General features: G+C 40.6%; 56 protein-coding genes, 3 pseudogenes and 1 riboswitch (2 of these 60 cut by a window edge). Of the genes and pseudogenes, 12 read left to right on the top strand and 47 right to left on the bottom strand.

What is annotated here, in order from left to right; genetic code table 11:
- Positions 1-169, bottom strand: the 5' portion of a protein-coding gene (gene lgt / locus ODU34_RS02000; RefSeq protein ID WP_105179361.1) for a prolipoprotein diacylglyceryl transferase. The gene continues 608 nt to the left of window position 1, outside the view; only the first 169 of its 777 coding nucleotides appear in the window; the start codon lies at positions 167-169; its stop codon lies beyond the left edge, outside the window.
- Between the two features lies 1 nt (position 170).
- The gene (gene hprK, locus ODU34_RS02005; RefSeq protein ID WP_002936769.1) at positions 171-1,103 is read right to left on the bottom strand and encodes an HPr(Ser) kinase/phosphatase; all 933 of its coding nucleotides are present in this window, start codon (positions 1,101-1,103) and stop codon (positions 171-173) included.
- 217 nt (positions 1,104-1,320) lie between these two features.
- Here hprK and manA point away from each other — a divergent pair, with 217 nt between their 5' ends.
- On the top strand, positions 1,321-2,262 hold the full coding sequence (manA, locus tag ODU34_RS02010; protein WP_398578338.1) for a mannose-6-phosphate isomerase, class I: 942 nt from the start codon (positions 1,321-1,323) through the stop codon (positions 2,260-2,262).
- Positions 2,263-2,303: 41 nt separating this feature from the next.
- On the opposite strand, the gene ODU34_RS02015 is transcribed toward manA, so the two are convergent.
- The 6 genes and pseudogenes from ODU34_RS02015 to ODU34_RS02040 form a co-directional block, all read right to left on the bottom strand.
- Positions 2,304-2,576, bottom strand: a complete 273-nt coding sequence (locus ODU34_RS02015) for a PspC domain-containing protein (RefSeq protein ID WP_002936774.1) — start codon at positions 2,574-2,576, stop codon at positions 2,304-2,306.
- Positions 2,566-3,327 carry a hypothetical protein gene (locus tag ODU34_RS02020; protein WP_024384992.1) on the bottom strand — a complete coding sequence of 254 codons (762 nt, stop codon included), beginning with the start codon at positions 3,325-3,327 and terminating at the stop codon, positions 2,566-2,568. Before ODU34_RS02020 ends, ODU34_RS02015 begins: the two co-directional genes overlap by 11 nt.
- Positions 3,328-3,622: 295 nt before the next feature.
- Positions 3,623-3,928, bottom strand: a pseudogene (locus ODU34_RS02025) (VOC family protein); the annotation flags it as partial.
- 26 nt (positions 3,929-3,954) lie between these two features.
- Positions 3,955-4,572 carry a DNA alkylation repair protein gene (locus ODU34_RS02030; RefSeq protein ID WP_105257032.1) on the bottom strand — a complete coding sequence of 206 codons (618 nt, stop codon included), beginning with the start codon at positions 4,570-4,572 and terminating at the stop codon, positions 3,955-3,957.
- A gap of 33 nt (positions 4,573-4,605) precedes the next feature.
- Positions 4,606-4,879: pseudogene (locus ODU34_RS02035) on the bottom strand (CD1845 family protein).
- Between the two features lie 73 nt (positions 4,880-4,952).
- Positions 4,953-5,747 carry an N-6 DNA methylase gene (locus ODU34_RS02040; protein WP_105257033.1) on the bottom strand — a complete coding sequence of 265 codons (795 nt, stop codon included), beginning with the start codon at positions 5,745-5,747 and terminating at the stop codon, positions 4,953-4,955.
- A 488-nt stretch (positions 5,748-6,235) separates the two neighbouring features.
- Here ODU34_RS02040 and ODU34_RS02045 point away from each other — a divergent pair, with 488 nt between their 5' ends.
- Positions 6,236-7,054, top strand: a complete 819-nt coding sequence (locus tag ODU34_RS02045) for a DUF6261 family protein (RefSeq protein ID WP_105257034.1) — start codon at positions 6,236-6,238, stop codon at positions 7,052-7,054.
- A 258-nt stretch (positions 7,055-7,312) separates the two neighbouring features.
- On the opposite strand, the gene ODU34_RS02050 is transcribed toward ODU34_RS02045, so the two are convergent.
- From ODU34_RS02050 to ODU34_RS02065, 4 genes are all read right to left on the bottom strand, one after another.
- Positions 7,313-7,747 (bottom strand): SprT family protein, encoded by a 435-nt coding sequence (locus tag ODU34_RS02050; protein WP_105159228.1) that lies wholly within the window; start codon positions 7,745-7,747, stop codon positions 7,313-7,315.
- A complete protein-coding gene (locus ODU34_RS02055; RefSeq protein ID WP_105257035.1) occupies positions 7,734-9,890 on the bottom strand; it encodes a Tex family protein in 2,157 nt (718 codons plus the stop codon). Before ODU34_RS02055 ends, ODU34_RS02050 begins: the two co-directional genes overlap by 14 nt.
- A gap of 80 nt (positions 9,891-9,970) precedes the next feature.
- A complete protein-coding gene (locus tag ODU34_RS02060; RefSeq protein ID WP_105257036.1) occupies positions 9,971-10,813 on the bottom strand; it encodes an aldo/keto reductase in 843 nt (280 codons plus the stop codon).
- 115 nt (positions 10,814-10,928) lie between these two features.
- Positions 10,929-11,444, bottom strand: a complete 516-nt coding sequence (locus ODU34_RS02065) for a QueT transporter family protein (RefSeq protein WP_012027540.1) — start codon at positions 11,442-11,444, stop codon at positions 10,929-10,931.
- A riboswitch (PreQ1 riboswitch) is annotated at positions 11,442-11,544 on the bottom strand. Its footprint overlaps the gene before it by 3 nt.
- A 28-nt stretch (positions 11,545-11,572) precedes the next feature.
- Between ODU34_RS02065 and ODU34_RS02070 the strand changes: the two genes are divergently transcribed.
- Positions 11,573-12,010 (top strand): GtrA family protein, encoded by a 438-nt coding sequence (locus tag ODU34_RS02070; protein ID WP_024384996.1) that lies wholly within the window; start codon positions 11,573-11,575, stop codon positions 12,008-12,010.
- Positions 12,011-12,169: 159 nt separating this feature from the next.
- Here ODU34_RS02070 and ODU34_RS02075 read toward each other — a convergent pair whose 3' ends face one another.
- The 9 genes and pseudogenes from ODU34_RS02075 to ODU34_RS02115 all read right to left on the bottom strand — a co-directional run bounded on the left by ODU34_RS02075 (position 12,170) and on the right by ODU34_RS02115 (position 20,523).
- Positions 12,170-13,099: a YihY/virulence factor BrkB family protein gene (locus ODU34_RS02075; protein WP_398578339.1), complete on the bottom strand. Its 930-nt coding sequence runs from the start codon at positions 13,097-13,099 to the stop codon at positions 12,170-12,172.
- A gap of 47 nt (positions 13,100-13,146) precedes the next feature.
- The gene (locus ODU34_RS02080; protein ID WP_024384998.1) at positions 13,147-14,007 is read right to left on the bottom strand and encodes a methionyl aminopeptidase; all 861 of its coding nucleotides are present in this window, start codon (positions 14,005-14,007) and stop codon (positions 13,147-13,149) included.
- Positions 14,004-14,576: a GNAT family N-acetyltransferase gene (locus ODU34_RS02085; protein WP_136628117.1), complete on the bottom strand. Its 573-nt coding sequence runs from the start codon at positions 14,574-14,576 to the stop codon at positions 14,004-14,006. Before ODU34_RS02085 ends, ODU34_RS02080 begins: the two co-directional genes overlap by 4 nt.
- Positions 14,577-14,671: 95 nt before the next feature.
- Entirely contained in the window at positions 14,672-15,931 is a 1,260-nt protein-coding gene (locus ODU34_RS02090; protein ID WP_105257037.1) for a UDP-N-acetylglucosamine 1-carboxyvinyltransferase, read from the bottom strand.
- Positions 15,932-16,078: 147 nt separating this feature from the next.
- A pseudogene (locus ODU34_RS02095) lies at positions 16,079-16,249 on the bottom strand (flavodoxin family protein); the annotation flags it as partial.
- A gap of 79 nt (positions 16,250-16,328) precedes the next feature.
- Positions 16,329-17,519, bottom strand: coding sequence for a methionine adenosyltransferase (gene metK / locus ODU34_RS02100; protein ID WP_044672032.1), 1,191 nt, complete (start codon positions 17,517-17,519; stop codon positions 16,329-16,331).
- Positions 17,520-18,263: 744 nt separating this feature from the next.
- On the bottom strand, positions 18,264-18,731 hold the full coding sequence (locus ODU34_RS02105) for a cytidine/deoxycytidylate deaminase family protein (RefSeq protein ID WP_044754313.1): 468 nt from the start codon (positions 18,729-18,731) through the stop codon (positions 18,264-18,266).
- 18 nt (positions 18,732-18,749) lie between these two features.
- Positions 18,750-19,487 (bottom strand): hypothetical protein, encoded by a 738-nt coding sequence (locus ODU34_RS02110; RefSeq protein WP_192874257.1) that lies wholly within the window; start codon positions 19,485-19,487, stop codon positions 18,750-18,752.
- A gap of 1 nt (position 19,488) precedes the next feature.
- Entirely contained in the window at positions 19,489-20,523 is a 1,035-nt protein-coding gene (locus tag ODU34_RS02115; RefSeq protein WP_105179370.1) for a M42 family metallopeptidase, read from the bottom strand.
- Positions 20,524-20,587: 64 nt separating this feature from the next.
- Between ODU34_RS02115 and birA the strand changes: the two genes are divergently transcribed.
- Positions 20,588-21,544: a bifunctional biotin--[acetyl-CoA-carboxylase] ligase/biotin operon repressor BirA gene (gene birA, locus ODU34_RS02120; RefSeq protein WP_105179371.1), complete on the top strand. Its 957-nt coding sequence runs from the start codon at positions 20,588-20,590 to the stop codon at positions 21,542-21,544.
- Here birA and ODU34_RS02125 read toward each other — a convergent pair.
- The 6 genes from ODU34_RS02125 to udk form a co-directional block, all read right to left on the bottom strand.
- Positions 21,510-21,698, bottom strand: a complete 189-nt coding sequence (locus ODU34_RS02125) for a DUF3272 domain-containing protein (protein WP_002936839.1) — start codon at positions 21,696-21,698, stop codon at positions 21,510-21,512. The genes birA and ODU34_RS02125 overlap by 35 nt on opposite strands.
- Positions 21,699-21,894: 196 nt before the next feature.
- Positions 21,895-23,562, bottom strand: coding sequence for a DNA polymerase III subunit gamma/tau (gene dnaX, locus ODU34_RS02130; RefSeq protein ID WP_105179372.1), 1,668 nt, complete (start codon positions 23,560-23,562; stop codon positions 21,895-21,897).
- A complete protein-coding gene (locus ODU34_RS02135) occupies positions 23,562-24,059 on the bottom strand; it encodes a GAF domain-containing protein (RefSeq protein WP_044758508.1) in 498 nt (165 codons plus the stop codon). The genes dnaX and ODU34_RS02135 overlap by 1 nt, the downstream gene beginning before the upstream one ends.
- Before the next feature lie 63 nt (positions 24,060-24,122).
- Positions 24,123-24,392 carry a DUF1294 domain-containing protein gene (locus ODU34_RS02140; RefSeq protein ID WP_105116464.1) on the bottom strand — a complete coding sequence of 90 codons (270 nt, stop codon included), beginning with the start codon at positions 24,390-24,392 and terminating at the stop codon, positions 24,123-24,125.
- Between the two features lie 87 nt (positions 24,393-24,479).
- A complete protein-coding gene (locus ODU34_RS02145; RefSeq protein WP_024400271.1) occupies positions 24,480-25,019 on the bottom strand; it encodes a PadR family transcriptional regulator in 540 nt (179 codons plus the stop codon).
- Between the two features lies 1 nt (position 25,020).
- Positions 25,021-25,650, bottom strand: a complete 630-nt coding sequence (gene udk / locus ODU34_RS02150; protein WP_002936217.1) for a uridine kinase — start codon at positions 25,648-25,650, stop codon at positions 25,021-25,023.
- Positions 25,651-25,732: 82 nt separating this feature from the next.
- On the opposite strand from udk, the gene ODU34_RS02155 reads away from it, so the two are divergent.
- Positions 25,733-26,719: a Gfo/Idh/MocA family protein gene (locus ODU34_RS02155; protein WP_136647253.1), complete on the top strand. Its 987-nt coding sequence runs from the start codon at positions 25,733-25,735 to the stop codon at positions 26,717-26,719.
- Entirely contained in the window at positions 26,709-27,791 is a 1,083-nt protein-coding gene (locus tag ODU34_RS02160) for a DEAD/DEAH box helicase (protein ID WP_029186541.1), read from the top strand. Before ODU34_RS02155 ends, ODU34_RS02160 begins: the two co-directional genes overlap by 11 nt.
- Before the next feature lie 66 nt (positions 27,792-27,857).
- On the opposite strand, the gene ODU34_RS02165 is transcribed toward ODU34_RS02160, so the two are convergent.
- From ODU34_RS02165 to ODU34_RS02175, 3 genes are all read right to left on the bottom strand, one after another.
- Positions 27,858-29,255, bottom strand: coding sequence for a polysaccharide deacetylase family protein (locus ODU34_RS02165; protein WP_105179374.1), 1,398 nt, complete (start codon positions 29,253-29,255; stop codon positions 27,858-27,860).
- A gap of 290 nt (positions 29,256-29,545) precedes the next feature.
- A complete protein-coding gene (locus ODU34_RS02170) occupies positions 29,546-29,929 on the bottom strand; it encodes a VOC family protein (RefSeq protein WP_105179375.1) in 384 nt (127 codons plus the stop codon).
- Between the two features lie 105 nt (positions 29,930-30,034).
- Positions 30,035-30,727, bottom strand: a complete 693-nt coding sequence (locus tag ODU34_RS02175) for a phosphoglycerate mutase (protein WP_002936226.1) — start codon at positions 30,725-30,727, stop codon at positions 30,035-30,037.
- Positions 30,728-30,952: 225 nt separating this feature from the next.
- Between ODU34_RS02175 and ODU34_RS02180 the strand changes: the two genes are divergently transcribed.
- The 3 genes from ODU34_RS02180 (at position 30,953) to ODU34_RS02190 (ending at position 34,641) form a co-directional block, all read left to right on the top strand.
- Positions 30,953-32,137 (top strand): acetyl-CoA C-acetyltransferase, encoded by a 1,185-nt coding sequence (locus ODU34_RS02180; RefSeq protein WP_105179376.1) that lies wholly within the window; start codon positions 30,953-30,955, stop codon positions 32,135-32,137.
- A gap of 28 nt (positions 32,138-32,165) precedes the next feature.
- Positions 32,166-33,320 carry a hydroxymethylglutaryl-CoA synthase gene (locus ODU34_RS02185; RefSeq protein ID WP_105179377.1) on the top strand — a complete coding sequence of 385 codons (1,155 nt, stop codon included), beginning with the start codon at positions 32,166-32,168 and terminating at the stop codon, positions 33,318-33,320.
- Positions 33,321-33,381: 61 nt separating this feature from the next.
- Entirely contained in the window at positions 33,382-34,641 is a 1,260-nt protein-coding gene (locus tag ODU34_RS02190) for a hydroxymethylglutaryl-CoA reductase, degradative (protein WP_105179378.1), read from the top strand.
- A 20-nt stretch (positions 34,642-34,661) separates the two neighbouring features.
- Here the strand turns inward: ODU34_RS02190 and ODU34_RS02195 are convergent, their stop codons facing one another.
- The 11 genes from ODU34_RS02195 to xseA form a co-directional block, all read right to left on the bottom strand.
- Positions 34,662-35,129: a GNAT family N-acetyltransferase gene (locus ODU34_RS02195; RefSeq protein WP_105179379.1), complete on the bottom strand. Its 468-nt coding sequence runs from the start codon at positions 35,127-35,129 to the stop codon at positions 34,662-34,664.
- A gap of 664 nt (positions 35,130-35,793) precedes the next feature.
- Positions 35,794-36,069 (bottom strand): HU family DNA-binding protein, encoded by a 276-nt coding sequence (locus tag ODU34_RS02200; RefSeq protein WP_024385016.1) that lies wholly within the window; start codon positions 36,067-36,069, stop codon positions 35,794-35,796.
- 89 nt (positions 36,070-36,158) lie between these two features.
- Entirely contained in the window at positions 36,159-36,755 is a 597-nt protein-coding gene (locus tag ODU34_RS02205; RefSeq protein WP_024406376.1) for a YpmS family protein, read from the bottom strand.
- Positions 36,727-37,560, bottom strand: a complete 834-nt coding sequence (locus tag ODU34_RS02210) for an SGNH/GDSL hydrolase family protein (RefSeq protein WP_398578340.1) — start codon at positions 37,558-37,560, stop codon at positions 36,727-36,729. The genes ODU34_RS02205 and ODU34_RS02210 overlap by 29 nt, the downstream gene beginning before the upstream one ends.
- Positions 37,553-38,386, bottom strand: a complete 834-nt coding sequence (locus tag ODU34_RS02215) for a DegV family protein (protein ID WP_398578341.1) — start codon at positions 38,384-38,386, stop codon at positions 37,553-37,555. Before ODU34_RS02215 ends, ODU34_RS02210 begins: the two co-directional genes overlap by 8 nt.
- Positions 38,387-38,479: 93 nt before the next feature.
- Entirely contained in the window at positions 38,480-40,141 is a 1,662-nt protein-coding gene (recN, locus tag ODU34_RS02220; RefSeq protein ID WP_398578342.1) for a DNA repair protein RecN, read from the bottom strand.
- Positions 40,142-40,143: 2 nt separating this feature from the next.
- The gene (locus ODU34_RS02225; RefSeq protein WP_002936261.1) at positions 40,144-40,569 is read right to left on the bottom strand and encodes an arginine repressor; all 426 of its coding nucleotides are present in this window, start codon (positions 40,567-40,569) and stop codon (positions 40,144-40,146) included.
- A complete protein-coding gene (locus tag ODU34_RS02230) occupies positions 40,562-41,383 on the bottom strand; it encodes a TlyA family RNA methyltransferase (protein WP_398578343.1) in 822 nt (273 codons plus the stop codon). Before ODU34_RS02230 ends, ODU34_RS02225 begins: the two co-directional genes overlap by 8 nt.
- The gene (locus ODU34_RS02235; RefSeq protein WP_398578344.1) at positions 41,376-42,245 is read right to left on the bottom strand and encodes a polyprenyl synthetase family protein; all 870 of its coding nucleotides are present in this window, start codon (positions 42,243-42,245) and stop codon (positions 41,376-41,378) included. The genes ODU34_RS02230 and ODU34_RS02235 overlap by 8 nt, the downstream gene beginning before the upstream one ends.
- Positions 42,245-42,460 (bottom strand): exodeoxyribonuclease VII small subunit, encoded by a 216-nt coding sequence (locus ODU34_RS02240; RefSeq protein ID WP_002936269.1) that lies wholly within the window; start codon positions 42,458-42,460, stop codon positions 42,245-42,247. The genes ODU34_RS02235 and ODU34_RS02240 overlap by 1 nt, the downstream gene beginning before the upstream one ends.
- Complete coding sequence (xseA, locus tag ODU34_RS02245; protein WP_398578345.1) at positions 42,435-43,778, bottom strand: exodeoxyribonuclease VII large subunit; 1,344 nt, start codon at positions 43,776-43,778, stop codon at positions 42,435-42,437. Before xseA ends, ODU34_RS02240 begins: the two co-directional genes overlap by 26 nt.
- A 224-nt stretch (positions 43,779-44,002) precedes the next feature.
- Here xseA and ODU34_RS02250 point away from each other — a divergent pair, with 224 nt between their 5' ends.
- Complete coding sequence (locus ODU34_RS02250; RefSeq protein ID WP_105139541.1) at positions 44,003-44,911, top strand: neutral zinc metallopeptidase; 909 nt, start codon at positions 44,003-44,005, stop codon at positions 44,909-44,911.
- 208 nt (positions 44,912-45,119) lie between these two features.
- On the opposite strand, the gene ODU34_RS02255 is transcribed toward ODU34_RS02250, so the two are convergent.
- From ODU34_RS02255 to ODU34_RS02265, 3 genes are all read right to left on the bottom strand, one after another.
- Positions 45,120-45,671: an isoprenylcysteine carboxyl methyltransferase family protein gene (locus tag ODU34_RS02255; protein ID WP_398578346.1), complete on the bottom strand. Its 552-nt coding sequence runs from the start codon at positions 45,669-45,671 to the stop codon at positions 45,120-45,122.
- Positions 45,672-46,115: 444 nt separating this feature from the next.
- A complete protein-coding gene (locus ODU34_RS02260; RefSeq protein WP_105153457.1) occupies positions 46,116-47,504 on the bottom strand; it encodes a HAMP domain-containing sensor histidine kinase in 1,389 nt (462 codons plus the stop codon).
- 1 nt (position 47,505) lies between these two features.
- Entirely contained in the window at positions 47,506-48,156 is a 651-nt protein-coding gene (locus tag ODU34_RS02265) for a response regulator transcription factor (RefSeq protein WP_023371212.1), read from the bottom strand.
- A 231-nt stretch (positions 48,157-48,387) separates the two neighbouring features.
- Here ODU34_RS02265 and ODU34_RS02270 point away from each other — a divergent pair, with 231 nt between their 5' ends.
- Complete coding sequence (locus tag ODU34_RS02270; RefSeq protein WP_024382375.1) at positions 48,388-49,089, top strand: CPBP family intramembrane glutamic endopeptidase; 702 nt, start codon at positions 48,388-48,390, stop codon at positions 49,087-49,089.
- A gap of 465 nt (positions 49,090-49,554) precedes the next feature.
- Here the strand turns inward: ODU34_RS02270 and ODU34_RS02275 are convergent, their stop codons facing one another.
- From ODU34_RS02275 to ODU34_RS02285, 3 genes are all read right to left on the bottom strand, one after another.
- On the bottom strand, positions 49,555-52,569 hold the full coding sequence (locus ODU34_RS02275) for a serum opacification factor (RefSeq protein WP_398578347.1): 3,015 nt from the start codon (positions 52,567-52,569) through the stop codon (positions 49,555-49,557).
- Positions 52,570-53,137: 568 nt separating this feature from the next.
- The gene (locus ODU34_RS02280) at positions 53,138-55,327 is read right to left on the bottom strand and encodes a YSIRK-type signal peptide-containing protein (RefSeq protein ID WP_398578348.1); all 2,190 of its coding nucleotides are present in this window, start codon (positions 55,325-55,327) and stop codon (positions 53,138-53,140) included.
- Positions 55,328-55,888: 561 nt separating this feature from the next.
- On the bottom strand, positions 55,889-56,824 hold the full coding sequence (locus ODU34_RS02285; RefSeq protein ID WP_136671517.1) for a manganese-dependent inorganic pyrophosphatase: 936 nt from the start codon (positions 56,822-56,824) through the stop codon (positions 55,889-55,891).
- A 137-nt stretch (positions 56,825-56,961) separates the two neighbouring features.
- Here ODU34_RS02285 and ODU34_RS02290 point away from each other — a divergent pair, with 137 nt between their 5' ends.
- Positions 56,962-57,671: the beginning of a M3 family oligoendopeptidase gene (locus ODU34_RS02290; protein WP_136671518.1), read on the top strand. The gene runs 988 nt beyond the window's last position; 710 of the gene's 1,698 nt are visible here — the first part of the coding sequence; it begins with the start codon at positions 56,962-56,964; its stop codon lies off the right edge, out of view.

The following is a 57,671-nucleotide window of genomic DNA, read 5'->3' on the forward strand; positions in this document are numbered from 1 at the left end:
TAGAAAGCGGAAATGCGATTAGAATAAAATCTAAAATATCATCCTGACGGATTTTCTTTCGTGGTCCCTCTTTTGTCGCCAGATAAACACCTAGAATCAGACCAAGCAAAATGCAGATTGCATACCAACGAATTTCTAAGGGACCTAATTTAATCGCAATAGGATCCATATTAAACCTCTTCTCTATTGTGCTCAATTAAATTAGACAAGCGTTCTTCGAAGATCTTCGTTGCATCAAACCCCATCTGTTTGGCACGGTAGTTCATGGCTGCTGCTTCAATTACAACAGAAATATTTCGACCGGTTTTTACAGGAATACGTATTTGTGGAATAGCAATTCCTGCTATTTCGATACTATCGCCAGAATTTCCCAAACGGTCAAATACCTTACCTGTTTCAAAATTTTCTAAGTAGACAGCTAATTGCACTTCTGATGAATCTTTCACGGCACTAGCACCGTATAGACTCATGATGTCGATAATGCCGACTCCTCGAATCTCTAATAAGTGGCGCAGAATTTCCGCAGGTTCACCCCAGAGAGTGACATCGTCTTTTGCATATACATCAACACGGTCATCAGCCACCAATCGGTGTCCTCGTTTAACCAACTCAAGACCAGTCTCACTCTTACCGATACCAGAATCGCCCTGGATAAGCACACCCATACCGTAAATGTCCATCAAGACACCGTGTACACTCGTCCGCTGAGCCAGGCGACTATCCAAGTAAGAAGACAATTCTCCCGATAGACGACTGGTTGCTGTCTTGCTTCGACAGATAGCAATTTGTTTTTCTTTTGCAGCCTTGTACATCTCCTCAGGGATTTCCAAACCACGTGCCACTATGACAACAGGGGTTTCTGGCTGGAACATCTGAGAAAGAACCTGATAGCGGTTATGGGCAGTCATAGCCATCAAATAAGACCATTCCTTCATCCCTATCAACTGGATGCGCTCTGGAGCATAGTAATCAAAATAGCCAGTCATTTCCAATCCTGGTCGGGTAATATCTGCCGTCGTAATTTGCTTTTGCAAGAGCTCTTCCGTACTGTAAGCACACTCAATCCGCAGATTATCGACCAAATCTTTCACATAAACGGTCATTTCTTCCCTCACTTTCAGTTTTATTATATTATACCATAAGCTAGGGGTTGGAGGAAAAACAAGTGGCTGATTTGGTAAAAAGAATGAGTTTCTTTCTTTTTCTCACAAAATTAGCAAAACTTCTACAGATTAAATGCACTTCCCTCCCAGTGCTACATATTTCTAACAAATCTGTTATACTTTATATAGATCAATACTTACTACTAAGGAGAAAATCATGGAACCATTGTTTCTCACACCTGTTATGCACGAAAAAATTTGGGGGGGCAATCGCCTAAGGACCAACTACCACTACGATATTCCTAGTGAAAAGACTGGTGAATGTTGGGCCATCTCTGCCCATCCAAATGGCGTAACAACTGTCTCAAACGGTCAATATAAAGGAAGAGGACTGGATGACCTCTATCAGAATGAAAAACATTTATTTGGCAATCCAACAGATGATGTCTTTCCATTATTAACAAAAATCCTTGATGCAGACGATTGGCTCAGCGTTCAAGTCCATCCCGATGATAGCTATGGCTTGGCTCACGAAGGCGAACTGGGCAAGACAGAATGTTGGTACATTTTGGAAGCCGAAGACGGAGCTGAGATCATTTATGGCCACAATGCCCAATCCAAAGAAGAACTCCGTCAGCAAATCGAAGCTGGAGATTGGGACAAGCTGTTGACCCATGTACCTGTCAAAAAGGGTGATTTCTTCTTTGTACCAAGCGGCACCATGCACGCCATCGGTAAGGGAATCCTGATTTTAGAAACCCAACAATCTAGCGATACAACCTACCGTGTCTATGACTTTGACCGCCGTGACGATGCAGGCAACCTCCGTGAACTACACATTGAAAAATCGATTGATGTACTGACCATCGGACCTGTTGCTAACTCAACACCTGCCCACCTCAAAGCAGGCAATCTTGACTCAACACTTCTGGTTGCCAATCCCTTCTTTACCGTATATAAATGGAATATCCAACAAGAAATCAAAATGGAACAGACAGCTCCTTACCTGCTTGTCAGTGTCATCGAAGGGGAAGGTGCCATCCAAGTCGGTGAAACCAGCTACCCACTTCAAAAAGGAAGCCACTTTATCTTACCAACCGATGTGACAGACTGGACATTTACAGGACAAATGGACATCATCGCCAGCCACACAAACTAAGCATACAAAAAACTTGAGCATTTAAACTCAAGTTTTTTGCATTATTCAAACCAAGACTTATTTATCTTTTCCGCTTCTTTTATCTTACGTGGACCTGTTCCATAGCGTTCCGCATCCCTATCTTCCTTATAGGGTAAAAAATAAGCTGCTGCAATATAGAGAGCAATCAGAAGGAGGAAGGATTTGCCTAAGAGGAGACCTGCAATAAATATCGCGCGTGTTACCCAGGATTCCCAGCCCAATTTATGCGCTATGCCGGCAAGAACCCCAGATACTATCTTCCCCTGCCTTACTTTATACAATTCAATTGACATCTTTTATTCCTTTCACGTAAAAGCCCCCTTGACCTGTTTGTACCTTCAAGAAAAGTAAATCATTGCCAGATTTTTCAAACTGATAGGGACTATTTTTCTTTTTCCGGTTAACCAAGACATGACCTGATTGCGACTCAATCTGCCCCCGAATTCCCTGGCCTTTGCCAGTTTGTAAAGTCAAGGGAGCCTGAGCTAGTTGCACATACAAGTGTTGGGGATAACCACCGCAAGTCGTCAAGCGAATATCCTGTTGTTTTTTATCCCTTGAACTGCGGATAGAAATATCTTCAAATGGTAAGTAATCCAAGCGAGCATCTGCTTGACCAAGTTCTACATCTAGTACTGACATCCATTCCTGAGGTAAGTTGATTGTCAAACGACAGGCCAAACTACTGTGAAAATAAAGCCCCTTTTTTTCAACATAAAGACGAGGAAGCTTATCTTCTGGTGCATCTTGATTGTAGCAAATCTCCACACTAATCTGATTATTTTTAGACTTAGCCAAAGTTAGACGTCCCTCAGATAATTTTAAAAAGAGTGATTCAATCCCTTCAAAACTATAGGATTGTTTCAATTTGGAGGAAGCAAAGACCTTAAAACTTGGCAAGGTAAAATTCAATTTTACTTTTTCTTCCACAAAAAGAAAGTCTGGTTCTTGATTCATTTCCTTAAAACAGGCACGCGCCTCTTCCTTGGTCAAGACACCTTTTTCATATAACTCAATTAAGCGTTCTTCTCTCTTTTGCGTCATAGACTCACCTCAATTCTACTCTAGTATATCACATTTCTCCACAAAAAAATCAGCCCGAAGACTGATTCTAGAAAATCAAGTTTTACCAAGGCAATTGATAGATTTTTTCTGAAAATGGATGAAAATTCTGCTTTGAAACCCCAAAATTTAATTCTATTACTCAACTCTGAGCGTATAAAAATCATCACGCTTGGGAACTGCGTCCACTTGGAGAATTTGGAAATACTTATCTTTTCTACAAGGCTGTGAATTAAATCGCCCGAAAGCTTTTCAATTTCCTTTGCCGAGAATACATCCTTACAATTCTTCCGCCAGCGCTTCGTACTAATTCAATTACACTATCCACATCTTCTTTATGTTCAACATTGTAAGCTAATGTAATTCCTGAAAATCCGTTTCCTTTTGGTGGATTATTTCCATCAATATCTTTTGCTAATTGTTCCAAAGGAAATAGTTCAAACTTTGTTCCCGGAGTATCAAAAAAGCATACCGGCGGATTATTTTCTCTGCAATCAGTCTTATAGCCTAAGCCATCTCTATAAAACTTGATTGACCTTTCCATATCTTTAACACCTAAACAAATACAAGTAATCTTGTTCATCGTTACCTCCTATGAATTCTTATTTGTCATACAATCAATTTACTTGCCAACTTGTAAACTTGTTTTATCTCTTTACTTTCTAATTTCCAGCTATCAAGCTCAATTTTAATCAACTCCGGGAATTTCTTACTAATATCCCTTAAAGCATTTCCAACGGATTTTCTCACATATTCGCTTGCATCTTCTTTTAAGTTGGCAATCCTTTCAATAGCTTCATTCGGATTTTCCTTGAAATATGGTCTACTTGTCCATATTCTTAGTCCCTCCGTAACAGCTCTCCTTGTATTAGGATTATTGTTTTTTAACCATTCATCAATTATTGGAAGTGCTTTTTTATATCCTTTTTTCTTGCAGAATTCATCAAATGCCTTTGCCAATACTTCCTGAACTCTCCAATTATCATCTTTGGAAACTTCATCTCTCATAAATGCTAAAATATCATCTTGTTCTGATAAATATCCAAAAAGAAATACACCGTACATTCTTACTTGATAGGTATCAGATTTATATGCTAAAAATGCCAAACTCTTAGCATATTCATTATCATTAGCTTTATAATCAGTTAAGGCTCTTTTCTCTTCCTCTTTGAAACCATTTTCTATCAAAGAAAACTCTTTTTCTAAACTCGCAATATATTCTTTCAAGTTGCCTCGCCTCCTCACAAAATATCTATTTACCTACACCTCTTTAATCTTCTCATTTATCAATTCAATAAACGCTATCACAGTCGCTCCTATCATCGGGAGCCCATAAGGACTAAATAGGAAACCGATAATCAAACCCGATATGCCTATTCCGACTTCTCCTTGAATGAAAGAAGCTAACGCCCCAAATATGCAGAACATCATAACGATATAAAGTAACGCCGTTCCTATACCAAGTAAGAATGTCAGAAAAGCAGTCAGAATTGATAAGACAAGACTAATCGGGAATTTTTAATATCCATCGCATACACTACCTCCACTACCTCTTTTCTCTTCGGCTTATGTGCTGCTTACAACCATTATTTTAATGGATAATGACTCTAAGCAACACATAAACTATCAGTTTCTTCAGTTTTTAACTTTGGTAGAAGCTTCAAAACCTTTGATTTTACTGAACTATTTGCCTCTGTCATTATTATGACACGAGACCCAACGGTTGGGTCATAGATGGATGAAATAGAAGAATTGGTCGCAACAATCTGAGCCAGCACTTCACTGACTTGGTGGGGCGTGTAGAACTCGCCAGCCTTCTTACCAGATTCCATGGCAAATTGTCCAATCAGATACTCATAGGCATCCCCCAAAACATCTCCACTTTGTAGGGCAACCATGTCCAAGTCCTCAAACAAACGGATAAGAGCCTGTATGTTTTTACTCCGTTCATTGAGGTTGCTTCCCAGTGCTGTATCCGTCAGATCAAGAGTAGAGCTGGCAAAAAGACCTTGAAAATCATCTGAACCATTGGCTACGGCAATACTTCGCTCAAATTGGCTCAGGCTATCCGTCACCTTCTGAACTTCAAACCGCCCCTCGTTCATATCCTTAATCCAAGTTTGGTAGAGATGTTCAGGACGGACAAAATAGCCCAAAACGTCTTGGATCATCTTTTCTAACTCTGTCCCATACTCTTGATGAGCCAGCACATACTCCTTATACCAATTTTCTTCCTTGGTCAAGCCCGATGTGTTGGCAAAAGCCTTTAAGGTCTGGTCACTTAAAAACTTGTAGAACATGAGCCCAAGCATATAATCTTTGTACCGACTAGCATCCATAGAGCCACGGAGTTCATTGGCACCATTCCATAGACGTAATTTAATCTCTTCAGAAGTAATCATGATTTCTCCTTATTCTTTATAACTTACGCCCAGAAATAGCGTAATAGGTTCTATAAAATTATACCACGAGACAGATAAAAATGCCTTATTTATTATGAATAATATACTGATTATTGAAGTTCAATTTTTTCATGCTTCAAAAAAATCTTTCAATCAGCTAACAAACTGAAAATCAGTCGACTAATCCATCGACTGAAAGCTCACAAGCAAAACTTCTTTAGACTTATTATCTTTTGATTACAATAAAATACAAAAAATACGATCTATTTTCACAATTTTTATGTGACAAGAATTAAAACTATCAACTAATCTGTAGGATAGACTCCCACAAAGGAACAATATACCGACCTATCAGTTCATTTCTTGTTATCAGGCAGTAAAATCAGCACTTCATTACTTCCATGTTCATTTTCGGGACAAAAATGTCCTGTTGAATAGCTTGTATAATTGCTATCATAGTACCATCACATAAGAAATGAGGATAGCTGATGACAGCAAAAAAAGAAAATCACTCTGCATCAAACACAAGCATACGAACAAGTAAAGTGAAACCATTACCACTGCAAAAGTTGGACAACAGCAACTTTTACCAACTTAATTCTCGCAGTCTCAAATCATTACAACAAAGTCAAATTCCTTTCAATCAAGATAAGCATTTGACCCTAGCAATAGATACATGGCAAACAGCCTTCAACCAATACCAAAAAGCCATCAATCAAGATAAAGGAAAAGCATTAACAAAAAAGATTCAGGATGCCAATCAACTCCGTAATAGTGACTTTTCTATTTTTAAACGTAGTCTAGCCGCCTTCGAAACGAGTAAACGACAATCTGAAAAAACTGCTTATAGTGAGTTAACAGAAATTGTAAAACCTTTCCGAGACATACATCGACTTGATTATGAAAAAGAAAGTCTAGAACTGGACAAACTATTTAATCGCTTATCCAGTCCAGAAACAATTGAATATATCGAAATCCTTGGTTTAAAAAGATTTTTTGAGAACCTAAAAGAAAGTCAGCAGGAATTTGAAACAGTTTTCTCCCATACCACAGATATTCGTAGCAAAGCTAATCGCTATGATACCTATCAAATCCGTAAAGATCTCCAGTCTGCTTATCTCCGTGTTTTAAAACTCTGTGAAATCTTGATGGAACTCCATGGTCAGTCTCTATACTCCGAACTCATTACACTTTTCAATACTAGTAGACAATATTACATCGAACAACTCTCACACCATTCAAGCAAAGTTGTGAAAAATGATAAAAATATCATTTTACAACTCCCAGAACCGATCCTTCAACCCTAATCCTTTTACTTATTCCTAATCCTTTAGAACAAAAAAAAGGAAACGAAACGTCTCCCAAAATTTGAAAAAACATCGGTAGGGTGACACTCCTACATCTCTTTCAGACCCAAAAGGTGTGGCGGCTGCCTGTTCCGCCCTCGGCGTTTTCCCTAGTTATATCATAACACATTTTTTTGTTCTGCCAGTTTCAAAAAAATCCCAATACCTTATCACAGAAATCCAGCCCTAAGTGAATCTCTTAGGACTGATTTTCTCATTTTAAAACATTTTCACTAAAAGCCCCCTACACTTCCCACATCGGTATTTTTTTAGGTCAATGCGGCGCTTGCGCTGGTAAACTTGTCCACAGGACTGACAGGTATACAGCAGGCTAGGCTTGGCAGTTTGTTCCAGTTTGGGAGCATAGCGCAGGCCGTCCACCGCAGCCAGCAGTTCTTTGAAGTCCCTATCTCCGTGCCGATAGCCTTTCTTCTCAAAGTAGAGATGGTAATGGCAGAGCTCGTGACGGACAATCTTCCGAAAGACTTCTAAGCCTTGCTCCTCCAAGTGCTTGGGATTGAAATCCAAATGCCCATCTCTTGGAAAAAAGCGACCACCTGTTGACCGCAGTCGCCTGTTCCAGACAGCCTGATGTCGAAATTCCTTACCGAAGTCTTGCAAGGAAACTTCTTGCACATACTTATTCAGATCCATTTGGTTTCAAAAGGCTAAGGCCGATACGGTTGCGTTTGATGTCCACTTCAACCAGCCAGACAGTAACGATTTCCCCAACAGCGAGGACTTCGCTAGGATGAGGTAAGGCTTGTTGGCGTCCATTCTTATCCCGTTTGCGTTTGACCATGCGTGAAATGTGAATCAAGCCATCTTCATGGACACCGATGTCCACAAAGGCTCCAAAGTCCACAATATTGCGGACTGTCCCCTGCAATTCCTGACCTACCACCAAGTCCTTAACATCCAAGACATCTTGACGGAGGACTGGTGCTTCAAAGTCATCCCGTAAATCACGACCTGGCTTGAGCAAGTCTGCGATGATGTCCTTCAAGGTTTCCTGACCGACACCGATTTTTTCTGCTGTATCTGCGATTGCCACCTGCTTTAATTTTTCCTGCGCAGCCTCATCTAAGTGGTCAATAGCCAGAAGTTCTAACAGGTTTTCCACAGCCTTGTAAGACTCTGGGTGCACGCCAGTATTGTCCAAAAAGTTAGTCGCATCTGGAATCCGCAAGAAACCAGCTGCCTGCTCAAAGGCCTTGTCACCCAGACGAGGCACCTTTTTAAGCTGCTGACGAGAGGTCAAGGCTCCATTTTCCTCGCGGTACTTGACGATATTCTCCGAAATGGTCTTGTTGAGACCAGCCACGTGAGCTAGAAGGGCAGGACTGGCCGTATTGACATTGACCCCGACCTGGTTGACCACCGTATCGACCACAAAATCCAGACTTTCAGACAGAGCTTTCTGGTTGACATCGTGCTGGTACTGACCAACACCGATCGACTTGGGATCGATTTTGACCAGCTCAGCCAGCGGGTCTTGCAGACGGCGGGCAATGGAAATGGCAGAGCGTTTCTCGACGGGGAGGTCTGGGAACTCGTATCGTGCCAGTTCAGAAGCTGAGTAGACAGAGGCTCCGCTTTCATTGACAATAACGTAAGAAACTTCTGGAAAGTCCTTGAGCAAATCAGCAACGAAAGCTTCAGACTCACGGCTGGCCGTTCCATTTCCGATAGCAATGATTTCCACTTGGTATTGCCCAATCAAGTCTGCCAAGTCTTTCTTGGCCTGGGCAATTTGACGCTGACCAGCCGGCTCAACTGGATAGATGACCTGGGTTGTCAAGAGTTTGCCTGTCTGGTCTACAACCGCCAGCTTAGCCCCTGTCCGGAAGGCAGGGTCAAAACCAAGAACAACCTTGCCTTTGAGGGGAGATACAAGGAGCAGATTTCGTAGGTTTTTAGAGAAGAGTTGGATAGCTCCTTCTTCTGCTTCTTCCGTCAATTCTGTCCGAATCCGACGCTCCATAGCAGGCAGAATTTTCTTCTTGATGGCCTGCTGAATGACATCCTTGATGTAGCTATTGGACTGTGGAAACCGAAGCTCAAAGAAGCGGATCATTTTATCCACATTGTGTTCAAAAGAAACCTTGAGAATGCCTAATTTCTCCCCACGATTGATGGCCAGGGTCTTATAACCCTGCATTTTTGCCACTTTCTCAGAAAAATCATAGTAAATCTGAAAGACTTCTTTCTCGTCTGCTTCTTGATCTTTTAGCTCTGAAGTAAGGCTTGAATTGGTCTGTACTTCATGGTAGACCCAGGCCCGAAGTTTATTGTCTTCTGAGATCGCTTCGACCAAAATATCCACAGCCCCAGCCAAACAAGCCTGAGCCGTATCAAAGCCTTCACAGATAAAAGCAGCAGCCTGCTCTTCCAAGTCAGCCACATTCTGCAAAATCAAGCGAGCCAGCGGGAACAGTCCAGCCTCACGCGCCACCGTTGCCTTGGTCCGACGTTTTTCCTTATAAGGCAGGTAGAGCTCTTCCACATCTGCCAGCTTTTCCGCTTCCTCGATAGCCTGACGGAGCTGGTCTGTTAATTTGCCCTGCTCTTCAATCTTGGCAAGAACTGTTGCCTTACGGTCAGCAAGAGCAGTCAAGGCCTTATCCCGATCGATGATGGATTTGATGACCACCTCGTCCAAGTTCCCTGTCACATCCTTCCGATAACGAGCGATAAAGGGAATAGTGTTGCCTTCAGCTGTCAAAGCCAAAACCGTATCAATCTGTTTTAAACTAACGCCCAATTCCTGAGCAATTTTCAAATATTTTTCTTCCATAGCTACTATTATAGCATGAAAGCGGTACAAGTGACTCAATAGAAAAAGCATGTGAGCTACACATACTTTCACTTTTCTTCTTAAAACTCTGCCAAATCTGGGTCTAGCCACCCTTTGACACCTGCAAGCTTGTCCAACTGGGCTACGGCCTCTGGACTAATGACTAGGTCATCAATATCCAAATTGGCCTTGATATTTTCTGGGCTGGTTGATTTTGGTAATGGTAGAAAGCCCTTATCTAAAGACCAAGCCAATGCTAACTGAGCAACACTACAACCAGCTTCTTTAGCCAAATCGGCTGCTTCTTGGCTTTGGAAAAGTGTCCCTGTACCAAATGGGCTATAGGCCTCCAAAAGAATTCCTTTGGCTTTGCAGTAAGCAACTAATTCTGACTGAGGAGTTCCTGGAGCTAACATAATCTGATTAGCCATCGGGATAATCTCAGCCGTTTCCAGCAAAGCTTCTAGATGGTGTTCCATAAAGTTAGAAACTCCAATTACTTTCACTTTTCCAACACGATAGAGCTCTTCTAATGCCTTCCAAACCTGGGCATTCCGTTTTTTCCATCCAATTGTCTCACGACTAGCCTTTGGATTTGGCCAATGGATCAGTAACAAATCCAGATAATCCACCTGCAATTTCTGCATGGATTCTTCTACTGAAGCAAGGGTATCTTCATAGCCAATCTTATCATTCCAAACCTTAGTTGTTAAAAAAATGTCCTCACGAGCTAGGCCACTATCAGCTATAGCCCGACCCACACTAGCTTCATTGCCATAAATTTGAGCAGTATCAATATGGCGATAACCAGCTTCCAATGCATAAGAAACCGCACCGTACGCCACTTCACCATCAGGTATCTGCCAAGTTCCAAAACCAATTTTAGGAACAGTTACACCATTTGAAAACGTATACCTTGTCATAAAAGACCTCCTATTTCTTCTATCCCCAGTATAAACTAAATTGTCAATCAATACAAAATAATGCGACCTAAAAATAAAAGACACTCGAAAGTGTCTGCTCACATTTATTGTATGCTTACTTTTCAAAATTTATTTTCTTGGATAGTTTATCGATAACAACAGCTCCAACTAATAGAGAAAGCAATTCTCCTGCTGCTGTTGTCAACCAAGTTAGAAAGAATGGTAAATCGTATAAGACTTTTAATTCTAAAGCAATGGTAAACATAGTTGCCGCAAAAAAGAATGAGAAATAAAAGAAAGCCTTGTTAAATAATCCACCGAATAGATAGTCCTTCTTGTATTTTTCAAACAGAATAACTCCCAAGGTAACGAAGATTAATGTCGAGAATCCCCCCACAAAGAGGTCAATCACACCAAAACCAATCAAGTTGGAAATCATGCAGCCAATGGTCACAGCGATAATATACTTACGATTATAAAAAGCCAAGAAATTGAGCATTTCAGACAAACGGAACTGAACAGCCCCGAAGGAAATAGCATTCAATGGCGGCGTCAAGGTAAGAGCGACATAAATCGCCGCAACAAGAGCAATTTCTGCCATATCTCTGGCAGTCCATTTAGATGTATTCATAAAATTCTCCTTTAGCGAAAAAGCTTAAAATATGCTTGGGTAAAGTGAGCAAGCCCCAAGGGTCATTGAATTTGTCAACAACGTTGATTAGTATAGCATATTTTTCCTAAAAATGCTAGACTAGTCCTATGAAAAAACTATTTTATCAACTCATCAATAACGAAGTTATTCTCTATTTGATTGCAGGTGTGGCAGCAACCCTTGTTTATATGATTACCCGTATGGGACTCTTTCTGTTCATCCCATCCATTCTGCTAGTAACTCTTTTAGCCAATGCAGTAGCTATCCTCTTTGCCTTTTGGACAAATGATCGCTTTGTATTTAAGCAAGTAAGGGAAGGCTGGTTCCAACGCCTCATCAAATTCACTACCGCTCGAATTGTCACTCTTGTTTTGGATATGGCTTTAGCCTATATACTCGTAGCTGCCTATCCACAATTGATTGGACAATTTGTACATAACAACATCAACCTGGTCAATGCCATTGCGACACTTTTCTCGCAAGTCTTAGTTATTGTCCTAAACTACGTTTTAAGTAAATTATTTGTATTTAAAGATAAGAAATGAGGTGGGAATTCTCCTACCTCATTTCTCAGAGTTCGTGTCAACATCTCAGCGCAGTGGTTGATTGGCAGATTTGTTCGCGTTTCACACTCCAAATCTGACCTAATCAACTGTGCGGGGGGTGAGAAGACGAACTCTTTTTTCAATTAGATGAGTTCTTTCTCACTCCCATTCTTTATCTATCGCTGTAAATCTTGCCTTGAGCCTATTCAAGATAGAAACAATATCCCCATCTCTGGCATGAAACTCTTCTACCTGCATACTTTGAACCGTAGCATTAATCATTGCACCAATGATGAGTACCTGAGCCATAAAAATGAACCAAAGCATAAACACAAGGAAAATAACGGCTGTAACCATTCTAAAATCTAGCAATTGATTGGCATAATTATCAACATAAATCGAAAATAACTTTCCAATAGAAGTCATCGTCAACAGAACAAACAACGTTCCTGGAAAAACATATCGAACTTTTTTTATCCGAACATTTGGCAAAAAGAAATAAAGCATAACCAAGGCGGCAAACAGAGCCATTAAACCTACTAACTGTGTTTGACTAAGAAGTCCCTTCAGCCAGGCATCTTCAATAGGAACCAGCTTATTAATATAAGAAAAAACTGCCTGCCCGAAAGTCAAAAGCGTAATACTTAAGAGGATAATTACCTGCAGACCAATTCCTAAAAATATGCCAATCAAATGCCCAATAATAAAATCACGGTGTTCATTGATGCCATAAGCCTTATTAAAGGCCTTCTGCAAAATGGTCATACTACGTGACAGGGTCCAAAGAGTGGTCAGAATTGAAATCCCTAACCATGATGACGACGGCTTTGTTAATACAGAAGTGATAAAAGATGAAACCGAAGGATAGAGCTTGTCTGGCACAAATTCAGCTATAACCGATAAAATCATATCCACATCAAATGGATAATAGGGTAGTAAATTCGCAAGAGTTAGAAGAATAGGAAAAATAGAAATTAACAAATAGTAAGCTACTGCAACACTTGTTACATCGCTATCAGCAGAACGATAAAAAGAAAAGAAGGTTGAGCAGAATGTTTTCAAACCTTCAACTATTTTGGTTTTCTTCATTCTCTCCTCCTTCCTCATTCACCTATTATTCACGACCTCTCCGAGAATTAATAGGTCCCTTCTTCACCTTGACTCGTCAAAATGACTGGACCATCCTTAGTAATAACAAACTGATGCTCATATTGGCAAGATAAGCCACCATCAAGTGTTTTGTGAGCCCAACCAGTCTTCATATCCGTATCGATTTCCCAAGTCCCTGTATTAATCATAGGCTCGATAGTCAAAACCATGCCCTCACGCAAACGGAGTCCACGCCCTTTAGTTCCATAGTGAGGAACCATCGGCTCTTCGTGGAAGGTTGGTCCAACGCCGTGCCCCACCAAGTCACGAACAACACCGTAGCCCAAACCTTCTGCATATTCTTGAATGGCTGCACCAATATCACCGATACGATTGCCAACAACGGCTTGCTCGATACCACGATACAAACATTCCTTGGTCACATCCATCAAGTTTTGAACTTCTTCAGAGACCTGACCAACCGCATAAGCCCAGCAGGAATCCGCACAACCACCACGATAGGTCTGGGTGATTTTCTTCATAGCCTTGACATCATTAAAGTTGAGCTTAGAAACATCAATTACCGCTTTGTCTAAGGGCTCACTCAAAACCATATCGACCTTCAGCAAATCACCTTCTTTAAGTTTGTAATGACGCGGAAAGGCATGAGCGACCTCGTCATTTAATCCACAACAAGTTGCATAAGGATAATCCATCAATTCTCCATCAACACCAATTTGGAGTGGCAAAACATTCTTTTCCTTACACGTTTTACGGACATATTCCTCTACTTCCCACATGTCAACGCCTGGCTTGATAATCTCTCGCAAACCAATATGAATACCAGCCAGAACATCTCCAGCACGGTTCATTGCATCAATTTCTCGTTGTGATTTAATGGTAATCATTCATTCTCCTCATACATTTCTAAACTAAATTCAGCCCTCTTCAAGCTAAATTTTAGATAATTTCTTGTTTTATGGCTATAGCGGTCACTTCCACGATACTGCGCAACCTGTACCAAACCAGCTTTTTTCGCCACCATCTGACTGGCCACATTTTCCTCATGAGTGACAATAACCAGCTCCCTCAGACCAAACTCATAAAAAGCTAGATAGACTAAAGTCCGCACTGCTTCCGTCATCAAACCTCTTCTCCAGTAGTCTTTTTTTAGGAAATAGCTGAGCTCCGCAGAAAGTTGACGTTCGTCTACCTTTTCAAAGCAAAGCGCACCAATCATCCTCTCCGAATGCTTATCAACTAAAGCCCAGTTTCCCAATGGTGAACGCATAAATTTTTCAACCATTGTCGAAAAAGCAATATTTCTGTCCTCCAAAGCTGGAAAGATAAAAGGAAGATTTTCAGGATTTGATACAATTTCATAGAAACTTTCCCCATCTTCAAAAGAAAATGGTCGTAAATACAAACGGTCCGTTTCAAAGCAAGCAAACTTCGCTAGTCTTGTCCAAAGTGTCATAGTGTACCCAAGGGGCTGAGAATTACTCCCAGCCCCAGATTGTTTCGTTTTTTTAATCGATTACGTTTTGAGAAAATAGCTCTCAATTAGACTCTCTAATCCTCAATCAATTGAATATCTGCACCTAATTCTGTCAGCTTATCAATAATATTTGAGTAACCACGTAGAATAAACTCAATGTTTGTAATTTCTGTACGCCCTTGAGCCATTAAACCAGCGATAACCATTGCGGCTCCCGCACGCAAATCAGTAGCTTTAACAGATGTCCCAGTCAGTTGATTTGGACCTTCAAAGGCAATATGGTTGTTACGAGTAGAGATTTTTGCTCCAAGATTTGCAAGCTCCTGCACATGACCAACACGTTTTTCATAAATCGTATCAACAATCGTACCAGTACCTTCTGCCTTAAGCAGTAAAGGCGTAATGGGTTGCTGCAAGTCTGTCGCAAAACCTGGATAAGGTGAAGTTTTCACACTTACCGCCTTCAATTTCTCTTGCTTTTCAACAAAAATACTATCTTCAGAAATGGTCATGCGAACACCCATTTCTTCCAACTTAGCGATATAACTCTCTAAGTGTTCATAAAGGACATTATCAATGCGAATACCTTCACCAACAGCAGCAGCAAGGGCAATATAAGTCCCTGCTTCAATACGGTCTGGAATAACTTGATGACGTGTTCCTTTTAGACTGTCTACACCATCAATGGTGATAATATCTGTACCCGCACCACGGATACGTGCCCCCATATTGTTAAGCAAAGTTGCCACATCAATAATTTCAGGTTCACGCGCCGCGTTTTCAATAACTGTACGGCCTTCTGCTTTGACAGCTGCTAAGATAGTATTAATTGTCGCACCGACGCTGACAACATCCATGAAGATATGTGCCCCTTGAATACGCTGACCATTAGTTGCCAAGCGCATATAGTCACCTTCATAGGTTGTCTCAGCCCCCATTGCCGCGAATGCTTTCAAGTGCAAATCAATCGGACGCGGTCCCAAATCACAACCACCTGGCAAACCAACGACAGCTTGACCAAAGCGACCAAGGAGGGATCCGTAAAAATAGTAGGATGCACGCAAGCTATTAATTTTGCCAAACGGCATAGGCATGTCTTTTACACCACGAGGGTCAATCTCAAGCGTCTCACCATCACGCTTGACCGTCGCGCCCATTGTTTTCATAATATCAACTAAGCTATCTACATCCGAGATTGCAGGTACTCCGTCCAGAGTAACAATCCCGTCTGCAAGAATAATGGCCGGAATAAGAGCAACAACTGAGTTTTTTGCACCACTAACGGTAACCGACCCTTTCAGTGTTTTTCCACCATTAATTACAATTTTTCTCATACTAACATTCACTTTCTTAATTTGCCCAAAAAGGCATACGTTTCATTCTATCATAAAGTCTTGGAAAAAGCTAGTTATATAGCAAGCAAAAGGACCGAGCCAATGAACTCAGTCCTTCATATTTATATACTATTAGTGAATCTCTCTTCACCATTTATGAAAAATTCTCTGAATTTGCTCCCTTGCATCCACGAGATACAGCTCCAGCTCTTCCCTCGTTAAATAAGGTACTCGCCCATAGAAGATATGGTCAATGACTTGAGCACCGTTGCTGTTGAAAAGCCATTCTGAAGTCAAGCTTTTCATCGCTTGATCAACGTGTAAAACTTTCTTTTCTAGGATGTGCAAAGACAATTAACGCTTTCATAAACTTCTCACTAAATGGACAACTATTTCATTACAAAACCGCAGTTTTCAAGGCTTCCACCTTGTCCAATTTCTCCCATGGGAGATCAATATCGGTACGTCCCATGTGTCCATAGGCTGCAGTTTGCTTGTAAATCGGACGTTTGAGATCTAACATTTGAATAATTCCCGCTGGGCGCAAATCGAAAATCTGACGAACAGCTGCTTCTAATTTACTCTCAGCCACTGTACTTGTACCAAATGTATCGATGCGAACTGAAACTGGTTGAGCAACACCGATAGCGTAAGCCAATTGAACTTCAGCCTTTTTAGCCAAACCAGCTGCTACGATATTTTTTGCGATATAACGCGCCGCATAAGAGGCAGAACGGTCCACTTTGGTCGCATCCTTACCAGAGAAGGCACCGCCACCATGACGAGAATAACCACCATAGGTATCAACGATAATCTTACGACCTGTCAAACCAGAGTCCCCTTGAGGTCCACCAATAACAAAACGACCAGTTGGGTTGATAAAATAGTTGGTTTGGTCATCCAGATAATGAGCTGGAATGATTTCCTTGATCACACGTTCAATGACATCCTGACGAATTTGCTCCTGGCTAACTTCTGGATCATGCTGGGTCGAAATAACGACTGTATCCACACGAACAGGTTGATTGTCTTCATCGTATTCAACCGTTACCTGTGACTTAGCATCTGGACGGAGATAAGCAATTTCACCAGATTTTCTCAACTCGGCCAAACGACGCACCAATTTGTGACTAAGTGAAATTGGCAACGGCATAAGTTCAGGCGTTTCATCTACTGCAAAACCAAACATGAGCCCCTGGTCACCTGCACCAATCAAATCCAATGGATCTTGACTAGCATCTTGACGAGTTTCCAAAGCTTCATTGACGCCTTGGGCAATATCTGGCGATTGCTCTACAAGTGACGGATGGACCCCAACCGACTCAGCTGAAAAACCATACTCACCTTTTGTATAGCCAATCTCCGCAATCGTATCACGTACCACACGGTTAATATCTACATAGGCAGTGGTTGAAATCTCTCCAAACACATGAACACTACCTGTATAAACAGCCGTCTCTGCCGCTACGTGCGCATCTGGATCCTCTGCTAAAATAGCGTCCAAAATAGCATCTGAAATCTGGTCTGCAATCTTATCCGGATGACCCTCCGAAACAGATTCAGACGTAAACAACTTACGTTCTGACATAAACATGTCCCCCTTAAAATAGAATATATGCTAGAAACCTAGCGGGTTACTAAGGTTACAAAGAACTAGTCGAAGACTAGTTCTTTGCGAAAGACACCTGTCTTGAGCAAAGGAAAATCCTATTTGCGAAAGACTTCTGTCTTGAGCAAGGGAAATCCTATTTGCGAAAGACTTCTGTCTTGAACAAAGGGAAATCCTATTTGCGAAAGACTCCTGTCTTGAGCAAAGGGAAATCCTATTTGCGAAAGACTCCTGCCTTGAGCAAAGGGAAATCCTATTTGCGAAAGACTTCTGTCTTGAGCAAGGGAAAATTTCCAGATACATAACGAGAAAGACAATACCAGACTGTATGAAATCAGCCTTATTTAAAGAAAATGGTGACTGAAGTGTAGTAAAGTTTTTACACTTACTATTCGATGTTACCAGCTTCTTTAATTGTGTTTCAAGTGTTTCTGCAAATATTAACTAGTCTATAAACTACCTTTTCGGGACTTAATAACGTTTCTAGTATAGCATAGATTGACCGACTATCCTAGCATTTTCTTAAAAATAAAGAGGAGGCTGGGCAAAAAGCCCAGGACCACTACTCAGAGTTCGTGTCAACATCTCAGCGCAGTGGTTGATTGGCAGATTTGTTCGTGTTTTACACTGCAAATCTGACCTAATCAACTGTGCGGGGGTGGGAAGACGAACTCTTCAATGAATGGTTGAGTTCGTTCCCACTCCCACTCTTCTACAGAATCATTAGATAAATTCGGCATCTGCAATTGCCTGTTTAACCACCTCTAGAGGCAAATGAACCAACTCACAGCCCTTTTCTTTATACAAGTACTGAGCATAGTCATCCATGCGGTATTGATTGATATAGACAACCCGCTTACAACCAACCTGTAACAATTGCTTGGAGCAGTTGAGACATGGGAAATGGGTCACATAGGCAGTAAAACCTTTTGGAATTCCCCGTTCCGCTCCTTGTAAAATAGCATTGACTTCCGCATGCAAGGTTCTAGCGCAATGACCATCAATCATAAGGCATTCCTGATCCAAACAATGTTCGGTTCCTGAAACAGAACCATTGTAGCCTGTTGCGATAACCTTATTGTCCTTAACCAAAACCGCACCGACCTTGGCTCTCTTACAGGTTGCCCGATTGGCAATCAAAAGCGCCTGAGCCGCAAAATACTCATCCCAAGCTAAACGATTTGTTGACATGATTTCTCCTTTCTCCACTCAATCCACCATCCCATAAATCTCTGCCAAGTCCTGGGCTGTGACAATACCAACAAGATCCTCTGGCGAATGAAGCTTCCCGCTCGCCTGACGACTGACTAGGACGGTTGTGCGCTTACGCCCCTCAAAATAATTAATTACCTGATAAAGATGGGCTGTTATTGGCAGAACAATTACCTGAATACTATCTTCCTCACAAGCTAGTACGTCTTCAAGACTAGCCTCCACCAATTTTTCACGTATAGAGCCCGTTTCCTTGCTTGCCTTGGCCAACCAATTTGTCAATCCCTTGTCAGAAACCAGGCCTTGATAAACCTTGTCAGAAAAAACAGGAAACTTAGAAAAATGCTCTTGCTCCACAATTTCTAAAGCCTTTATCAATTTGTCCTTGGCCTCAAAAATAACCGGCTTAATTTTCTGGGTCTTTTGCAAATAGTCAGCAATGGTAATCGGTTCTTGGTACTGGGCTATCACTTTTTCCAAAACAGTGATCAATTCCTGCGAAGGTTGGGCTACTTCCTTCAAACCTGTTCGTTTCTCATGAACCATGAGATTGCGGAGCTGTCTGGCTACATAGAGTTTATCCCAGTTCGCCTCAACGGGATTATGTCGCGTCAATTCCTTTGCCTTGGTCAACATAGATCCTACATCTGCATATTCCCCATCCGCAACACCGCACACCTTGCGCAAGACCTTATCCAAGTCATTGAATAACTCTAAAAAACGGCTTTCATTCATCTTAATCTACCATTGCTGATTTCAAATAGGCATCTACCATCCGCTCAGTCGCAACTACAGAATCCAAATGGGTCCGTTCATAGGAATGGCTGGACTCGATTCCAGCACCAAGCAGTGCATGCTTAACATCTACACCTGCTCGCATAGCTGCCGAAGCATCGGAACCATAGTACGGATAAATATCCAGCTTGTAAGGAATTCCATCTCTTTCAGCCAAGGCTATCAAGTGCTGACGGAGTTCATAATGGTAGGGACCTGAGCCGTCCTTGACACAGATAGAAACCGTGTACTCATCCGTCTGCTGGTCATCTCCCATTGCCCCCATATCGACTGCCAAATATTCAACCACCTGAGCAGGAATGCTGGAGTTAGCACCGTAGCCGATTTCCTCATTGTTTGAAAAATAGAAATGTGTCGTATAAGGCAGGGTGATTGCCTCTTCCTTATAGACTTTCAAAAGATGAAGCAAGATAGCTGCGGATACCTTATCATCCAAGTGACGACTCTTGATAAAGCCAGTTTCAGTCACAACAGTCCGAGGATCAAATGATATAAAATCTCCGACTTCAATACCCAAGGCCCGCGTCTCGTCCGCATTAGTCACTTTTTCGTCCAAACGAATTTCCATATTGGTCTGATTGCGCTCAGCGGTGCTGGCATCTCGGTAGACATGGACAGAGGTCTGGTGCATGAGAATAGTGCCTGTAAAGGTCTTGCCATTCTTGGCACAATGAATTAAGCAGTTTTCTCCCTCAATAGAAGGGTATCCAAATCCTCCCACCAAATCCATTTTGAGTCGGCCATCTGGCTTGACTGCACGCACCATGGCCCCCAATGTGTCCAGGTGAGCAGTTACCATACGGTGTTCCTGGTCATTTTCCCCAGGAACTGTCACCAAAACACCACCTTTAGCAGTCTTACTAGCAGTATAGCCGAAACTTTCAACCTCTGCCTTGATGTAATTCATAATATCCGTCGTAAAACCAGTTGGCGACGGAGTGTTGGTCAATTTAACAATGTAATCAAGTGTCTTCATGAAAACCTCCTTATTTGAAACTATTATATCACGTTTTAGGTGAATTTTTTGCTATAATGAAGGTATGAAAACCTATCAGAAAATATATCTCCTTTTAAAAGAGAGAGAGGATTATGTCAGCGGAGAAGATTTGGCACAGGAATTGGGTATTTCACGGACATCCATTTGGAAGGCCATTCGCCAGTTAGAAACGCATGGTTTAACTATTGAGGCTGCCCGTAATCGTGGCTATAGATTAGCTGAAGGCGATTTACTCCTACCCGAATTAATCTCTCAGGAGCTTCAACTACCTGTCCATCTGAATATGGATAGCGACTCCACCCAGCTAGATGCCAAGCAAGGTATCGAAGCAGGTCATACTAGTCCTGCCCTATATCTAGCTCCCTATCAGAATAAAGCCAAGGGGCGATTTGGGAGACCCTTTTATGCCTCCAAGTCAGGTGGCATTTATATGTCGCTTCGTCTCTCTCCCAATGTTCCATTTCTAGAATTTAAGCCCTACACCATTTTAGCCGCAGCTGCTGTTGTGAAGGCCATTCAATCTCTTTGCGACTTGGACGTCCAAATCAAGTGGGTCAATGACATCTATCTCGGACACAAAAAGGTCGCTGGCATCCTCACTGAGGCTATCTCTTCTATGGAAAACCAACGGGTAACCGATGTCATTATCGGTGTCGGCATCAATGTCCGCATAGACGATTTCCCTAAGGAATTACAACAATCTGCCGGAAATCTTTTCGAGGAACAACCACCATTTACCCGCAACCAACTCATTACTGCCATCTGGAAAGCCTTCTTAGAAACCGATGAGAAGGAACTAATTGCCCTTTACAAAGAAAAATCACTTGTCGTTGGCCAACAAGTGAGCTTTGTAGAAAATCAAGTTGAATTTAAGGGTACTGCCATCGCTGTTACTGATACAGGAAACCTGGTTATCCAGTTAGATAACGGCAAAGCAAAAATTATCTCCAGCGGAGAAATCAGCCTTACTTCTTGGTCTGCTTCTCCACCAAACGAATAAATTTAGTCACCTTGTAAGCAAAATGAAGATTCCGATAGGCGATAAAGGCGTAGATACCTGCAATCAAGAAATCTCCTGTCAAAATCGATGCATTCATAAAATAAACAGCTAAAATAGTTGTAATGGCTAAAAAAAGAAATTGTGGAAGTTTCATAAAATAGATTATACCAAAAATTCAGTCAACTGGCTGAATTTTTATATGCTTTCTTGATAGGTTTCGATTCTTTTCTAAACAAGAAAACACCAACTAATCAGTCAGTGTTTCTTAAGGAGATATGAAAAATATTTAGGATTGAATATAGTATAAAATATCTATCAAAACTATTCATCAGTCTTAGGGCTGATATTTTTTAATCATTCAAAATCTCTACTGAGTCCGCTAGAAAGCCAAATTCTTCTGGGACTGGACTGGCTTCTTTTTCGATTTCTTGTGTCTTTTGCCCTTTTGCCTTAGCCGAAAATTCAGCACGAATACTTACCCAATCTTCCTGAGCAATAGCTAAAATCTGTGGCGAAAAACCTGCGGCCTTGCTGAGAATATTTCCAAACATGGTATTGAGATTGTCACGCTTCATAGTCTGTTCAGCATTAAGCGGAGAATCAAAGGCTAGAATCGCATGATTTTCATTTGCAGCGACTGGTTGAGAACCAACAAGCAAGGCACGATCTGCTCCTGATAAACTCTCAATAATTTCTCCCCAAGCATTCTGCAAGCGAGTCAAATTTTCACGCGCCAAGGTTGGATTTTCCATAGCTTCCTGCAAAATAGCATGAACCTTGCTGGTATCCAATCGGTACTTCTTCGGAGCCTGCGGCTTGCGTGAAACTGGCTTAACAGCACTTGGTTGACTAGATAATTGACCTAGTTGTTTCTGTAAATCCGCAACTTGTTGTTGCAGACTGGCTACTTGCCCCAGCAAATCAGCTGGCAGCTCTGCCATTGCCCCCGAAGGAGAACTATCTTCAGCCAAACGAATGGTCATCATTTCAGCGTAAATCTTCGGTTGTGGACTGGACTTGATGTCCGCCAAACCCCTGGTCACCAACTCAATCATGGTAAAAATCCGATCCTGAGCCAGTGCTAGATTTTCCGTAAAACCTGTTGTTAAATGCGTATCCTCACCACCCGTCTGCACGATAAGGACATCTCTCAAATAGTGCAAAAGATCTGTCGCAAAACGGCTCATACTCTTTCCTTGGTCAAACAAGGTTTGTAGATGCTGGAGAGCTGTGACACTATCCCCTTGACGCAGACTTGCCACATAGTCATCCAAGGCACGTAAGCTGATAGAACCCGTAATTTCCTCAGCAATTTCCAAGGTCACTTGCTGGTCCTGACTAAGGCTGAGAGCCTGATCCAAAATAGATAGGGCATCCCGCATCCCCCCTTCTGCCCGACGCGCAATGATTGTCAGAGCCTGCTCGTCAAAGATTACCCCTTCCTTGGTCAAAATTGCAGCCAAGTGCTCCTGAATGTCCGTCACCTTGATGGACTTAAATTCAAATCGTTGCACCCTTGACAGAATGGTGGCAGGAATTTTGTGCAATTCCGTCGTTGCTAGAATAAAGACCACATTTTCAGTCGGCTCTTCCAAGGTCTTCAAGAGGGCGTTGAAGGCACCAGTAGACAGCATGTGGACCTCGTCGATGATATAGACCTTATAGGTCGCAAGACTAGGTGCATAGGTCGATTTATCACGAATATCACGAATCTCATCCACACCATTGTTGGAAGCAGCATCAATCTCAATCACATCTTCCAGGCTACCTTCCGTAATAGCCTGACAGATATAACAATCGTTACAAGGCTCGCCTCCAACCTGATTAGGACAGTTCATGGCCTTGGCAAAAATCTTAGCTGCCGATGTCTTACCCGTACCACGAGGACCTGAAAAGAGATAGGCATGACTGATTTTCCCCTGTTCAATGGCCTGTTTGAGTGTGGTCGCAACCACCTCCTGCCCCACCATCTCCCCAAAGGTCTGGCTTCGGTACTTCCTATATAAAGCTTGGTACATTAGCGTTTTTCTCCAAACATAGCAAAATTCCAGTCCGTCTTCTCAACCAAGAGAGCAACGAACTTTTCTAGATAGTCTTGGTCAATCGTATCATAATCAGCTACCAATCTCGAATCCAAGTCCAAAACGCCCAGCAACTGGTCGTTTTTCACCATTGGCACAACGATTTCTGATAGGGCTGTCGCATCGCAGGAAATATAGTTATCATGTAGACGAACATCGTCTACGAGAATAGTCTGGCGCTTAGCTGCAGCCTCACCGCAGACACCCTTTCCAAGTGCAATATGAACACAGGAAACGCCACCCTGAAAAGGCCCCAAAATCAATTCTTGACCATCATATAAGTAAAATCCTGTAAAGACAGAGTTTGGTAGAGCTTGATTGAGCAAAGCAGAAGCATTTGATAGATTGGCTAAAGCATTGGTTTCACCATCAAGAAGAGCTTCCAATTGAGCCAATAATAGTTGATAATTTGAAATTTTTTCTTGTTTTGTCATAGGAACATTATAGCATAGTTAAGCCGACTTTTATAGTCCGAGCGATAAAGAAAAGGCTTGCGCCTATTTCCACATCCAGTACATAATCACTGCATCAATCAATACCCCTATAGCCCAGGCTAGTTGAAAATACTTTTTCTGTGTCTTATGCCGAAAATGGGTTCCACCTGCCCAGGCACCCAGCCCGCCACCAAAATAGGACATGAGTAATAAGGTCTTTTCTGAAATCCGATAGGCGTTCTTTCTTGCCTTTCCTTTATCCATACCATAGGTAATGAATACAACGAAATTCCAAACTACTAGCGCCATACTAACCATCTGTTTGATTGACATACATTCCTCCAATTAAGTCACATTTCTTCTTACTCTAACATAATCCAAAACAGGACACAAGGAAAAACGATTCGGAAATCCGAATCGTTACATTTCTGCCAGTGTATCCTCTAACCATTTGAGCTGGGCACGGTTGCGTTCAATAGCACGTGTCAAAATCAAATAGTGTCCATAATTGTCTTGGATACTTTCCTTGGTTGAGAACAGCTCAACTTTACGACTGTCTAGGTGTTTTAAGTGCTTGGTGACTAGTTCAATTTGACTCTGCAACAAACCAGGAATCCGTGGGTCATCCTTTTCACGGATAAAAAACATCTTGATTGAAAACAAGTCTTTTTGCTGAGGCGTTTCTTCATTTGGAATGGATAGCCATTCGTCTAAAATCTGACGACCAGTAGCCGTCATCGCATACTGCTTTTCCTTTTCATTTCCAGGTACTGCATGACAAGTAATCAATTCTTCCTTGGTCATACGTTTTAATTCTGGATAGACTTGGCTATGGGCAACCTGCCAAAATTCGCCTAAATCACGTTGAACATAGTCGGTAATCTGTTTGCCAGTTACCATCTGACCGCTAGCACCCATAATCCCTAATATGATATGAGGTAATATTCTTTGCTTGGGCATCTTAACCACGCTCTCTTAATATACTCTCCACCTTGGTGTTAATCAAGTCGATGGCTACAACGTTGCTGACGCCTTCAGGAATGACGATATCTGCATAGCGCTTGGTTGGCTCGATAAACTGGTGATACATTGGTTTCACCACCGAGGTGTACTGCTCAATGATACTATCTAAGCTACGGCCACGCTCTTCCATGTCTCTCTTAATGCGGCGAATGATACGAATATCGTCATCAGTATCAACGAATATCTTAATATCCATTAAATCCCGCAACCGTTTGTCTTCCAATACTAAAATACCTTCCACAATAAATACATCCTGTGGTTCCTGACGATAGGTCTTCTCTGAACGTGTGTGCTGAGTGTAATCATAAATCGGAATATCCACTGAACGTCCTGCTAATAGCTCACTGATATGGTAAATCATCAAATCCGTATCAAAAGCCAGTGGATGGTCATAATTGGTCAGTATCCGTTCTTCAAAGGTCAGGTGGGACTGATTCTTATAATAAGAATCGTGTTCAATCATAGATATACGAGCATTTGGGAAATTATCCAGAATGGCACGTGACACACTTGTCTTGCCACCCCCAGATCCGCCGGTTACGCCAATAATAATGGGTTTCTGAGTCATCATCATCTCCTTCTATTTTCAATACTATTTTACCATGAAACATGGTATAATGAAAAGGATAACACAAAAGAAATGAGAATTTATGCTTAATTTTGGTATTGTTGGCACCTCAGACATCTCTCATCGTTTTATAGAGGCGGCCCATTTAAGTGGACATTATCAGCTACAGGCTGTTTTCTCCCGTAAACTAGAAACTGCTGCTGCCTTTTCAGAGCAGTATGAAGGAGTCGATTTATACACAGAATGGGTAAAATTTCTTTCTGCTCCCATTGATGTTGTCTATATTGCCAGTCCAAATGCCCTGCACTTTGAACAGGCAAAAGCGGTTCTAGCTGCTGGTAAACATGCTATTGTTGAGAAACCCATGGTTTCTACACCTCAGGAATTAGGACAATTGCGTCGCGTTGCCCAAGAAAATAATGTTTTCCTCTTTGAGGCTACTCGAAACTATCACGAGCAAGCTCAAACCATTATCCGTGAATTTTTGACGGATAAAACGATTTTAGGTGGTTCATTTGGGTATGCCAAGTATTCTTCTAAGATGCCTGAATTGTTGGCTGGGCAAATACCAAATATCTTTTCAACTGATTTTTCCGGTGGTGCTCTCATGGATCTAGGTGTCTATACGCTCTACGCCGCTATCGGTATTTTGGGAACTCCCAGAACGGCCCGCTATGTAGCGCAACAGCTACCTTCTAGTATTGACTTAAATGGTTCGGGACAACTCATTTATGACAACTATATCGTCCACATTCAGGCAGGAAAAAATATTACGAGCAATCTAGCAAGCGAAATCTATACAAATGATGGAACACTAACACTCAACGCATGTCAGCATATCAGCTCTGCTATTTTCACAAAACATGACGGAGAGCAAATTGTTTTACCAATCCAAGCGGCCCAGCACCCTATGCTCGAAGAAGCGCTAGAAATTGCACAGGCAATCAAGCAACAAAACCGCGAGCTTGTGGACCAGTGGTTGGCTGTGGCAGAAAGCGTCCATCAAACACTTTACACCATGCGTCAAGACGCAGGAATAATCTTTAAGGCGGATAACAATGAAATCTAAATTTCCCTCCAGCTGGACGGACCAGCTTACCCTACTTGGCTTTGAGGACTTTACTCCTATCCAAGTCCAGGCCTTTGAGCCTATTGCAAACGGCAAGTCCCTTCTAGCTATCAGCCCAACAGGCACAGGAAAAACCCTTGCCTACCTCTGGCCTAGCCTATTAGCCCTAACTCCTAAAAAAGCCCAACAATTGCTCATCCTCGCACCAAATACAGAGCTGGCTGGCCAAATATTTGAGGTTTGTAAGACTTGGTCGGAGACAATTGGGCTGACTGCTCAACTATTCTTATCTGGTTCCAGTCAAAAACGCCAGATTGAGCGACTAAAAAAAGGACCAGAAATCCTGATTGGAACACCTGGTCGTATTTTCGAGTTGATTAAATTGAAAAAAATCAAGATGATGAATATTAACACCATCATCCTAGATGAATTTGATCAGCTATTCTCCGATTCTCAATATCAGTTTGTCGAAAAGATTATCAACTACGTACCTCGTGACCACCAGTTAATCTACATGAGTGCAACAGCTAAATTTGACCGTCAAAAAATTGCTGAAGACATTGAAAGCATTGATTTATCTGAGCAGAAATTGGATAATATCCAGCATTGCTATATGATGGTAGATAAGCGTGAACGTTTGGAAACTCTACGTAAGTTTGCCAATATCCCTGATTTTCGTGCTCTTGCGTTTTTTAACAGCCTATCAGACCTTGGTGCAAGCGAAGATAAACTACTCTATAATGGTGTGAATGCAGTTTCATTGGCTTCGGATGTCAACGTAAAATTCCGCAAGGTCATCATCGAACGTTTCAAAAATCACGAACTCAATCTTCTACTTGCTACAGATATGGTCGCACGTGGTATTGATATTGATAACTTAGAATGTGTCCTCAACTTTGAAGTTCCTTTTGACCAAGAAGCCTACACTCATCGTTCTGGACGTACTGGACGCATGGGCAAGGAGGGACTTGTCATTACCCTAGTATCTAGTCCTAGCGAATTAAAACAATTGAAAAAGTATGCCTCCGTCCAAGAAGTCATTCTCAAAAATCAAGAGCTCTACAAAATATAATGAACAATATACAAAAGGCTTAGAACCAGTGTTTCTACTAACATGATTCTAAGCCTTTTATCATTCTTACCGGGCTGGACCAGATAATTCTTGTGAATAATAGATTAATTGAGGATTGAGAGGACTGGCGAGTAAGTCTGTTACAGTAACCATATTGTAGCCCTCACCTGTTAAGTATTGCAATACAGACTCGAGGCTATCAACTGTTGACTGATGAATATCATGCATTAGGATAATACTTCCTGGACAAGTCTGTTCTTTTATTTCTTTCAAAATGGCTTGGGGATTGCGACTCTTCCAATCTTTAGAATCGACCGACCAATAAATCGATGGAAGTCCCATCTGATTGACAACAGCCTGGTTAACCGAACCATACGGAGGGCGAACCATTGTTGGTACAATACCTGTAGCTTCAGCAATAGCTGCCTGTGTATCTTGAATTTCTCTCTGTACTTGCTCCCCAGAAATAGTGACTAGATTAGGATGATTCCACGTATGGTTAGCGATGACGTGCCCTTCCGCTACCATTCTACGGAGAATAGCTTCATTCCCAGCTACAGCCTTACCAACAACAAAGAAAGTTGCTTTGGCATTATATTTTTTCAGTAAATCTAAAACTACCGGTGTCGTATTCGGATTTGGTCCATCATCAAAGGTTAGAGCTACCTGTCTCAAATGTTTCTTATCCACAACTTGTGCAGCCATATACTCATCATAGCCAACCTTATCAGCATCTACTAGGTAATCACTCTTCACTACTGGGTACAAATCTGAAATTGGTAGAACCAACTGGTTGATGCCGTAACCATCTGGTAATTGTAAGGTTAATTGGCTGTCTCCATAACTAAAGGAGATAGCATTTAAGTCTAGTGTTTCAAACTTTTTGACAATCGCTTCTACATCAGTCTTTTCCATACCTTGAGCAAATAAGGCGTCTCTTAGATGATCAACAATAATACTTGCTGCAGAGGATAAATTAGGTAATAAATCTTCCAGGGTAAACAATTCATTGTCCTGCGTCAACAACACACGCTCAGACGGGAGTTTATCCTGCTTTTTAATTTGCAAGTTGTCTACTTTATAGTGCTCCGCTTGAATTTCACGAGCTGTTACATTTTTAAAATTCGTTTTTCCCTCTATTGACGAAACAAAGACCAGTTTTTGAATTTTTCCTGCTGGTTTTTTATGACCAAAGCGTCTTTGAACATAAGAAATCATTCGACTTTCTACAGGTCCTAAGACTTGACCTGCATCATCTGTAGGTAAGGCAGCCACAACATGGGTCGTATCAATATTTCCCTCTTGAATTTTGCCCTTGCCTTTAGCGAGGATGGTTTGTTGTTTTTCCTCGATAAACTGACTAACTTGTCTTTCTTGAAGTTCTGCAAATAACCATAAAGCCAAACTTACCATCATTCCGAGCAAGGCGATGTTGATTCCCAACCAAAAACTAACTTTTTTCATCTCCAACCTCCCATTCAAAACATATATAAACTATGCTAAATCATTTAAAAGCTCTTGTCAAGACAGTTCTATAAAAACTCATAAAAAGATTAGGTAATACTCTTCGAAAATCAAAATTATCCGTTGTCAACTTGCCTTGATGAACTCCAGTTCTATCTTCGGCTTCGTTTCCTAGGCTACTTTTGATTTTCATTGAGTATAAATAATTGATTTGCTTCCTAATGCTCTCCCTCCTGCCATTTTCTGATTTTTTTGAAAAGAAAAAGACTGCCTAGGCAATCTTTTCTAAATTAATCTGCACGAATAACTTCCACACGGTAGCCATCTGGATCTGTCACAAAATAATAACGACCTGGACTTCCTGGCAAGCCTTTTATATCTGTCGTTGGATAGCCCAATGCTTTGTGTTTCGCATTGTCCCCTTCTAAATCATCTGAAGAAAGAGCTAGATGCGAGAAACCGTCGCCTACGATATAGGGACCATGATTGTAGTTATAGGTCAATTCAATCTCAAAGTCATCTCCTTCAAGTGCTAAGTAAACCAAGGTAAACTTGTGCTCTGGATAATCCTTGCGACGGGTTTCCTTAAATCCAAATGCTTCTTCATAAAATTTTTGAGATGCTTCTAAGTTTTCAACACGCAAACATGCATGTAGCATTTTTTTACTTGCCATAATAAACTCCTCCTACCTTTTAATACCACCAGTATACCATATTCTCTATGAAAAATCCGATATTCAAAACTAAAAAAGCCTGAGCGAACTCAGGCCTTAAATGAATTATGCTTCCAAGTAGTACTCTTTCACAATATTCAAGTTTTCATCCAATTCGAATACAAGTGGTGGGAAGTTTGGAATTTCCACATCCATGATTTCGTCATCAGACAATTGTTTGATGTGTTTTACAAGGGCACGGATTGAGTTACCGTGTGCACCTACGAATACGTTTTTACCGTCTTTCAATGCTGGAGCAATTTTATCTTCCCAGAATGGAAGGGCACGCTCAAGCGTTACTTTCAAGTTTTCTGCATCTGGAATAACTGAATCATCAAGGTGTGCATAGCGACGGTCAGTGTGTGCTGAATGCTCATGATCTTTAGCCATTTCTGGTGGCAAAGTATCATAAGAACGACGCCAGATGTGAACTTGCTCATCACCAAATTCAGCAGCTGCTTCAGCTTTGTTCAAGCCAGTCAAACCACCGTAGTGACGTTCGTTCAAACGCCATGATTTTTCAACTGGTACCCACAATTGATCTGCAGCTTCAAGAGCCAAGTTTGTAGTCTTGATAGCACGTTTCAATACAGATGTGAAAGCAAGGTCAAATTCGATACCTGCTTCTTTGATCAATTTACCTGCATCGATTGCTTGTTGTGTACCTTTTTCAGACAAATCAACATCAGCCCAACCAGTGAAAAGGTTAGCTTTGTTCCATTCAGACTCACCATGGCGAGCAAAAACCAATTTTACCATTTATGGATTCTCCTTTAAATTTTGAGGTTCCCCTCTTATACTTCTCTATTTTACACGAAAAGATAAAAAAATGCCAGCCTTTCCACAATCTGTGTACGCTTTCATTACTCTTTCATGTAAATTCAGTCTCTAGACCTATCTTTCTTCTTAGAAAAAAGACAAAATAATGGTATAATAGTAAGGCTGAACACGACAGTTCAAAACGATACCACTATAGGAGTTATCATGAAAAAAGTAGCTATCGTGTCTGCCTATCGTTCTGCCATCGGCAGTTTCGGAGGTAGTCTGAAAGATATTGAAATCGCTGATTTAGGGGCGCAAGTCCTCGAAACAGCCTTAGCTAATAAAAACATCCCTGCAGATAGCGTTGATGAAGTTATCTTCGGAAATGTTCTTTCAGCAGGACAAGGACAAAATATTGCACGTCAAATTGCTATTCGTGCAGGCATTCCTCAGACAGCCTCTGCCTATGCAGTCAATAAAGTCTGTGGTTCTGGTCTCAAATCAGTCCTTCTTGCCACACAATCAATCCTTCTCGGTGACAATGATGTAGTTGTGGCTGGAGGCATTGAAATCATGAGCCAGGCACCTTATCTATCCAAAACTAGCCGGTTCGGTAGTAAATTAGGGCATATTAGTCTGGAAGATTCCATGTTAACAGATGGTTTGACAGATGCCTTCAACGACTATCACATGGGCATTACTGCAGAAAATGTTGCTGAACGCTATCAAGTCAGTCGCGCAGAGCAAGATGCTTTTGCACACAGTAGCCAAGAGAAGGCTGCAAAAGCTATTGCTGAGGGAAGATTTGTTGACGAAATTGTTCCTATTAGACTAAAAAATCGGAAAGGTGAAACTATTTTTGCCACAGATGAGTATCCTCGTCTGACGCCAATTGAAAAATTGGCAACACTCCGTCCAGCTTTCAAAAAAGATGGAACCGTCACCGCAGCCAATGCTTCTGGCATCAACGACGGCTGTGCTGTCTTGGTACTCATGTCTGATGAAAAAGCCAGTGAGCTAAATATCCAGCCACTCGCCTATATTGAGGCCTATGCAACAAGCGGTTTAGATCCTGCCTATATGGGGTTAAGTCCTATAACAGCTAGTCAAAAAGCCCTTGAAAAAATCGACAAATCCGTCGAAGATATTGACTTATTTGAACTCAACGAAGCTTTCGCAGCCCAATCAATTCCAGTTGTCAAACAACTCGGCATTAATCCTGCAAAAGTCAATGTCAATGGTGGTGCTATCGCCCTTGGACATCCAATCGGAGCTAGTGGTAGTCGAATCCTAGTCACTCTGATTCACGAATTAATCAAGCAAGAAAAAGAGCTTGGTCTTTGCTCACTTTGTATCGGAGGCGGTCAAGGTATCTCCCTAATCGTTTCCAATGCGCAAACAAGTTAACCTATCATTTGTACACAAAGGATATATTATGAACATCGGTATTGATAAAATCGGATTTGTGGCACCCGATTATGTTTTAGATTTGGCTGATTTAGCCCAAGCCCGCAATGTGGACCCAAATAAATTTAAGATTGGTCTTCTTCAGTCTGAAATGGCTGTAGCTCCTGTAACTCAAGATATTATCAGTCTTGGGGCAAAGGCTGCCGAAGCCATTCTGACAGAAGAAGATAAACAAACTATTGACATGGTTATTGTCGGTACAGAATCTAGCGTAGATCAAAGTAAGGCAGCTGCCGTCACCATTCATGGATTACTCGGTATTCAGCCCTTCGCTCGCTCCATCGAGATGAAGGAGGCTTGTTACGGTGCAACGGCTGGACTAAGTCTTGCCAAAAGCCATATCGCTCAATTCCCAGAATCAAAAGTCCTAGTCATTGCTAGTGATATTGCAAAGTATGGAGTCGCTTCTGGCGGTGAACCTACCCAAGGTGCTGGTGCAGTTGCCATGTTGGTAACCGCAAACCCACGAATTTTGGTCCTCAACAATGATAATGTCTGCCAGACACGTGACATCTACGACTTCTGGCGTCCTAACTACGACAAATATCCACGTGTTGATGGTAAATTTTCAACTGAACAGTACACCGATTGCTTGACAACAACTTTTGACTACTATCAACAAAAAACAGGCAAAACCCTCAACGATTTTGCTGCCATGTGCTTACACATTCCTTTCTCCAAGCAAGGTCTTAAAGGATTACAAGCTATCACTCAGGACGCAGAAACATTGGAACGTTTGACAGAGCGTTTCCAAGAAGCAATCGTCTATAATAAGGTTGTCGGCAACATCTACACTGGCTCTATCTTCCTCTCACTCCTTTCCCTTTTGGAAAATAGCAGAGCTTTAGAGACAGGGGATCAAATCCTCTTTTATAGCTATGGTAGCGGCGCTGTCTGTGAAATTTTCAGCGGTCAACTCGTTGAAGGTTATCGCGACCACTTACAAGAAAATCGTTTAGAACAACTCAATCAGCGTACAAAACTCAGCGTTAAGGAATACGAACAAGTCTTCTTTGAAGAAATTACCCTTGATGAAACTGGTTCATCCCTTGACCTACCAGAAGACCAAAGTCCCTTTGCCCTTATCAAAGTGGACAATCACAAACGTATCTATCGTAAATAGAAGCCAAAACGGCGCCCTTTGGCTCTCACCAAGGGGCGCTTTCCTATAGAAAGAGGAAACTATGTCAACTTTTTCCGGATTTTATAAAAAATCACGCCAAGAGCGCATTGATATTCTCCGTCAGAATCGTTCCCTATCCGAAGATAGCTTAGACGTTCTATACAAAGACGAAAACCTGCCAGAAGCAATTGCGGGAAAGATGGCAGAAAATCATCTAGGAACGTTTTCCTTACCTTTTTCTGTACTTCCAGAACTTCTAGTGGATGGACAAACTTATTCTGTACCGATGGTTACTGAAGAACCTTCTGTGGTTGCAGCTGCGTCTTTCGGAGCCAAAATCATCGCTAAATCTGGCGGTTTTACAACGACTATTCATAACCGTATCATGATTGGACAAGTTGCGCTCTACGATATTTCGGACCATAGCAGAGCGACACAGGCGATTCTTGACCAGAAGGAGAGTATTTTAGAAACTGCCAATCAAGCACACCCTTCCATTGTCAAACGAGGGGGCGGTGCAAGAGAATTGACTGTTGAGAGTAAGGATGAGTTTTTGATTGTCTATCTTCAAGTTGATGTACAAGAAGCCATGGGAGCCAATATCCTCAATAACATGTTAGAAGCTGTTAAGGATGATTTAGAAGAGCTCAGCAAGGGACAGGCTTTGATGGGAATCCTCTCCAACTATGCAACGGAGTCACTGGTCACCGCCCAATGCCGTATTGCTATCTCTAGTCTGGCTACCAGCTCTGCCATTGCTCAAGAAACTGCTCAAAAAATAGCCCTGGCAGGCAAACTGGCACAAGTGGACCCTTATCGTGCTGCGACACATAACAAAGGGATTTTTAATGGTATAGATGCTGTCGTTATCGCTACAGGAAATGACTGGCGGGCAGTCGAAGCCGGGGCCCATGCTTATGCCAGCCGTGATGGACAATACAATGGGCTTTCTACTTGGTCCATTGATGGCGAGTACTTGGTCGGCTCCATCACCCTACCTCTTCCGATTGCCTCCGTCGGTGGCTCTATCGGGCTCAATCCAAAGGTAGCAGTCGCTTTTGACCTTCTCCAACAACCAAAGGCACGCCAATTAGCTTCTATCATCGCTTCTGTCGGTCTCTGTCAGAACTTTGCTGCCCTGCGCGCTCTTGTTACTTCAGGGATTCAGGCTGGTCACATGAAGCTTCAGGCAAAATCCTTAGCGCTACTTGCTGGTGCCGAGGAGCATGAAGTAGACCAACTAGCCCAACTCCTGCGGAAAGAAAAGCACAGCAACCTAGAAACTGCTCAAAACTTATTAGCAAAAATGAGAGAACATTAAAAAGAGGGACTCCCTCTTTTTTAATTTATTATTTGCTCCATACGGAACTTTTGCGATTTCATTCCTTGGCGTTCATAAAAACAGACAGCTCCTGCATTGTCAGCCCATACATCCAAGGTAAGATTATGGCAACCCTGCTCCTTGGCATAGGAAAGAGCAAATTCATAAAGTTGCTCGCCAATTTTTTGACCACGCGCCGAATTGGCTACACACAAATCATCAATAAACAAGGTTTTAACTGGTTCTAAAACATCGCCTGTTGCGGTAGATAATTCACAAAAAAGATGCCCAACCACTTGTCCCTCTAGCTCAAATACAAAAATAGGCTTATCTGGATTTTCCAAAAGTGCTACTAATTCAGCCTCAGAAAATTTTTGACCTGCACTTTTAAAAATATCTGGTCGTGCCTGGTAATGCACCTGTAAAATATCTTGAAGCAATTCATTTAAAACTGGAATATCAGATTGTCTAGCTTTACGGATTGTCATAAAAAATCTTCCCTTTTTTATTTTTTCTATTATAACACATGTTTATTTTTTAACAAAATAGGTCTACAGACCGATGAAGAATCTGAAAATTCGAGTATACTATAGGTGTATCCTAAAATTTTTCATAAATCTCCTAAAAAATCAGCTGGCCAAGGCTGGTTTTTTTGTTGTCTTAAAACGAGAATGTGTACTGTAGAAAACTACTAATACTCTTCGAAAATCAAAATTATCCGTTGTCAAGAGCCTTGATGAGTGAAAAGCTCCAGTGGAGGTTTTCAGCCTGTTACCTTGAAATAAGAAAGTAACAGAGTTCTATCTTCGGCTTCGTTTCCTAGGCTACTGTTGATTTTCATTGAGTATAAAGCTTCTCCCTCTTTGACGCAAAATGTTTTTGCTTCATTTCCAACCTCCCAGAGTCACTTCCCTGACTCTTTGACGCAAAATGTTTTTGCTTCATTTCCAACCTCCCAGAGTCACTTCCCTGACTCTGGGAGCCCCAAAACACAGAAAAAGCCCGTCTAACAAGCTAGAAAACTTGATATGACGGGCTTTTTTCACGTTATTCCTCACTCTTTTATTTCTAGGCGAGGGATAAAACAGTCTATCCCCAGTTTTGCTCTCCCATTTTCAAGCAAAAGATAAAAAGGTCCACTGGACCTTTTTATTATTTTACAGCGTCTTTAAGAGCTTTACCAGCTTTGAATGCTGGAACTTTTGAAGCTGCGATTTCGATTTCTTTACCAGTTTGTGGGTTGCGACCTTTGCGTGCTGAACGCTCACGAACTTCAAAGTTACCGAAACCGATCAATTGTACTTTTTCACCAGCTGCAAGGTAGTCTGCTACTGCTCCGAATACTGCATCAACAGCTGCTGCTGAGTCTTTTTTAGTCAATGAAGTTGCTTCTGCAACTTTTGCAATCAAATCTTGTTTATTAGCCATTTGCTAAGTCCTCCAATAATTTTCTGAGTTATTACTCACTTCTATATAGTACCGAATTTTAGGCGTTTGGTCAAGTTTTTAATGCTATTTTACTGTCTTTTTCTGTAGATATCAACAATGAATTGGTCGTTGTACAAATCAATCGTATTCGCCTTTCCATACAGACCAAATTTGTTCTTCAGTTCTGTCAGTTGAACCTGTACTTGCGCTTGTTCTGAGTCTATTTTTACAAAGGCAGGTAGTTTATAATTTTTTTGTAAATAGGCTAATACCTCTGCTTTCGGCAAGGATAAACTTCCAGCTGATATTTCTATTATCCGTAACAAAATACTGCCATCTTCCATTTTGCTAGGTTGAAAATAAATATAGAGTGGGATAGTCACACCAAAAATCTGATAGCTGCCTTCAAAAACAACTTGCTGACTCGTTACGAATAATTGATAGGAAAACTCTTCCGTCTGATAATCTTTTAGATAGTTAGTGAGGGTTTGGTTGAGCTGTTCCCTATTAGTGGAGAAGGTTCCAACCTTGGTATCTTCTGTACTAGTCTGAACGAGCTTTGTTAAATCCTCTCTATCTGTTTGAATCCGTGTATAGAGGACTATTCCGCAACCAATCAACAAAGCCAACTGGGCTAAAAATAGCCATTTCCAAATATTAAGGTTCCCAGCTTTCCGTGGTCTCATTCATTCTCTCCAATATCGCTTTTTTCATAATCTCATATCCAGTATTATTGGGATGGAAACTGTCTTCCTCATACAGTAAATTATTGGTAATTTGGCTACCATTTTGACTAATACCAGCCTCCCCTTCCAATCCTTTATAGAGCAAATCATTGATCGGAACAAAATAGACATGTTGATATTTTTCAGTTATCTGTTCTGTCATAGTATTCCAATTATCAACAATTGTCTGCATCTCTGTCAATTCAGGAAAATTGAGGTAGAGTGGATTGTAAATCCCGACAACATAGATGGGAAGATTTGGATTATTCTTACGCGCTGTCTTAATAATTGTATCCAATCGTTTTCCGTAATCTTTTGCGGGCTTATCAAAAGTTGAAACTTTGAGATTGGCAATGTTTTTAATAATAGCCTTGCGCAAATCGTTGCCACCAACTGTCAGAGTTAACAGATCTGCTGTTTTTAAGTAGCTTATCAGCTCTCCATCTTCCTTCATTCGCTTAAGAATCTGATTACTGGTATTTCCAGAAACTCCGAAATTTTTATAATCTACTTCATAACCATAATCGTTAGTTAGAGATTGAGCCAACAAGGGAACAAAGCCCCCCTGTCCAGTTGTATCTCCAACACCTTCTGTCAAAGAATCACCAAGTGCCACATATCGAAAACTGATTTTTTCTGATACGGTAAGCTCTTGTCTGGAGATGCGTGATGAGGCAACAGGAATGAGTTGATGAAATAGAAAAATCGACCCTAAAATTGCCAGAAAAAAGAAAACAAAGCCTTGAATCAACTTCCTGTTATTCATAACGAATCAAAATAGCCCAGGCATCCTCACCGGTATGAGTTTGAATAATGGAGCCTGTCTCTAAGACAGAAATTTCTTTTGAGACGTACTCTTGTAATTGACTCTTCATTTCATTTGCAAAATCTGCCGTTCCTGAATAGGAAATGCCAATCTCAGCTACTTTTTTATCTGCTAGAGTTGCCGTGAACTCTTCCAGCCATTTTTTAAAGGTCTTATTGCCTCGTCCCTTGACAATCGGAGTCAGCTGATGGTCTTTCATTTCCATGATGACACGGATATTGAGTAGGCTACTCAACATCCCTTGAACACGTCCAATACGACCACCCTTGACTAGATTTTCTAGGGTTGATACACCAATGTATAATTCCGTTTTTTCTCTGACTGCTTCAATAGCTGCAAGGATCTCTTCTTTGCTGGCACCAGCTTGTGCCATGCGTGCTGCTTCTACAACTTGGAATTTTTCAGCCTGATCTGTAAAGCTTGAATCAAGTATTGTCACCTCAGCACCAGAAAGGGTTGCTCCTTGTCTAGCAGCTTCTACTGTCCCTGACAAGGCATGCGACAAGAGAATGGCAATAATCTGACTGCCGTCTTTAGCCAATTCAGCAAAAGTTTCCGCAAAGAGTCCTACTGGGGGCTGACTTGTTTTTGGCAAGTTTTTTGACCCACGCATGAGCTCCAAGAATTCTCCTTCTTTTAAATCGTTGTCAGAGTATACGACTCCGTCAACCATTACAGATAATGGAACAACTGTTATATTCAATTCTTCGACCAAACTGGGTTCGATAGTCGTACTTGAATCCGTAACAATCTTAATCTTTGACATATTTCATCCTACAATTCTCTTCAATTTTGCCATCTATTATAACAAATTTTGACCAAAAAATAAACTTTGGACATAAGCAAAAAGGCTAGTCGCCTAACCTTTTTCTACTAATTCTTTTGCTTGATTACGGGCTGCATCTGTGATTTTGTCACCGGCTAACATCTTGGCAATTTCCTCAATACGCTCTTCTTTGGTCAAGAGACGGACACGAGAAACGGTCGAATGTTCGTCGGATATTTTCTCAATAAAGAACTGATAATCTGCAATAGCAATGACTTGTGGTAGATGAGAAATCGCCAATACTTGCCCATATTGTCCGATTTTATAAATTTTCTGGGCAATTGCCTGGGCCACACGTCCAGACACCCCTGTATCCACCTCATCAAAGACAATGGAAGTTTTACCTTCTTTACGGGCAAAGGCTGACTTAATGGCCAACATCAACCGAGACAGTTCTCCTCCAGAAGCCACCTTAACCAGAGGCTTGAAGTCTTCACCTGGGTTGGTGGAGATGTAAAATTCTACTGTTTCATTTCCTTCTCGATTAAATTTTCCTTTAATAAATCGAACTTGGAAACGAGCTTTCTCCATATACAAGTCTTGCAATTCTTGGCGAATAATATCTTCTAAAACAACAGCCAATTCATGGCGTGATTCGCTGAGCTGACCTGCTCGTTCAACCAATTCTTTCTCTAAGTTCTTAAGCTGAACTTCCAAATCATCACCAGATAAATCATTGCCTGTCAATAGATTGTATTCTTCACTGATTTTACTAAAATAGTCCAAAACATCATCGACAGTTCCACCATATTTCTTCGTAATGGTATTGAGCAAATCCAGACGACTTTCCAATTGCAAGAGACGATTGCCGTCAAAATCTAGATTATCGACCACATCGCTGAGACGCTTGGTCACATCTTCAACGACATAATAAGCTTCTGTCAGGCTAGAAGAGAGCTGTTTGTAGTCTGAATCAAATTCTTCCAGACTTTGCAAGTCACTCATAGCTGAGCGTAGGTTGTTCAAGCTTGAAAAATCTTCATTGTCTAACAGTGCATAGGCATTGGTCAGTGTATCTGCAATTTGTTTGTGGTTGAGCAGTTTATCGCGTTCCTGATTGAGTTGAATATCTTCACCAGACTTCAAATCCGCTGCTTCGATTTCAGCAATTTGGTATTCCAACATCTCAATCCGCGCCTTGTGTTCTTGCTCATTTTTTTGCTTTTCAAGAACTCGTTTGCGAAGACTACGATAGGCATCAAAGGTTGTCTGATAACGGTCTTTAAGACTCCAAAATTCATCTTCTCCGAAACTGTCCAAAAGACGGATATGGTGCTGGGATTTCATCAATTCTTCCTGGTCATGTTGACCATGAATATCTACTAAATATTGCCCAATCTGTTTCAAGACAGATAAATTGACCATTTGTCCATTGACACGGCTGACCGAACGGCCATTTTGTAGGATTTCACGGCGGATAATGAGTTCGTCAGCTACTTCAATCCCCTGTTCAAGCAAAATCTGCTCGAGAGCTCTGCTATTTTCAAAGGAAAAAAGCCCTTCAATCTCAGCCTTGGCGGCCCCGTGTCTGATAACATCTGTCGTCGCACGCGCCCCTAACATCAGGTTCATGGCATCAATGATAATGGATTTACCTGCACCTGTTTCACCAGATAGGATGGTCATCCCGTTTTCAAAATTCAGTGATACCTGCTCAATAATGGCGAAGTTTTTAATGGACACTTCTAGTAACATGGCTACCACCCTCTAACCGTCTGTTCGATTTGCGAAATAATACCTTCGTTTGTAACAATGAGCAGAATACTGTCATCATCAGCAATCACTGAAAAAACATGTTCTTGAAATTGTTCCAAAATCTGGCGTTTTACCACAGCAGAACTTCCGGGTACCAGACGGAGATTAATCATTTTATCCATCACTGAGACTTCAAAAACATTCTGCGATTTTACCTTAACAAGACCTGCCTTTGGTAAACCGTAAATATATCCCTTATCCGCTGATGGAACCTTAATAATGCCAAGTTCCTTGATATCACGTGAAACCGTTGCTTGTGTCGCATTGACACCCATTGCTTCTAGACGTTCAACAATTTCTTCCTGTGTATCAATAGGAAATCGGACTACCAAATCTTTAATGACTTCTAATCGTTCTCGTTTATTCATCCTTTTTAAATTCCTCATGTGCTTGATAGACTGTAGTTGTTATGACCTCTTTATCAATCTGGTTTGGTTGTGTTGATTTTTCTAAGTGCGCTAAAAATTCGATATTGCCATGACCGCCTTGAACAGGGGAAAAGCCAAGGGCTTTGACTGAGAAGCCTGTTTCCACGGCCATTTTTGTCACTTCTTCCAATACTTTCAAGTGAACGGATTTATCTTTGACAATGCCATTTTTCCCAATCTGTTCACGTCCAGCTTCGAATTGGGGTTTGACAAGGGCAACAACCTGGCCGCCCTCCGCTAAAATACGATGGAGTGCTGGTAAAATCAGACTCAATGAGATAAAGCTGACGTCAATGGACGCAAAACTTGGTTGACCAAGTTCGAAATCTCCCAACTCAGCATAGCGGAAATTGTACTGTTCCATGCTGATCACACGCTCATCCTGACGTAATTTCCAAGCGAGTTGATTGGTCCCTACATCCACAGCATAGACCTGCTTGGCACCAGCCTGCAACATAACATCCGTAAATCCACCTGTTGATGCCCCAATATCAATCGTTGTTTGCCCCTCAACTGATAATTGGAAAACCTGTAAGGCTTTCTCCAATTTGAGACCACCACGGCTGACATACTTGAGTTTTTCTCCCTTGAGTTTGAGTTCAATTCCCTCATCAATTTTCTCGCCGGGTTTGTCATAGCGTTCGCCATTGATGACCGACACAACCAGTCCCGCCATAACACCGCGCTTGGCCTGCTCCCGCGTCTCGAAAAGCCCCTGTTTATAAGCTAGTACATCTACTCTTTCCTTAGCCATTGATTCGTAAACTTTCTATGATTTCTTTGATTTTTTCTGTTGAAAATGGGACTTGTTTAGCCACTTGATCTAGCTCGTTGATTGCTTGATTCAAGCTATCTTCTAGAAAGACTTTTGAGGCCTCCAAGCCCATCAGAGCAGGGTAGGTAGACTTCTCTGCCATTACATCTTTTTGGGGAGTTTTTCCGATTTCCTCAAAAGTGGCTGTCACATCCAAAATATCATCCCGAACTTGAAAGGCTAGACCAACTAATTGACCTGCTTGTCGCAAATGGTTGATTACCGCATTCGATTGTCCTGCAATCAAACCTGCTGCTACAAAGGGAAAGGTCAATAATTTCCCTGTCTTATTGGCATGAATGGCTTGTAATTGCTCTAAGGTCAAATCCTTCCCTTCGCCTGCCATATCCAATACTTGACCAGCAACCATTCCAAAGGTCCCAGATGCCTGGGAAAGCTCTCTCACGAGAGCAAGGATGGTCTCAGCTAGTAAATCAACTTGGGCTAGGAAACCAAATGGATCTAGAAAGAGACTGTCCCCTGCTAAAATAGCTGTTGCTTCATCGTAAACCTTGTGGTTGGTCAAGCGACCACGACGGTAATCATCATTATCCATAGCAGGCAGGTCATCGTGAATCAAACTTCCCGTATGGATCAGCTCGACACAGGCTGCCACTTGGTAATGAGCTTGTTTTAATTCCACTCCAAAGGACTCTAAGATGGTCAATAAAAGCAAGGGACGGATTCGTTTCCCGCCAGCCTGTAGCGAATAAAGAACCGATTGGTTGAGGCGTTCTGCTACCTGAGGTTGGTAAAAGTCTGCCATGGCTTCCTCAAGTCGCTGCAATTTACTGGCAACCATTAGTCCATCTCCGCTTCACTGCCATCCGCCTGCATGACCTTGACCAAGGTCTTTTCAGCTTCTGCTAGTGTCTTTTGTAGGTCTTTCGATAGGACCATTCCTTTTTGAAACTCGGCAAGTGCTTCTTCCAAAGCCACATCGCCTCGCTCCAATTTGGTTACGATTCCTTCTAATTCAGCTAAGTTTTCTTCAAATGTTTTCGTCTGTTTGGACATGTTTTACCTCCACATCAAGTTGACCATCCTTCATCTGGATGGTTAGGTTTTCACCCATCTGTACATTTTCTACACTATCAATCACCCGACCATCTTGACGAATCATGGCGTAGCCACGGGCCACGATGCGACTGGTATCCAGCATAGTCAAGGCCTCAATCAGCTTATCCGCCTTGGCCATCTTATTATCATAGATATTGGCCATGTTGCTCTTCAAGAGTCGTTCCTGCTGGACAATTCTCTCTTGGAAACTCTCTACTTTACGACCTGGATGCACACCTTGTAATCGTTGCTGTAGTAGAAGACTAGCCTGTTTCTGCTGGCTGTAGAGTTCTTTCATCCGTGTCTGCAATTGATTGGTCAAGCGGTCTAATTTTTGTAAATAACCATCATACAGGCGTTCAGGCTGGCGGAACATGACTGACTGGCTAATTTTTTCAAGCTGACCTCTCAGGAATTTCAAACGATTTGTCATGGCCTGATAGGCTCTATTTTCCTGCTGATTGAGGTAGCCCAGTAAGTCTGCCTTGGTCACAGGTGTGGCTAATTCTGCGGCAGCTGTTGGGGTAGCAGCTCGTTTATCTGCTACAAAATCAGCCAAGGTTGTATCGGTTTCATGCCCAACACTTGAGATAATAGGAATTCTGGATTCAAAAATTGCCCGAACCACAATTTCCTCATTGAATGCCCAAAGGTCTTCGATAGAACCACCACCACGACCGACGATGAGAACATCTAAGTCATCCCGTTCATTGGCTCTTTGAATATTGGCAACAACCTCCTGAGCAGCACCATCTCCTTGCACCTTGGTCGGATAGAGAATAATTTCTACCCCTGGAAAACGTCGGCTAACGGTTGTAATAATATCCTGAATAACAGCTCCACTCGGACTGGTAATGACACCGATTTTCTTGGTAAACCGAGGGAGGGTCTGTTTGAATTCTTCTTTAAATAAACCTTCCTGGGTCAGAGCTTGTTTGAGCTGTTCAAACTTGATAGCCAAGGCTCCAATACCATCTGGCTCAGCTTTTTCAATGACAATGGAATAAGAACCATTTGGTTCATAGAGCTGAATGCGCCCGATGACATTGATTTTCATTCCCTCTTCAAGCTCAAAGCCCAGATTCTTATAGACGCCTGCCCACATGGTCGCTTGGATGACCGCCTTGTCATCCTTGAGCGAAAAATATTGATGGCTAGGGCGTTTACGGAAGTTGGACACTTGACCTGTCAAATACACCTTTTCCAAATACGGATCGCGGTCAAACTTTAATTTTAAATACTTAGTTAGATGACTAACCGATAAATATTCAACCATGTCCACTCCTTCTATATTGTATCCCTACTATTATACCAAATTTTGCACTTTTATACAGAACTAGGCCTATTATTTCCGATAGCTTTCCTGTGTTTTTTTCAACAATTTGCTATATAATAGTTTGTAAGAATATAAGAACTTGGATTCACAGTCTAATGCGTAAAAACACTTTACTTGTGAATACGGGTTCTAAGAATCATTATACAGATTCTAAGGAGATTTATATGAAAATTGATGATTTACGAAAAAGTTCTAATATTGAGGACCGCAGGGGACAATCCAGTTCTAACTCATCTTTCTCGTCTGGTTCATCTGGCGGGAATGTCCTATTGGGACTACTCTTTTCACGACTTGGTTGGAAAGGAAAACTACTTGTTCTTGTCCTTTTATTAGCCTTCGGAGGCATGTCAAATCTTGGCGGGCTGCTTTCCCCATCAACAGGGACTAATCCTTACCAATCGAGTCAAGTCACAACGACTGGTACAGATGTGTCTGATGCAGATGCTGAATTCATGAGTAAGGTTTTAGGATCGACAGAAGATTTTTGGGCCCAAGAATTTAAAGCCAATGGTTTAACCTACAATGCACCGACTATGGTTTTCTATACTAACCAGACCCAAACCGGATGTGGAGTTGGTTCCGCCCAAGCCGGTCCATTCTATTGCTCTGCTGACCGCAAGATTTATATTGATACTTCTTTCTACCAAGAATTATCTAGCAAGTATAAGGCTGCTGGTGACTTTGCCATGGCTTATGTCATCGCTCATGAAGTTGGTCACCATGTTCAAAATGAATTAGAAGTTCTTGGGGCTTACCATCAAAAACGGGCTCAACTATCCGATAAGGAAGGCAATGCGCTAAATGTTCGCCTAGAATTGCAAGCTGACTATTATGCAGGAGCCTGGGCCAAATATGTTGATGGACAAGGCATCTTGGATGCTGGTGATATTGACGAAGCTATGAATGCTGCCCATGCAGTTGGTGACGATACTCTTCAACAGGAAGCCTACGGCCGTACCGTTCCAGACAGTTTTACCCACGGTACTTCTGAGCAAAGGAAAAAATGGTTTAATCTCGGTTATACCTATGGTGACCTTGCTCACGCCGATACATTCTCCGTAGAGAAACCGTAAACATCCATAGCCTCTCGTAGCAATAAAGAAACTCTTGCAACATACACTTTTGCAAGAGTTTCTTTATAATATACAACTGACAGAAGCCAATTTATACATATGGTACCACTTTTAAATATGAAAACTGAATCATGTAAACTTACTCATCAACTCTAATTAGAGCGGTATCCTAGTTTCAAACAATATCACTATTATTATTTAGCAAACTTTAATTACTTCCAGTTATCTCTGATGCAGACTGCACAGTTCCGTTTGGAATAATCACTGTTTTCAACAAGTTATTTTCCTCGTGAATACGTCTGTATAAGATAACCATGTAGACTGAGAATAAGATGAGAAAACTATATGTTGCATGACACAATAAAGCTAAACCGATTAATTCTGGTATAATATTTAGGAAATAGTTAGGATGCTTTACAACACGAAACAACCAATGATCAACAAAACGGTGATCCTTTACCAACATGAGCTTAACTGTCCAAATATCACCTAACAATCGTGTTACCCAAAATAACATTCCCATTGAAAACAGCAAGAATAGCAAACCTAAGCTACTAAGCGTATCAAACTTGGTGTGTCGCACTACTGCTTCAACCAAACATGATAAATAAAATAGAATATGTACAACTGTTAATAATTTAGTATTTTGAACACCAAATTCTGAACCGCCGTTTTTCAAAATCCGTTTTTCGTTTTTAATTGAAATCTTCAAAAAATAGATTCTTACTAAAAAAATACAAATAACCAAAAAAACAATCATAAATCCCTCCTGTGTTTTAACAGATTTTATCAAACACATTCATTATACAAAGTTAGACTGTCGCCATTCTATGCCTCTCCTGTTTTTTTCCTATTTTCCATTTGAGACTACAACAAAAGAGACCTGTTTTCAAAAATGGATGAAATCATGTCTCTTTTATAGTCTTTTAGTTTACTTTTAGTACTCGCTCCAAAGGTTTGGGGAACCTTTGGAGGTTGGAGATAGGGCGAAGCAAGTTCGCTTCAATAGCTGCAGACAGCTTGTACAGTCGAGTGACTATGCAAGGTTGGAGATAGCACTTGCGGAGCAAGTCACCCCTGCAGAGTACAGCAAAGCGAATTCAAACAATCCAGTGGAGTGTTTGAAGTTGGAAATAAGGAAACGGAGTTTCCTCTTACGTCGAAGTAATAAAAGAAAAACTAAATGTCTATATTATAATTTTACCTATATCAATTCATTACTATTCGCTGTAATTTGTGATTGCAAATGAATCATAAAACGCATAGTTTGTGTATCAGAAGCATAAAAAGTGTACGGAAAGCCGTGTTTTTCTAATATTTTCTGTACAATAAACAAACCAATCCCTGTGCCACCATCTTTCTTATCACGGCTGTAGTCTGGTCGATAGAATGGACGAAAGACTTGATCCAATTCCTCGTCACTTAAAACACGTTCAACCTGATTTTCGATTATTAATTGATTTTGGCGCAGTATTACACGAATAATAGCTTCTTTACATGAGTACCGAAAGGCATTATCTAAAATATTCTTAATAGCTTTTAAAAAATAAACAGGATTTCCTTCAATGAGAACCGGTGATAGTTCTACTTCAAATTGATAGCCCTTAACCTCTGCCAAACTCTGATAACTTGTTAAAGAGGAATCAATCAACTGATCTAATCGGATTTGTTCTCTGCTTTCCTTTAAAGCCATATCAAGATTTGTCGCTTCTAAAATAGAATGAACTAGCTCAGATTGCTCCTGCAAGATTTCCTTGCATTTTTTTAAATATGTATCATGGTCCTTAAATGGCCCCACATTATAAATCATGCCTTCGACTAACCCCAACATACTAGCTATTGGAGTTTTTAATTCGTGTGATGTGATGCGGAGGAAATCAGACTTCTCTTTCTCACGTGCCATAGCACGTTCATTTTCCGTTCTTAATTCATCGATACTTGACAATAACTTGCTATACAGGCTGTTAATATCCTGAGCCAATGCTGTTATTTCATCTGTTCCTACAACAGCACAACTGATTCCGGATTCTAACGATTGCATCCGTCTTGTTGTTTCTGAAATTCTTGCTATTCTACGAGTGGACAGCCTACTGTAAACAAAAGCTACCGAAACTGCCAGAACAATAATCAACAGCAATATGAATGGATAAAAAGTTACCAATGTTTGACTGACATCAGATAACGAGTGGAATCCATAATTAAATAACAGATAATATGTAACTCCTTCTGCAGATGTTATCTCGGCTCCCCAAGAGCCAATTTCATCAAAATCCCCATTTTCTAAATACTCGTTCTCATGCTTTTTAGCCATTTCATCATTGGGGTCTGGATAAATAATTTCTCTATCACTCGAAAAAAGACTAATAATAATATTCGGAGTTTTTCTGTCGAAATCATCAATCTCAGATATAATCTTAGCTTCTGGCATCCCATCCAATTGTTTAGCCACAGTCATATAATCGTGTCTCAATTCCTGTTTCTTAACTTGATTATAATATATAGGCATGGCATAATACAATAACCCTAACAATGTTACAGAGATGATAGAAATCATCACAGCAACAACTATGAAATTTTTTCTAGCAATCCCCATATCAAGTATCCTCTATTTGATAACCACGACCAACTACTGTCTTCAAAGGAAGTGACGGCAATTTTTTACGTATATTCTTGATATGATTATCTAAGACACGACTATCCAATTCCGTATATCCCCATATTCCCATCATCAAGTTATCACGACTAACAATTTTCCCACGTCGTTTAGCTAAATATAGTAAAACTTCATATTCTTTTTTCGTCAATTGAACTTCTTCTTCTTCCATATAAACTGCCCCGCTAGTTGGTTGAATAAGAATTGTTCCTATCTCAATGCTATCTGTATCTCCTTTTCCTCTCAAAATATTCTCAATCCGTTTTACCAATATAGTTGGTGAAAATGGTTTAACAACATAATCACTTATAATCTGATTAAAACTAATAAGCTGTGTATATTCGTCACCCATGGCTGTCAGCATCAAAATTGGAATCTGAGAAGTTTTGCGAATTTCCTTCAGTACTTCCAAACCTGTCATAGACGGAATCATGATATCTAAAACAATTAAATCGAATTGTTCTTCTTGAAACCTTTCTAAAGCAACCTTTCCATCAAAAACAGATTCTACCTGATAACCATGTTCTTTTAAAAACTCACAAACAACTTGACTAATAACTATGTCATCCTCGACAACCAAGATCCTTGACATTTTTATACCTCCTCGTAAAGTTCTATTATAAAATATTATTATACTTCAATTATATACCGATTCGTACAATGGTGCAACTCTATCATAGATAAATAGAGCACCATGTTCTGCTATTTCAGCTTTCTTTTGACTTCTTTTGTTTAAAACAGATAAAAAACAGATGAAACCAAGGACATATATAGATTGGTTTGATAAACTGAACTAAACAAAAACGAAAGGAGCTATCCCATTATGTGGAGTCCAAAAAAATTAACCGTATTAAAATGGTTTGATATTCTCATTCTAACAATTATTTTATTTGGAGATGGAATCATCAACTCTACTCTCCAATACATAGCCTTACAAAATCAAACTACAACTCTTCAAGAAAATTTGACATTTTCACCAATGGATAATTATAAGGCTTTGGCTCTACAGTTAGTTTGGCTCACAATAGCCATCTTCTATCTATTACTCCGAAATTTTGATTTCTCAATTTGGAAAAAACATATTTTTATTACTCCTTGGGTTCCATTACAAGCTGTGGCTTTATTCATTTTTTCTGCATTATGCTTGGATATCTATCATCTAGTATCCTATCAGTTTCTAGCTTCCAACACTCCATCCATGTTTCAACTATTTCCTAACATTGATTTATCACTGATTTTGTACTCATTGTTGAACGGATTTTATGAAGAAATTTTCTTCCTTAACCTGTGCTTACTGGTTAACCCTAAATATGCAAAATGGGCATTTTTATATTCATTAATTATTCGATGCAGTTTCCATACCTATCAAGGTTTAATTAGTGCACTCGGTTTAGGCTTAATTCTAGGAACTATTTTCTATCTACTTTATCAAAAAATAAAACCTAAAAATTTATTACCATTTTTCCTAGCACATGCTGTGGCTGATGTTATCGGTTTAACTATTCTATCATATATTCTATACTAGTTATCTAACAGATAATTTGAACACAAGCTATCCTCATATCACTAAAGACTGAGTGGATCCCTACTAGTCATGACCACCCGTGAAAACGGGTGGTTTATTTTGTGTAATTTAGAGAAAAGGGTGCCAAAAAACGCATAAAATCATGTTGCTAAGAACGTTGATTTTATGCGTTTTACTATATGACCTATCTCAATATTTTTATTGAAATTTATGTTTATGCCCAACTATACTTCTCAGAATCAATGTCCATATCTCATCTCAGCCTAGTATAGATTGACAGATTTATTCTACATTCCCAGTTCAGCCTCTGCAGCTATTGCGAATGGCTCATTTTATATTCAATCTCCAAAGATTTCCTAAAACTTGGATCTGTACGGAGGGTAAAACAATTCAATCACTATTATAGGCATAATCTCTACTCTATTAACCATATGTATATACAAGTAGAAATTACACGACCAACATTTACTTCGATTCTTGCTTACGTTTTGTACGATAAAGTACCTGAGCTCCTACAAGAAGAGAGAGGGCAGTTAACGTATAGATTGGAGAATCAGCTTGTCCAGTAGATGGAAGGGTACGTGATTTCTCGTTTGAACGATTCACACTAGATACTTTCTCCATATTTTCAGAAAGACGTGATTTCTGATTCATAGCAAGCTCTACCTGATTTGCCACCGTTTCGGCATTCACTTTATCTTTGATAGTAGAAATTGGAGCAGAGTTATCCGAATCTTTAATAGTCTTAGAAGAATCTGGAGTATCACTATTTTCTGCTTTACCAATCTCTTCAGTTGACTCTGGTTTCATTGGGCGAGACAAATCTGGGGTATCCATTACTTTTGGAATATCCAATTTTTGTGTACCTGCTGAACTGTCTGTATCTTCGATAGGCTTAGGTGATTCTGGTTTAACACTGTTTTCTGTTTTACCAATTTCTTCAGTTGAATCTGGCTTCATTGGAAGAGTGGGATTTGGAATAATAATATTGTCCGTTGCTTTCGGAATTGTTGAGTCTGGTTTATTTGCTGAATCATCGATTGTTTTTTCGATAGGCTTAGGTGATTCTGTCTCAACATTAATTTCCGTTTTTTCGGTCTCTTCAGGTGTTTCTGGCTTCATTGGAAGAGTGGAATTTGGAATAATAATATTGTCCGTTGTTTTCGGAGTTGTTGAGTCTGGTTTATTTGCTGAATCATCGGTTGAGTTTTCGATAGACTTAGGTGATTCTGTCTCAACATTATTACCTGGTTTTCCGGTCTCTTTAGGTAACTCTGGTTGCATTGGAAGAGTTGAGTCTGGAACATTTGGTTCTGTCTGTTTAGGTATTTCAGGTGTCACCATAGGTGTCATATTTTCTACTTTTGATATACCTGTTGACTTGTCTACCACCTTATCTGTATCTTTTGGCTCACTAGAAACAGGAACCAAAACTTTCTTAGTTTCATGGTTAAGAGTTATTTTGGAAGAATACTTTTTCTCTTTGTTTTTATCATTAATGGTATGACTAATTTCTGTACTTACAAGTTTTTGAGAGTTTCTGTTTTTCTTACCTTTATATTTTAACTGATAAGTTAAAGAAATTGGTTTGTTAGTTTGATAAGCCTCGATTAAATCAGCTTTATTAAGATCCAAGGTAATAGTTGTTTTCGAGCTAGAAAACAATGATGTGAGCCAAAAAGAAGAAGGAGAAGGAGTTGTAAGCTTTGCTTTCGGATGACTTAATTCTCCTATAATTTCAGCGTCATTTTCTATAGTATCTACCAATGTCACTTTAGTCAATACATCTTTAAATTTTTCTGCAACATTCTCGTCAATATTTAAAAACTCGCCCTTATCCCCAGACATTTTTTTCAAGTAGTCATCAAATTTATTCTTTTGTTCATCATTCTTTGTCACATCAACAGCGTAGAAATGAATCCCTTTCTCAGTAGCAATCTTTGCTTCTGCCTGAGCAGAGAGGTTATGATTGTAAAAGACATTTTTTCGACCGTAGAAAATGTAATCAACGAGGGAATTTGCAAACAAATCAATTGCTTTTTCAGAGGTATTTGTCAAACCAAGCTTTTTACCGATGTAACTGAGAGTATTCGTAGGTAACTTAGCCTTATCTAATTCTGTTTTTAAATTGTGCTTTATTTTTTGAACAATTTGATCTCTAAATGTCAACGGCTCTAGCTTACGCTCATAAAAGCTACGGAAATGGTAGCCTTCACCAATTTGTTTATCATAATTGAAGTTCTTTTCTCCTAACTTCGAACTATCTACATCAGCTAAATCAATATAGTCTAACGGATTTTTTACAAATGCTCCAAGAATTTTAGTTAATCCTGCTACAGTAGATACCCCATCTAAAGCCTTATTGAAACGGGTAATACCAATCTTATCCAAGAAGTTTATTAAACTCTGTGCATCATCCAACAAGTTTGCTCTGCGGACAGTCACATCAAATGTAAATGGCCAAGGCAATAGAGGGTTAGTATGCACCACTTTATCTTCATTGATTGTCTTATACTTAGTTTCTGTTTTCGCAGCATCCGTCAAATCATAACTAAATGTAGACTCCCCTTGTGACAGAAGTACAATATGTTTGCGTTTCCCTGATTTCTCGCTTTCTAAAATGCGACGTGCTTCGTGGATTGCTCCCTGCATATCTACGCCCCAATTGTAATTTTGTTCAGCATTGGAAAAGAGGTTATCTATTGTATCTTTCACATTGGTCTTATTAACTTCTTTAGATTCAGACAACTTGCGATTAAAACCGATTACACGCACAGAGTTACGAGAATTATGATCATTGGTTGGGTCAGTCATCTTTTCGACAAGCTTTATAATGTTATCTTTAGCTGTTTTTTTAGCCTCTTCATCCATTTTTTTAGATGTATCCACCAAGACAACTATTTCTGCACCCTTATCAATTTCTTTCGGCACAATTTGAGTTGTTACTGTGACAACTCCATCTTGCCCTACTTCTGCTGTTCGAGAAACTGTAAAAAGCTCTTTAGGAGTTTTATCCACTGTACTAGATACTGTTTCATTTGGTTTTTCAACATTAGTAGAATAGTCATCTACTTCCTTCTCCACATACTGAACGGCTGGTTCTTCTTTTTCTGTTGCTTTTCCTTCAGAAGAACTAGTGTTTTCAGCAACTTGCCCCGTTGGCTCTGAAGCGTTTTCATTCGTTAATGCCTCAGGAGAAGCAGATTCTGCATTCGATTTTGGTAAGTCCGAAGTAGAAGAGGACTCAGCCACCTCTCCTTCCTTGTTTTCATTATCTTGGACAACTTTAGAGTCTTCAACGACGGCAGTAGCCATAATCGGAGAAGTGCTATCTGTCTCCGCAGTTTTTTCCAAAGTAGGTGTTTCTGCATATACTGTCACAGTATTTTGGGGATAGAGCGCTCCCGATAAAGCTACCCCCGCTCCCAGCGAAACAAGTCCAATTGATAGCTTCCGCAAAGTGAATTTTGGATGATTCATTATGATTCCTTCTCCTTGTTCTCTATAAATTTAGAATGTATTTTCGCCCTTCTTTAGGTATTTTCAAAAAAGGAAGTATGGATGTCAATGGTAAATAACTTTAGTATCATTTTGTTCAAGAAGCGTAGAGCTTTTGGGAAAAGAATAGGCACCTTGTGTATTCATAAGGTGCCTAAGTCCTTCTGTTAACTGCTTACTTCACCTATCAAGTCAAGCAAGCATGATTACAACTCAAAGTTCCTATTTATCATTAACAATGACCATATCACAAAATGTGCGAGTCTATTACTACACAATCCATTCTACCATATAATTTAAAAACAGAATTTGTTTTTTCTCTATCGTTTGTTTATGTTTATTCTATTCAAAAAATGATAATTGGTCTTTGAGTCTGTTATCACACACATTTATACAAGTGATAAATATTGCAATGAGTCCTCAAACTCTACTTTCACCTCTATAAGCAAATAATTCATTGAAAGAAAAATTTTAACTCTTTTAATTTAAAGCTACACAATGCCTCTCATCTGTCGCAAATGAAATTTTGAGAGAGCTTTGTCATCGCCTTTTACTCACTTTCTGTTATCTTTTTCTTGCCAATAAATAGAGCAAATAAGAATAATACGATTGATAACATTATATTGGCAACTAAGCTCGTTTTTTCACCGGTCTTAGGCAGGCTTCGAACTTGGGTATTCTCACCACTATCATGTGAGTTAGTTCTCACAGATACATTTTCTTTTATACCTTCGTCTCTTACAGTACGAGCCATTTTCTCTTGCTTAGTAGGCATATCTTTTTTCGAATCATCAAAAATAGAAACCGTTTCTTCTTTTGATGTCTCTGCATTTTGCTCTACTTTTTTGTCAGTCAGCGTTTGGCGCACAGGTGGCAAAATAGTTTGTTCAAGTGTGTCTGATTGTTCGATATTTTTGGTAATTTCTTTGCTAGGTTGCTCTTCCTTCTCGTCCTTTTTATCTGGTTTATTAATGCGGTGACCATTTCCTTTTTGAACCGTTACGACTTCCCAAGCTACCTGTTCACCTTCTTTATCAAACGCTCTAAACGATAAGGTTTCTCCATTTTTTAAAACACGACTACCCAAATCAAATTCGAATCGACCTGTTGAATCAGTTGAAGTTTTACCAATTATCTCCTCGCCATTCTGAGTTGATACTAATTCAATCATTACATCTGGAGCTGTTTTGCCACTGATGTAACCATGATCTGTAGTGACTTTTTCTACTTGAAATGGCAAATCCGTCACGTCTTCATCTTCCAAATATTGCCCTACAACTTCTTCCTTACTAGCGATGATATTATTTGTAACCGGGTCAATGATTTCAAAGCGAATTCTCTCACCTTTCTCAAAAGGCAATTGTAAATCTTGAATTTGGAAGCCAAAAAATCCTAATTCGTCCACTTGAACTGGAGGATACTGTTTTCCTTTGATTGACGAAACCATGCGAACGTAGGCATTAAGATGTATCGTTCGACCGACAATATAATCTTTTTTATTATGCAGTTTAGGTACAATGATAGGATCTTCATCTGTCGCTTCATCCATATCTGCATCTTGTAAATAAGTTGCTAAAGATGCCATAACAGATTTATCCAATAATATACTTGAACCATCAACTGTATCAAGATGGACAGATATCAGATCCTCTTGTTGATTGTGAGTCAATCTGTAGTACTTATCCTCTGATTGTAGGGCAGGCAAAGCAATTTTATAGTGACCTGTCTCATCAGCAATGGCTTCCATGATAAACTCTGAAGTATCAGCATTGTATAGATGTACACGACCTAAAGGAAATGTAGTGCCTTCCAAAACTGAAGTCGCACTTGATAAAGGTTTTACTGTCATTTGTGAAGATACTTTTTCTTTTACCAATGGTTTTACAATAGTATTAGTAATCACCGGCTGACCATCTTCTGATACAAAAGATAAAACCAATCTATCATCTGCTTTAAATTTTGAACCTGCTAAACTCTCGGAAAAAGTAACCTCAAACCGTCCATCTTTAGGATCAATTAGTGTCTTATCAGAGACAAAACTACCATTTATTGATAGATAGACTGAACCTTTGACAGAGGTATGACCAATAACTTTGCTCGTATGTTCAAAAACTGGTTCGATGAACACTTGATGCATTCCAGTAGATGTTTTTTCTAATCTTTTTGCTGGAATTTCATAAGCCTCTGGATGTCGATTAGTCCTCACTACTACCTTACGTTCTTCAGAATCTGCCTCTAGAGTCCAAAACTGTTTTGGCAAAGCACTAATTTCCACAGTTTGGCTGTGAGCAAGTGGTTTACTCAACCGATAAGAAAAATCTCCCTTATCATCTGCTTCCAAAATATTCTCAATAGAAGTAACTGCTTCCCCATCTATCGTAATCGCTACATATCCACCAGGAGTGGTATTCCCTGAGATGGTTTGATCTCCAGCTTGAATCGGAGCAACCTCTAGATGGTTTTCAATAAATGGAAGTTCTTCCTCCATATCCTCCATCTCTTCCGATTTTTTTTCTTCACTCGGTACCTCATCAGTCACTTCCTCAGCTTCAGCATTTTCCGAAACTGTATTGGTAAGCGATGTTTCCGTGCTTTCTAATTGAGTTTCAAGAGCTGTAGAGTCAGTCTCCTCAGCCATTGCGGTTTCCGTATTCATCCCTGTGCCAATCCATAGAAAAGCAATTGCCACCGAAACTAAACCCACCTTACTTTTTCTCAACGAAAAAATCTTGCTATTCATATTTTCTCCTTATATCTGTATTAACAATTAACGACACATATTGTCCTAGTTTTATTATAAAAAAAACATCTCATAGAACATTGTTTTTCATTAGTTTTTTATCTGTTTCACAGTTGTCTGTAATAAATAGCATGCTACATTTCGCAAAAACTTTGCTGGTTCTCATAGTCATTTAGTTTTTCTTTTATTACTTGTAAATACAATTTCTAAGTTATGGCACATTCAAAGTAAAGAACAAGCGCCTGAATTTTTCTATGATGCAGATCATTGTTTTTAGCTCGGAGTGCTCGCTTTAATTCGTCAACTTATACTCAATGAAAATCAAACTAGGCGACGCAGATGCAGATAGAACTGAAGTTCATCAAATCAAGTCAACAATGTCTGATTTTGATTTTCGAAGAGTATTAAATAAGAGTGGGTTTATTTGTCATGATGCCACTTGTTTATTTTGTTAACTATCACTTCATAAAACATGGTTGTCCTCACAATAAAAAAAGCACCCGAAGGTGCTAGGTAAGACCATTCTACCGACTTCAGGTTCGAGGTCGGTGGAAAAATTCATTAGGCGTTGAAAGCATCTGTCAACTGTGGCACAACTTGTTTCTTACGTGAAACGGCACCTGCTAGGAAGGCGTGATTGTTTTCCAACTTGAAGTTGAAAGCTGCTTCTACCTTATCCATGTTGCTACCGAGCGCAAGGATTTCTGAGTTTGAATTAACGATGTCAGTAATCATCAAGACAAAGTCAGAGTAGCCGTTTGCTGCTGATGCTGCTGTCATGGCTGATTCGATTTCTGCTTGACGTTCCAAGACTTCTGCAATGTCCACAGTGTTGACTTGGGCTACACGCACGTCATTTCCATTCAAACCAAAGGTTTTTGCGTCGATGTCAATCAATTCTTCTGCTGACTTGCTGGCAAGGTTGGTTCCTGCTTTCAAGAGTGCCAAGCCGTATTCTTCCAAGTTTACACCAGCAATTTCAGCCAACTCAGCCGCAACTTGTGGATCTGTTGCATGAGTAGTTGGGGATTTGAGCAAGAGTGTATCCGAAATCAAGCCTGACAAGAGGAGACCTGCCACTTCTTTTGGAGGCGTCACACCATTTTCCTTGAAGGCACGGTAAGCGATAGAAGATGCTGAACCAACTGGCTCCAAACGCATGTACAATGGGTTTGCAGTTTCGAAGTTTGCGACACGGTGGTGGTCAATAACAGCTGCCACTTCCACATCTTTGATGTCTGCGATTGATTGTTGGAATTCATTGTGGTCTGTCAAGATGACTTGGCTAACACCTTCTGCCTTAGCAGACTCAACCACGCGCGGTGCAGTAACACCAAAATAATCAAGCGCAAAAGCTGTTTCTTCATTTGGCATTCCAAGGGCTACAGCTTCCGCATCACGGCCAAAAACTTCGCGCTCCAAGTGAGCCCAGCCGTATGATGATGCAATGGCATCTGTATCAGGATTTTGGTGACCAAAAACTAAAAATTTAGACATGTCTACAACCTCATTTTTCTAATAATCTCCTACATTTTACCATAAATAGAAAGACTTGTGAACATGGACGGGTCCAGATTTGCCAAACGTTTTCAAAAAGAGTAAGATAGTAGGTAATAATGCAAAAGGAGAAACCTATGAAATTTTCAGACTATACCTATGTTCGTCCGGACTATGAAACAATTAAAGCACAGTTTTCTGAACTGACAGAACAGTTAGCTGCTGCTAGTGATTTGGAAACAACTCGTACACTTGTGGTAGCCGTTACAAAATTACTCAACTTGATCGATACCCAGTACAACCTCTGGATGATCCGCCATACTATCGACATGAACGATGAGTTCTACAATGAAGAAACCAAGTTTTGGAATGAATATTCGCCACTCTTTGAAGAATTGACCACCAACTACTACCGTGTCATTGTACAAACGCCATACAAGGAAGAGCTTTCAGACATCTTGCCTCAAACCTTCTTCATGCAGGCAGAAAACAAGCTCGAGACCTTCTCATCTGATGTGATTCCCTTGTTCCAAAAGGAAAATGAATTGACCGATGAGTACAGCAAACTGATTGCTGGTGCAGAGATTGATTTCCAAGGTCAGACCTACAACCTGGCACAAATGGGGCCATTCGGTCAATCAACCGACCGCGAGGTCCGCAAGGCTGCTTCTGCTGCTACAACTGCCTTCTTTGAAAGCAAGGAAGCTGATTTTGACCGTGTTTACGACGAGTTGGTCAAGGTCCGCACGGAAATCGCCCACAAACTTGGCTTCAAGGACTATGTGGAATACGGCTACCTCAAGATGAACCGTTTCGACTACAATCGTGATATGGTCAAGGTGTACCG

The sequence above is a fragment of the Streptococcus sp. 2018WUSS126 genome (assembly GCF_044427425.1).
Lineage (GTDB): Bacteria > Bacillota > Bacilli > Lactobacillales > Streptococcaceae > Streptococcus > Streptococcus hashimotonensis.

Excerpts from the sequence above, each read along its gene's own strand:
- recN (WP_398578342.1), bottom strand. The coding sequence starts at position 40,141 with ATGTTACTAGAAGTGTCCATTAAAAACTTCGCCATTATTGAGCAGGTA.
- ODU34_RS02050 (WP_105159228.1), bottom strand. The coding sequence starts at position 7,747 with ATGGATCTGAATAAGTATGTGCAAGAAGTTTCCTTGCAAGACTTCGGT.
- udk (WP_002936217.1), bottom strand. The coding sequence starts at position 25,650 with ATGACTCAGAAACCCATTATTATTGGCGTAACCGGCGGATCTGGGGGT.
- ODU34_RS02205 (WP_024406376.1), bottom strand. The coding sequence starts at position 36,755 with ATGAGACCACGGAAAGCTGGGAACCTTAATATTTGGAAATGGCTATTT.
- ODU34_RS02065 (WP_012027540.1), bottom strand. The coding sequence starts at position 11,444 with ATGAATACATCTAAATGGACTGCCAGAGATATGGCAGAAATTGCTCTT.
- ODU34_RS02215 (WP_398578341.1), bottom strand. The coding sequence starts at position 38,386 with ATGTCAAAGATTAAGATTGTTACGGATTCAAGTACGACTATCGAACCC.
- hprK (WP_002936769.1), bottom strand. The coding sequence starts at position 1,103 with ATGACCGTTTATGTGAAAGATTTGGTCGATAATCTGCGGATTGAGTGT.
- dnaX (WP_105179372.1), bottom strand. The coding sequence starts at position 23,562 with ATGTACCAAGCTTTATATAGGAAGTACCGAAGCCAGACCTTTGGGGAG.
- ODU34_RS02090 (WP_105257037.1), bottom strand. The coding sequence starts at position 15,931 with ATGAGAAAAATTGTAATTAATGGTGGAAAAACACTGAAAGGGTCGGTT.
- ODU34_RS02200 (WP_024385016.1), bottom strand. The coding sequence starts at position 36,069 with ATGGCTAATAAACAAGATTTGATTGCAAAAGTTGCAGAAGCAACTTCA.
- ODU34_RS02080 (WP_024384998.1), bottom strand. The coding sequence starts at position 14,007 with ATGATTACCATTAAATCACAACGAGAAATTGATGCAATGAACCGTGCT.
- ODU34_RS02055 (WP_105257035.1), bottom strand. The coding sequence starts at position 9,890 with ATGGAAGAAAAATATTTGAAAATTGCTCAGGAATTGGGCGTTAGTTTA.
- ODU34_RS02145 (WP_024400271.1), bottom strand. The coding sequence starts at position 25,019 with ATGCCCAAGCAAAGAATATTACCTCATATCATATTAGGGATTATGGGT.
- ODU34_RS02275 (WP_398578347.1), bottom strand. The coding sequence starts at position 52,569 with ATGAATCATCCAAAATTCACTTTGCGGAAGCTATCAATTGGACTTGTT.
- ODU34_RS02115 (WP_105179370.1), bottom strand. The coding sequence starts at position 20,523 with ATGAAGACACTTGATTACATTGTTAAATTGACCAACACTCCGTCGCCA.
- ODU34_RS02140 (WP_105116464.1), bottom strand. The coding sequence starts at position 24,392 with ATGTCAATCAAACAGATGGTTAGTATGGCGCTAGTAGTTTGGAATTTC.
- ODU34_RS02125 (WP_002936839.1), bottom strand. The coding sequence starts at position 21,698 with ATGAAACTTCCACAATTTCTTTTTTTAGCCATTACAACTATTTTAGCT.
- ODU34_RS02225 (WP_002936261.1), bottom strand. The coding sequence starts at position 40,569 with ATGAATAAACGAGAACGATTAGAAGTCATTAAAGATTTGGTAGTCCGA.
- xseA (WP_398578345.1), bottom strand. The coding sequence starts at position 43,778 with ATGGTTGAATATTTATCGGTTAGTCATCTAACTAAGTATTTAAAATTA.
- ODU34_RS02135 (WP_044758508.1), bottom strand. The coding sequence starts at position 24,059 with ATGACAAAACAAGAAAAAATTTCAAATTATCAACTATTATTGGCTCAA.
- ODU34_RS02180 (WP_105179376.1), top strand. The coding sequence starts at position 30,953 with ATGAAAAAAGTAGCTATCGTGTCTGCCTATCGTTCTGCCATCGGCAGT.
- ODU34_RS02175 (WP_002936226.1), bottom strand. The coding sequence starts at position 30,727 with ATGGTAAAATTGGTTTTTGCTCGCCATGGTGAGTCTGAATGGAACAAA.
- manA (WP_398578338.1), top strand. The coding sequence starts at position 1,321 with ATGGAACCATTGTTTCTCACACCTGTTATGCACGAAAAAATTTGGGGG.
- ODU34_RS02170 (WP_105179375.1), bottom strand. The coding sequence starts at position 29,929 with ATGGCAAGTAAAAAAATGCTACATGCATGTTTGCGTGTTGAAAACTTA.
- ODU34_RS02160 (WP_029186541.1), top strand. The coding sequence starts at position 26,709 with ATGAAATCTAAATTTCCCTCCAGCTGGACGGACCAGCTTACCCTACTT.
- ODU34_RS02235 (WP_398578344.1), bottom strand. The coding sequence starts at position 42,245 with ATGGTTGCCAGTAAATTGCAGCGACTTGAGGAAGCCATGGCAGACTTT.
- ODU34_RS02285 (WP_136671517.1), bottom strand. The coding sequence starts at position 56,824 with ATGTCTAAATTTTTAGTTTTTGGTCACCAAAATCCTGATACAGATGCC.
- ODU34_RS02165 (WP_105179374.1), bottom strand. The coding sequence starts at position 29,255 with ATGAAAAAAGTTAGTTTTTGGTTGGGAATCAACATCGCCTTGCTCGGA.
- ODU34_RS02230 (WP_398578343.1), bottom strand. The coding sequence starts at position 41,383 with ATGGCTAAGGAAAGAGTAGATGTACTAGCTTATAAACAGGGGCTTTTC.
- ODU34_RS02020 (WP_024384992.1), bottom strand. The coding sequence starts at position 3,327 with ATGACGCAAAAGAGAGAAGAACGCTTAATTGAGTTATATGAAAAAGGT.
- ODU34_RS02255 (WP_398578346.1), bottom strand. The coding sequence starts at position 45,671 with ATGATTGTTTTTTTGGTTATTTGTATTTTTTTAGTAAGAATCTATTTT.
- ODU34_RS02085 (WP_136628117.1), bottom strand. The coding sequence starts at position 14,576 with ATGACACTTTGGACAAGACTAGCGAAGTTTGCTTGCTTTGAAACGGAC.
- ODU34_RS02190 (WP_105179378.1), top strand. The coding sequence starts at position 33,382 with ATGTCAACTTTTTCCGGATTTTATAAAAAATCACGCCAAGAGCGCATT.
- metK (WP_044672032.1), bottom strand. The coding sequence starts at position 17,519 with ATGTCAGAACGTAAGTTGTTTACGTCTGAATCTGTTTCGGAGGGTCAT.
- ODU34_RS02105 (WP_044754313.1), bottom strand. The coding sequence starts at position 18,731 with ATGTCAACAAATCGTTTAGCTTGGGATGAGTATTTTGCGGCTCAGGCG.
- ODU34_RS02210 (WP_398578340.1), bottom strand. The coding sequence starts at position 37,560 with ATGAATAACAGGAAGTTGATTCAAGGCTTTGTTTTCTTTTTTCTGGCA.
- ODU34_RS02280 (WP_398578348.1), bottom strand. The coding sequence starts at position 55,327 with ATGAATAGCAAGATTTTTTCGTTGAGAAAAAGTAAGGTGGGTTTAGTT.
- ODU34_RS02075 (WP_398578339.1), bottom strand. The coding sequence starts at position 13,099 with ATGAAGAAAACCAAAATAGTTGAAGGTTTGAAAACATTCTGCTCAACC.
- ODU34_RS02045 (WP_105257034.1), top strand. The coding sequence starts at position 6,236 with ATGACAGCAAAAAAAGAAAATCACTCTGCATCAAACACAAGCATACGA.
- ODU34_RS02185 (WP_105179377.1), top strand. The coding sequence starts at position 32,166 with ATGAACATCGGTATTGATAAAATCGGATTTGTGGCACCCGATTATGTT.
- ODU34_RS02155 (WP_136647253.1), top strand. The coding sequence starts at position 25,733 with ATGCTTAATTTTGGTATTGTTGGCACCTCAGACATCTCTCATCGTTTT.
- ODU34_RS02270 (WP_024382375.1), top strand. The coding sequence starts at position 48,388 with ATGTGGAGTCCAAAAAAATTAACCGTATTAAAATGGTTTGATATTCTC.
- ODU34_RS02240 (WP_002936269.1), bottom strand. The coding sequence starts at position 42,460 with ATGTCCAAACAGACGAAAACATTTGAAGAAAACTTAGCTGAATTAGAA.
- ODU34_RS02260 (WP_105153457.1), bottom strand. The coding sequence starts at position 47,504 with ATGGGGATTGCTAGAAAAAATTTCATAGTTGTTGCTGTGATGATTTCT.
- ODU34_RS02195 (WP_105179379.1), bottom strand. The coding sequence starts at position 35,129 with ATGACAATCCGTAAAGCTAGACAATCTGATATTCCAGTTTTAAATGAA.
- ODU34_RS02040 (WP_105257033.1), bottom strand. The coding sequence starts at position 5,747 with ATGATTACTTCTGAAGAGATTAAATTACGTCTATGGAATGGTGCCAAT.
- ODU34_RS02060 (WP_105257036.1), bottom strand. The coding sequence starts at position 10,813 with ATGACAAGGTATACGTTTTCAAATGGTGTAACTGTTCCTAAAATTGGT.
- ODU34_RS02110 (WP_192874257.1), bottom strand. The coding sequence starts at position 19,487 with ATGAATGAAAGCCGTTTTTTAGAGTTATTCAATGACTTGGATAAGGTC.
- ODU34_RS02015 (WP_002936774.1), bottom strand. The coding sequence starts at position 2,576 with ATGTCAATTGAATTGTATAAAGTAAGGCAGGGGAAGATAGTATCTGGG.
- ODU34_RS02250 (WP_105139541.1), top strand. The coding sequence starts at position 44,003 with ATGAAAATTGATGATTTACGAAAAAGTTCTAATATTGAGGACCGCAGG.
- ODU34_RS02265 (WP_023371212.1), bottom strand. The coding sequence starts at position 48,156 with ATGTCAAGGATCTTGGTTGTCGAGGATGACATAGTTATTAGTCAAGTT.
- birA (WP_105179371.1), top strand. The coding sequence starts at position 20,588 with ATGAAAACCTATCAGAAAATATATCTCCTTTTAAAAGAGAGAGAGGAT.
- ODU34_RS02070 (WP_024384996.1), top strand. The coding sequence starts at position 11,573 with ATGAAAAAACTATTTTATCAACTCATCAATAACGAAGTTATTCTCTAT.